The organism is Bacteroidota bacterium (assembly GCA_013696965.1).
Classification (GTDB): domain Bacteria; phylum Bacteroidota; class Bacteroidia; order JACCXN01; family JACCXN01; genus JACCXN01.
Genome location: JACCXN010000005.1, coordinates 1 through 57671, shown reverse-complemented (window position 1 = coordinate 57671; position 57671 = coordinate 1). Strand labels below are relative to the sequence as shown.

Below are 57671 nucleotides of genomic sequence, written 5' to 3'. Positions count from 1 at the left end.
ACGTTTATCGAATAATTTTTTTCCTTTTGCAAGGGCAATTTCCAGTTTGGCAAAACCTTTATTGTTTATAAACAACCTCAAAGGGACAATGGTTAAGCCCTTGTCTTTTGTTTTATTGGCTAGTTTTTTTAGTTCACCCTTGTTAAGAAGCAGCTTTCGGTCGCGCTTGGGTTCATGGTTGTTGTATGAACCTTCCTTATATTCTGCAATATGAATATTTCTTGCCCAAAGTTCATCTTTTAAAAAAATGCAAAAACCATCTGTAATATTTGCTTTGCTATCTCTTATCGATTTAATTTCAGTTCCTGTTAACTGAATACCCGCTACATAAACATCCAAAAACTCATATTCAAAAGAAGCTCTCCTGTTTTTTATATTTATTATCGTTTTATGCTTATCCTTTTCCATTTTGATATTGCAATTTGAATATTACAAGTTACAAGTTTTATTTTAGTGCTGAACTGTATCAGAGAAAAATGAAGTGTGTGTTTCCCTTTTGCAAAACTAATACATTAATAGCGGGAATCAAGGATTGATATGAAATCATTTATTTGGAATCCTTTAAAAAGCCCCAATTTTAATAAAAAGAACTATAAAAAAGTATCAAAATAAACACAAAAGGCAAAAAGAATTACTAAATGCTTAATCTTAAAAAACTTCTTTAAAATCTCCAATTGCTATTATCCTTCTTTGGTTTTTTAAGACAATCCAACATCAAGAATCATCATAATAATAAAACCACCAATAAAACCCAGCGTAGAGGTATCAGTATATTTATCCCTTTGTGATTCAGGTATTACTTCCTCCACAACCACATAAACCATTGCCCCTGCTGCAAAAGCAAGAGCATAAGGTAAAATGGGCTGGGCATAAATTACAGCAATTGCACCCAATACTCCTGCAACGGGTTCAACAATGGCAGAAAGCTGACCGAACCAAAAACTTTTAAAACGAGAAAGGCCTTGTCTTCTAAGGGGCATGGAAACTGCCATGCCTTCCGGGAAGTTTTGCAAGCCAATTCCAAGTGCTAGGGCCACAGCAGCACCCATTTCAGCATGCGGAATTCCTGCTGCAACAGCGCCAAAAGCAATTCCAATAGCAAGTCCTTCTGGAATATTGTGCAGGGTAATTGCAAGAACAAGAAGCGTTGAACGGTGCCAGTCCGTTTTTATACCCTCACTTTCCGATGGTTTAAAATTTATGTGTAAATGAGGAAGTACTTTATCCAATGAATAAATAAACAAAGCACCTGCTAAAAAACCAGCTGCCGCAGGAAACCAGGTAGGCACATAAAGATCCTCAGACATTGCTATTGCAGGAGAGAGCAAGGACCAAAAGCTTGCTGCGACCATTACCCCCCCAGTAAAACCAAGCATTCCATCCATGAACTTGCGATTCATGCTTTTGAAAAAGAAAACAAAAGAGGCTCCAAAAGCGGTTAACAACCAGGTGAAAATGGTTGCCAAAAGTGCTTGGAAAACAGGGGAAAGATCAATAAACCAAATTTTGGCTGCTTCAAACATGCTTATTTAGGTATTGATTTTTTTATGTATAGATTTCTGCTGACTTTGTTTGAAACAATTATTTCCCTGTTATCTCCGGTGGAAACCAGGATAGAATCATCGTATTCGAATTTTTTAATAATCTTTACTTTTGTTCCTAAAAGCAAATGAATTCCTTCCAGGTATTTTAAAAACTGTGTTGAGTGATCTTTTACCCCTACAATTATTCCTGATCGCTTATCCTCTAAATCAGCAAGGGAAACTTCTTTGTGCTCATATATATTTCCATCCTTATCTGGAATGGGATCTCCATGTGGATCGAATTTAGGATGGTCTAAAAATTTATCGAGGTTATTAATTAATTTATCTGAATTAATATGCTCAAGTTCTTCCGCTATATCATGTACTTCATCCCATTTGAAGTTCAAACAATTCACTAGGAAATATTCCCACAACCGGTGTTTTCGGATAATCTTTACAGCAACTTTTTCACCCTCAGGTGTTAGTGTTACTCCTTGATATTTAACATAGTTGAGAAGATTTTTTTCATTTAATTTCTTAATCATGTCAGTTACCGAACTTGCCTTAGTCTTCAACAAATCGGCAATGGCATTGGTGTTAACCCCATCATCATGGGATTTGGAAAGCTTATAAATAGCCTTTAAATAATTTTCTTCCGTGTAAGTATTCATTTTCCTGTTACAAATATAGACTAAATATTTACAATGTTGAAATAATAAATTTAGATTAGTCTAAAAATATATTTATATTTGCTTAAATGTTTTAATAAATAATTAGATGAAAATACTTTTCGCGTTCAGCCTTTTTACACTAATTGGGGTAAATGTTTATTCCCAGGGAACACTAAAGGGGAATATTGTTTCTTTGGGAAAACCAGTTCCTTTTGCCAATGTTGGATTCAAAGGACTTAATATTGGCGCAGCATCTGATATTCAAGGCAATTTCATCATTGAAAATGTGCCTGAAGGAGAACTTGAGTTAATTGTTTCGGTTGTAGGATATGAAAAGAAAAAACATAGCGTAAGAATTGAAAATGGAAAAACTACTCAAGTGATTTTAACCATAAAACCCTCCTTGCAGGAATTGAACCAGATTGTGGTTACAGGAACAATGAAGGAGACTTTCATAAGTGATTCACCAGTAAAAGTAGAGGTGATAACTGCAAGTTTTTTACAAAAATCACCTACCAATAATATAATGCAAGCTATTGAAACTATAAATGGTGTTCAAGAACAAATTGGTTGTGGTGTTTGCGGGACTTCTGATATACATATAAATGGAATGGAAGGACCATACACCCTGGTTTTAATTGATGGAATGCCAATTATGAGCGCCCTTTCTACAGTTTATGGTTTAAATGGAATAGCTACCTCTTTAATTGAAAGAATAGAAATTATTAAAGGGCCTTCATCCACATTGTATGGAACTGAAGCAGTTGCAGGGGTAATTAATGTAATTACAAAAAAGCCTCAGGATGTTCCCTTGATTGGATTTAATGCATTCGGAACATCTGATTTGGAAAAAAACATCGATTTTTATTTTGCCCCTAAAATGAAAAAATCCAAGATGTTGTTTAGTGGAAATTACTATAACATGAATAATTTCATTGATGAAAACGAAGATAATTTTAATGACATTCCTCTTATTAATAGGGTTTCCTTATTTTCTAAATTCTCTTTTGATAGAAAGAACAGCAGAATATTCAACATTTCGGCCAAATATTATGATGAAAACCGTTTCGGAGGGGTTAGCCAGTGGACTCCTCAATTTCGTGGCAGTGATTCCATTTATGGCGAATCCATTTACACAAAAAGGTATGAATTAATTAGCTCTTATCAACTTCCTTTTAACGAAAAGCTAAGATGGGATTTATCCTTTAATAATCACAATCAGGACTCCTGGTATGGCGATACTGAATATGCTGCTGTTCAAACTACTGTTTTTTCCAATTTAATTTGGGATAAAACAATAGGAGCAAGGCATGATTTAATATTTGGATCAAGTTTACGTTATAATTTTTACGATGACAATACTTTTGCCACAAACCAGGCTGACAGGGTTTTTATACCAGGAATTTTTGCACAGGATGAGTATGCACTAAGTGATAATCTTAGCATACTTGCTGGTTTACGCTTTGATTACCATGAAAAACATGGAAGCATTTTTTCACCCAGGATCAACTTTAAGTACAAACCTGCAACCTATACAACCCTAAGACTTAATGCAGGAACAGGATTTAGGGTTGTAAATTTATTTACCGAGGAGCATGCTGCACTTACTGGAGCAAGAACGGTAGTGGTTAAAGGTGAACTGAGCCCTGAAAAATCATATAATATGAATTTAAATGTAAACCATGTTTTTACTATCAAAGAAAGTTCAGGAACCATTGATGCTGACATCTTTTATACCTATTTTGAAAATAAAATAATCCCTGATTATGAAACTGACAAAAATCTGATTGTTTATGATAATCTACTTGGACATTCCATATCCAGAGGATTTTCTTTATCATACAACCATAGATTTAATTCCCCCTTTAAATTATCTGCAGGTGGAACTTTCCTTGATGTATTTGCTGTTACAGAAGATAATGATGGAAATAGTGTAAGGGAAAATCAGGCCTTTGTTCCCAAATTATCGGGTGTATTTACATTATCTTACACTATAAAAAAATTAAAAACAAGTATTGATTATACTGGTAAGGTTATGGGCCCAATGGAATTGCCAACTTATGACCATCCCTTTGAACGCGATGAGATATCTCCATGGTTCACTTTACAAAACCTGCAAGTGACAAAAGAAATAAAGAAGTTTTTCGAAGTTTACATTGGTGTAAGGAATATTTTAAACTATACTCAAAATAGCCCTTTAATCGATCCACAAAACCCATTTGGTCCAAATTTCGATACCGCCTATGCCTATGGCCCTTTACAAGGACGAAGATTTTTTATTGGTTTAAGGTTTGGTTTTGGAAAATAGAATTCCATATTTATTACTTTTAAAAACACTTTTATTAAATTCTTAATTCAGTAATAAATGCAAGGATTAACTGAAGGGAGATTTTTTAATTAGTGGAATTTACAATTCATCGCATTTTATCTGGTTAGTAACTTATTAACCTAAGGTCAATTTTCAAATGATACTCCTGTAACCTTTCATTGATTCCTTATTCTGAACAGGGTGAGGAATCTCTGACAAATTGTATGAATTATAATTTTAAATGAAACTCAGGTTATAATTTTCATATAAAGTCTTTGAAATTCTCTTAAATTTGTCAAAAATATAAAAAAATGAAGCAAAAGATATTGTTACTAATGGTGGGGTTGTTTTCAACATTTACATTGTTTTCCCAAGAACAAAAAAAAGACAAAGGTGTTTATAAACCATATGTTCCAGGTTTCTATGAAGAAATACAAAAGAGTAATTTAGAATCAAATAGCCCAAAAAAGGAAGAGAAAAAATCCTTTAAAATGGATTTTTCTGGCTTAGATGTTCCCGTTTCTGTTGATGAATTTAAATCCTCCTGGTGCAATAAGCCTATTTCTCAAGGTGAAACAGGTACTTGTTGGTGTTTTTCCACCTCCTCTTTTTATGAATCTGAAATATTCAGGCAAACAGGCCAGCAGATAAAGCTTTCCGAACTTTATATTGTGTATTATGAGTATATTGAAAAAGCACGTGAGTTTGTAAAAACAAGAGGCAAATCAGAATTCGGTGAAGGATCTGAAACTAATGCTGTGAAAAGGATGATGAAAACCCATGGTCTTGTTCCTCTTGAGGCTTATAACGGGCTGAAAAACGGGAGAAGATTTCACGATCACAATTTAATGTTCAAGGAAATGAACGATTACCTGCAATTTATTAAAACATCCTCTAACTGGAATGAAGAACAAGCTGTTGCCACAGTTAAATCTATCCTGAACTATTATATTGGTGTTCCTCCTACAACAGTGACAGTTAACGGAAAAAACATAAGTCCACAGGAATACCTTAAAAATGTAGCTAAAATTAATCCGGATGATTATGTTGATTTTATGTCCTTGATGGAGAACCCATACTGGAAACAAAGCCTTTACGATGTACCCGATAATTGGTGGAGAAGTAAGGATTATTACAATGTTCCTCTTGATGATTTTATGAACATCATTAAAAGTGCCTCTAAATCAGGCTTTACAATTGCTATTGGAGGAGATGTTTCTGAAACAGGTTATGACTCTCATTCTGAACTTGCCATGGTTCCTACCTATGACATACCTTCGGCATATATAGATGAAAATGCAAGACAACTTAGGTTTTCAAACAATACTACTACCGATGATCATGCTATTCATCTTATTGGATACCTTGAAAAACCAAATGGGAATTGGTTCCTGATAAAGGACTCTGGAAGTGGCGGTTTTAATGGTAAAAACAAAGGATATTATTTTTATCATGAAGATTACATCAAACTAAAGATAATGTCCTTTACTATTCATAAAGATGCTGTAAAGCAGGAGTTGAAGAAATTCAATTAACAAGAAAAAAACTTATCCTGAAATTTTCTTAAATTTAGCTAAATAACTTTTAGCTATGAAAATCCTTTTACTCTTATTCTGGCTTGCTTTCAGCTTAATGCTGAATGCCCAGACTAATAATTCACCTTTTGATTATTATTCTCCAAATGTTGCGCTTCAAGTAGGAATTGATGGCTCTTATGACTTAAATTCAACTTCCCTTACCAATGATTTTACAAGTAAATTTTTATTAAAAAAAGAAATTAATAATCAATCAAGAGAAAGGTCATTCAATAAATTGGATAGCCTAAACCAATTTGGTGGTGATATTAATTTAGGAGCACATTTCATAGTTTCACCCGATTCTTTTTTTGGTAAATCCAACATGGCTTGGTATATGGGCCTTAGAAGCCGCAAGCATACCAATGGAGAATTTAGCCGAGACTTTTTTAATTTAGGTTTTTTTGGCAACTCTCGTTTTGAGGATAAAACGGCAGATTTAAGCGGTTTTGAATTTAATTTACTTAGTTACCAACAAATTGAGGGAGGGATTATTTTTAACCAGGGAAAATCCGGAATAGGCCTATCGGTTTTAAGAGGAAATCAGCATCAAAGCTTAACTATGCCCATAGCAAATGTTTACACCGCACCAGGATTAGAATTTGTTGATGTTGATTTATTGCTTAATCTCAGGCGAACAGATCCAGAAAGAATTGGATTTCAATATACTAATGGAGTAGGGGTTTCACTTGATCTTTTCACCACCATAAATTTCGGGACTTTAGATACCCTGCAACATCGCATACTACTTGAGGTTAGGGATTTGGGATTAATAAGATGGAACAAAAATGCAACTCAATATACTGTTGATACAAATTATCGTTTCCATCATTTTTCTTTTGATGACATTTTCATTCTGAGGGATTCTGTTTTTGATTCTGGTTTTTCTGATAGTAGTTTGGTTTCACAGGCTTCAGATGTTAAAAAGAGTTATACAACAGTACTGCCTGCCTTTTTTCATTTGGCAGAGATTTTCACAATCAACGAGGATTTATCAGTAATGGGGGGAATCAAATACAGGGTATTGGCTAACTACAATGTTAATTATTATATAAGTGGAATTTATCAAATAACTCCAGTATTTAAAATTTCAGCACGGCTTGATTTTGGCGGATATGGAGGATTAAATTCAGGATTGGCAATTAGAGCCTTGATTAAAGAATATTTTACCTTAACTTTGGGCACTGATAACCTGGAAGGTTTTCTGTTTCCTGCAATAACTTCAGGAAACAGTGCATTTATAGCTATTCATAGAAGATTCTGATGATTGATAAAATACCAAATATAAAATTCACCGCTAAAGGGAATTTTTTTCTTATTGCCGGCCCCTGTGTTATTGAAGGGGAAGATGTTGTTATGGAAATTGCAGAACGTATAATTGGAATAACCGATAAATTGGAAATTCCATTTATTTTCAAAGCATCTTTTAAAAAGGCCAACAGATCAAGACTTGATTCCTTTACAGGAATTGGTGATAAAGCAGGACTTGAAATGATCAAAAAAGTTGGTGGAAAATATTCTATTCCTACCCTTACCGATATTCACTCTCCAGAAGATGCACTGCTGGCTGCAAAATATGTTGATGTTCTTCAAATCCCTGCTTTTTTATGTAGACAAACTGATCTTTTAGTTGCAGCAGCCAATACAGGAAAATTTGTAAATGTTAAAAAAGGCCAGTTTTTATCCGCAAATGCAATGAAACATGCTGTAGATAAAATAAAGCAAAGCGGGAATAACAATGTAATGCTAACTGAAAGAGGAACAACTTTTGGCTACAATGATCTTGTTGTAGATTACAGAGGAATACCAGAAATGCAGAAAAACAATGTTCCCGTTGTGCTTGATGTAACCCATTCCCTTCAGCAACCAAACCAGGAATCCGGAATAACAGGTGGCCGTCCTGAAATGATTGAAACAATTGCAAAAGCAGGCATTGCAGTAGGAGTAGACGGTATTTTTATTGAAACCCATCCTAATCCCGCTAAAGCTCTTTCAGACGGGGCAAATATGCTTCAACTTGACAAGCTTGAAGAATTGTTAATCAAATTAATAAAAATCAGGAAATCTATTCTAAACTAATTTAAGCTGTTCTTACCAAAATCACTAGATTATATTTATGAAAATGGTTGATAAAATTTTATTATTAAGAAGTAATGGATTACAGAAATAAGGTAATATGGATAACGGGAGCTTCATCCGGAATTGGGGAAGCACTTTCGCTTGACCTGGCAAACCGTGGTGCTAAATTAATACTATCATCCAGAAGGGAGGAGGAGCTGAACAGGGTAAAAAACTTGTGTAAAAATCCTGCAGATGTTCATATACTACCTTTAGATTTAATGGATATACCTTCTCTTGAATCGAAAGCAGAGATTGCTGTAAAACTTTTTGGAAGAATTGATATGTTAATCAATAACGGGGGAATAAGCCAACGCTCGCTTGTTGTTAATACCCCACTTGATATTGACAGAAGAATAATGGAAGTTAATTTTTTTAGTTATGTTGCATTAACTAAAGCAATCTTACCATACATGATCAAACAAAACTATGGATATATAATTGTAACCAGCAGTATTCTAGGAAAAATTGGAATTTCCTTAAGATCAGCTTATGCATCATCCAAGCATGCTCTTCATGGTTTTTTTGATTCTTTACGCGAGGAGGTTTTACACAACAATATAAAGGTTGTAATGGCTTGTCCTGGATGGATAAAAACAAATGTTACAATAAATGCAATTACAGAAACCGGTGAGCCATATAACCTAATGGGTGATGGTCAATCAAAGGGAATGGAAGCCAAAAAATGTGCATATCTTATTATAAAAGCAATAAATAGAGGAAAAACAGAGGTTTACATAGGCGGATACGAAACTTTTACTGTTTATTTTAAAAGATATTTACCCGCACTTTATTTAAAAGTGGTTCGACTATTTAAAACTACCTGATTTACTTTCATTAATTTAAATAGATAATGGCTAAAAATATTAGCGGCATTCAACAAATAGGAGTAGGGATTCCAGATGTAAAAAAAGCCTGGAAATGGTATAGGAAAAATTTCGGTTTGGATATTCCGATTTTTCAAGAAAGTGCCGAAGCAGCTTTAATGACAAAATATACAGGTGAGAAAGTACATTCTCGCAGTGCAGTATTAGCATTGAATCTGCAAGGTGGCGGTGGCCTTGAAATTTGGCAGTATACTAGCAGGAAACCAGAAGAGGTTGGTTATGATATTCAGCTTGGGGATTTGGGGATTTTTGTTGCTCAAGTAAAAACCAGAAACATAAACGATGCACTCATTTTTTTTAAATCGGAGGGAACTCAGGTAATAAGTGAAATTAATAAAGATCCGGCAGGAAATGAACATTTCTTTTTAAAGGATCCTTATGGAATGATTTTCCAGATTTCAAAAGGAGATGAATGGTTTGGAACCGGAAAACATGCCACTGGTGGTATTTCTGGTTGCATGATTGGTGTTTCTGATATAGAAAAATCAATGGCTCTTTACAGTGGTATTCTCGACTACAATAAGGTGGTTTATGATGTTACAGGAAATTTTGAAGATTTACAAGCACTTCCGGGAGGACATGCCACATTCAGAAGAGTATTGCTAAAACGCACAAAAGCTAACACGGGCACTTTTAGTGAATTATTGGGTGCAGGATCAATTGAACTTATACAAATAACAGGAGTAAAGCCCAATAAGATTTTCAAAAACAGGTATTGGGGCGACCAGGGATTTATCCATTTATGTTTTGATGTTCAGGATATGAGCAGTTTGAAAAGCGAATGTGAAAACAAAGGTTTCCCTTTTACAGTAGACAGCTCCAATACTTTTGATATGGGTGAAGCAGCAGGACATTTTAGTTATATTGAGGATCCTGATGGAACTTTAATCGAATTTGTAGAAACACATAAAATTCCGATTGTGAAAAAGCTCGGATGGTATCTGAACGTTAAGAACAGAAACACTGGGAAAGCATTGCCAAAATGGATTCTTAATGCTTTATCTTTTAGTAGGGTAAAGGATTGATATAAAAAAACATAAAGTCTTTATTTGAATGCTATTATGTTCAATATACTTTTTCTTTCTCCATGGAATGAATTAAATTTTCAATTTTTTCAACAATATCATTTTTATTTTTGATTAGTTTTCCAGCTAATTCATGCTCGTTTTTCATTTTATACAAGGCCACTATTTGAACTAATTTGTTTCTATAATAAAGAGCAAATTTTCCTGTAAATGGTCCAGCAATTAATAATAAAGGAACAAAGCTGCTATTGAAAAGAACAACAGTTAGTACAGAGATTAAGAGATAGTAAAAAATAAAAATGAGTGTGCCAATGGTTAAATTAATGGAAGAGAAAAATTCAACATTGCTTTTTACAATTTTTTTTGTTAGCAGAAAAGGAAAACGGTAGGGTATATAATTTAGAATACTACCAACCATAAAAATTGGCAGGGTTGCAATAGCGAAAAAAAGTTTCGGAACAATCAAGCTTATTATACTTTTATCAAGAATAGCTCTGTTCAATAATTCCAGCTTGAATCCCTGCAAATTAAGAATTGCAAAAAATTCTCTTACTTTTAATTTTAGTTCTTGAAAACCAGTAGGGCTATTCTTTTTAAAATCGCTTAACCCATGTGTGATTTTACGGCTTATAATAAAATCTTTTTCTACCGGATTTAATTTATTATCTCCAAATAATTTTGGATCATTTTCTAATAATGATTCCAATTGGCCTACCAATTCATCATCCTTGAAATCTTCTATTACAACAATAAGTTTAGACATTGCCTTTTCAACATCTGCTGTTAATTTGTTAATGGTCCTTATTTTATCCGTATTGTACTGATCAAGGTAGGATTCAACTTCTATGGGGGCATCTATATTTAAAAAAAGATCACCTCCATGCCTGGCTGGTTTGGTATAATTGATACCAACAGGAACAATGCAAAGATCCATTTTGAAATCAGCGACCTCCATTGAGCCGAAGGCGATTCTGGCTAACCCTTTTCTTAGTTTTCTTAACCTTCTTTCCTGTATGCAAATACCTTCCGGAAAAATAAGAATTCCTGATTTTTGATTTAATAAAGTATGGCATTTTTCAAAGATTTCTGTATTCTTATACAATTGGTCAGCCCCGTCCTGGATACGGTATACAGGCATAATCCGAAAATAACGCATCACTTTTCTTTTAACAGCAGTATCAAAAACATCTGAACGTGCCAATGAAAAAACCCTACGTGGGAAAAACAAAGTGAGTACAATTGCATCCATAAAGGCATTGGGATGATTGGAAGCAAGCAGAACCGGCCTGTCCATAGGTATGTTTTCCATTCCCTTTACATAGGTCCTACGGTAATAGAAACCTACAGCAATTCGAACAATTATTTTTAATATTTGAAAAAACATCTTTTCATTTAATATAAAGCGCTAAATTTATTGATTTTATTAGTAATACAGAAGATTTTAATTTTATTGACCTGCTTTTTAATGAAAAACAGTCTTGATTCATCTATACATATTAAATAAAATATTTTCTTTTTTCCAGGGGAATTCATTAAAATACAAACACAATACAGAATTTTTTATTTATTTTTCCTTCGTCAGAAGTAATTGTTTTTTTATTCATATTTAACTCTATATTTTTTCGATTTTATACTTTTTCACATGTTAAAGAAAATCCTTGTTTTAGTATTATTCACTATTTTTTCTCTAAATATATATTCAGAGACTTTAGATTCACTTTTAATCGAATTAAAAAATACGTCCCAAGATACAGTAAGAGTAAACTTATTGTATAAAGTTTCAAAAAACATCTATACTCAAAATCCTGATTCAGCAAAAGCATATATACTTGAAGCACTTGCAATTTCCGAAAAAGAAAACTTTACACTGGGAATTGCAAATTCTTACCTTATGCTTGGACGAATATGCTTTGTGAAAAGTGATTATGAACTTGGCATTGAGAATAATCTGAAAGCATTAAAATACTATAAAAAAATTAGCGATAACCAAGGAATTGTAGATTCTTACCTCAATATAGGCAATATATATAGTCAGCAGGAAAAGTATATTCAAGGAGTTCAAATCAACCTTTTAAGTTTAAAGTATCTGGAAAAATTAAAGGATAAAGAAGGATTGTGTTACGCACACCTTAGCATTGGAAGCATTTTATTGAAAAATAAAAATTTCAGGAGTGCTAAAAAATTCTTTGTGCAGGCTATAGATATGGCTTGTGAAATCCACGATACCTTAAAATTGGTGCAGGGATACAATAATTTAGGCAGTATTTACCTGGAGGAGGAAAATTTTGAAAAATCTCTTTTTTTTTATAATAAAGCTTTAAATATTAACCAAAAAGTAAACAATAAACGAAGCCAGGCCTTTAATTTGGGGAATATAGCCAATGTGTATAATTATCAGAAAAAATTTTCCGAGGCATTGGTGTATTATTTAAAATCAAAACAAATTTTTGAAGAAATAGGAGAAAAAACATTTATTACGTTCTCCCATTATAATATTGGAAATCTGCTTTTTAATCAGAGTCGCTTTGATGAGGCAGCTACCTACTTTTATGAAAGCATCGAAAAGGCTAATGAAATAGGTAACAGAAACATTATTTTGATGGCCAATAAGAAATTGGCTGAGCTTTATGCTTCCCAAAAGGATTACTTATCCGCGTATAATTGTCGTTTGAATTTTGATTCCATCAAAGAAAAAATAATTGAAGAGGATAATTTGCAAAAATTAACAGACTTAGAAAAAAAATATGAATCAGAAAAAAACGAGAAAGAAATTTTCAAACTGAATTTAATAAACATCGAGCATAATTTAGCGGAAGAAAAAAGCAGGTTAACTAGCCTGTCATTATCTGTAAGTGTAATTATTTTATTTGCAGGGGGAATTGTGTTATATAAAAGAAATAAAGAAAAGAAGGGTATTAATTTAAAACTTGAAACGGCTGTAAAAGATAGAACGATTCGGTTGGAAAACCAAAATTTAGAAAAGGAATTGATGCTTAAGGAAATTCACCATAGGGTTAAAAATAATTTGCAACTTATTTCAAGTTTACTCAACCTCCAATTGCATTACAATCCTACCATGTCTGCTCCTCAGGTAGTTGCACAGTTCAACAATAAAATTAAATGCATGGCCATGATACATGATAAATTATATGCAGCAACCGATTTTAAAAGCTTAAATGTTAAAGAATATTTTTCTGATTTATGTTATTTTATTAAATCAATGTCTGATTCTCCATTGACTGAAATGGAATTTAATATTGAAAGTCATGATCTTCCATTGGATAAAATGATTCCCTGTGGCTTAATTTTAAATGAACTTGTTTCTAATTCATTAAAGCATGGAATTACAGTAGAGCCTAAGGGTAGGGTCAGAGTTGAATTTCAAAAAACAGGTTCAATTTATTGCTTAAGAGTAGTTGATAATGGAATTGGATTTCCAGGAGAAATAGATTTTAAAAATTTAGATTCACTGGGATTAACCCTTGTTCATAGCCTTGTGGAGCAATTAAACGGAGAAATTAAATTTATAAAAGATAAAGAAACTACTGTTTTAGTATGTTTCTCTCTTGATAAACAAGCATAAGCATTCCTTTATTTTTTTAAAAATAGTAGAATTTTAGAGGAAAATGTATTTATTACAACTTATTGTTCTTGCTTTTTAATCTCAGTGCAGTAATTACGTTTTTTGTTGAAAGAGGAAAGTCTCCATTCATCATCCAATCATAATAAGAAGGCTCTAACTTGAATACTTCCTCTACAACTTTATCTTTATGCTTACCGAAATTAAAGACTTCTATTCCATTTGCGTTAAAAGTGATTCTTCCAGCTAAATCTGCATTTTTTCCTCTGGCAGAAAAATCATGGAGGAAATTAACATCGTTTTGTAACTGATCATATTTTTCCAATTGGGCCATTAATACATCATAGGTAGCAAGAATATCAGCCTCGGCCTGATGGGCATTGGTAAGTTCCTGGTTGCAGTAAAAACGAAGGGCACCGGCAAGAGTTCTAGGTTCAAGTATATGGAATATGGTTTGAACATCGATAAGCTTTTTACCCTTTATTTCAAAATCTATGCCTGCCCTTAAAAACTCTTCAACGAGCAAAGGAACATCGAATTTGTTGGAGTTATAACCAGCTAGGTCGCAATTCTCTAAAAAGTCAGCCAATTTACTTCCTAATTCTTTAAAGGTTGGTTTTCCAATAAGATCTTTGTCAAATATCCCATGCACTGCTGAGGCACCAGCGGGAATAGGGATAGTGGGGTTAATTCTATGCGTAAGGGTTTCTTTTTCACCGTTTGGATGTACTTTTAAAATCGCAATCTCTACAATTCGGTCGCTTCCTACATTTATTCCTGTAGTTTCCAAATCAAAAAATGCAAGCGGGCGTGTTAAATTTAGTTTCATTCACTATATGTTTTTATATTCTTTTAAAGTAATATTAAAGATTCAAAAAGAATATCATTTTATTTTGTAATTTGTTGGCTTCATTATTAAATATTTTTCAATTTGCGCTTGCCAACCGTCCTTATCAAAAATCACTAGTTTTTCCTTGTAATCATCAAATCCATCTGCTTCTATTACAAGCTCATATTTCCCGGGCACAACAATAATTGTACAACTGTTATTATTTGGATTTATTGAATAAACATTGGGCTCTGCATCAGAATTATTTAAGTCAAACAATGTTATTAACGGTGCAGTAACTGGTTGAAGTGTATCAAGAGAGGATAATATCCCTCTAATTACAGTTTGTTGAGCTTCTACCTCATTAAAAGTTACTTTGTAAATATCCAGATCTCCATACCCACCTTTTCTTAATAAAGAGGTATAGCCATGTTTTCCATCTTCGGTAAATGTTATCATATGATTGTCCTCTGGAGTATTTAAAGGGTAGCCGGCATTTTTTGGTGTAGACCAGGTATTGGATTCTTCATTCCATTGAGTATGAAATATATCATAACCTCCTATACCCATATGCCCTTCAGATGCAAAATAAAGGGTTTTTCCATCTGAAAGAATATTAGGAAAATCTTCATTATAAGCAGAATTAACATTTGGACCCAAATTTTGAGACTGGGCCCAATTACCATTTGGTAACTTTCTTGTCATGTAAATGTCCCTGCCGCCAAAACCTCCGGGTTTATCGCTTGCATAAAAAAGAATGTTATCATCGTATGAAATGGTGCCAGATGTTTCTAAAGACTTTGAATTTACAGCTTCGCCTATTATTACTGGTTTCTTATACGTACCTCCTGGCTTTCTTTCAGAGAGATAAATATCTCCAAATTCCTTAATATTATCAATATATACAAAAAGCTGATTTCCGTCTCCAGACATACCTACTGCTTGCTCATCAAAACTGGAATTTATTGAATTACCAATAGACTTGGATTTTGTGAATTCTCCATTCAATGCATTTGATATATAAATATCGGAAGAGTAGAACCCATCAAATTCCATTACCGCAGGAGCTCCTTTTCTACGCGTAGTGAAAATCAAGAAGGTTTCATCCGGAGCAATAAAGGGATAGTAATCAGGATACTCAGTATTTATTTCTGGACCCATATTTTCAAATGTTACATTCAATGGATATTTGATTAATTCCTTTGCATTGTAGCAAGTTTCTATTTGTCTTGCAGCTTTTTTTAATTCAATGTCTTTCCCTGCTATAAAAGTTTTATATTTTTCAAAACTTTTAATAGCATCATCAAAACGATAAGCATACTGATAGGCTAACCCTAAATCAAAAAATGCTTCAGGGTCTACTTTTACAATTTTCACTGCTTTTTCAAGATAGGGGATGGCCTTGGTTTTATCAATATTTGTTTTAAGATAACAAATGCCCGCTTTATGAAGGTAATCCGAATTACCTGGCTCTTCTTTAATAAGTTTATCAAAAACCAACACTGCAGCTACATAATTTCTTTTATTATAATGTTCTTTTGCTTCCCGTGGATCAGTTTGGGCTGAAGCCGCCAAGTAAGAAAAAGATAAAATGGAAATTAAAAATAGTATTGAAAAGGAATAGCGCATGGTTCAAATCAAAAATATCAACTACCAATAATACAAAATTTGCTATTATTTCTACTGCATTTTCGGCAAATAATATCAACAAATGTTAATATTATTTAAAATCACATCTCGAAAAGTAAAATGCGTTTAATAAAGGTGTGAAAAGCATAGGTTCACAAAGTTAAATTGCTTTGCTATTTATTTTGCAAATTCTTTTGCAGCCTGTAGCGTTATTTTTTTATCATTTAAAAAAGCAATTACAAAAGCTTCCTGAACCCCTTTTGCAACAAGTTCGTTTTTTAATTTTTCAGCACTTTCTATGTTAGAGAAAGATCCAACCGTTAGGAGCATTAACTCTCCGTTTTGTTTTTCAATAATACCGTCAATTTCTACCATACTCTTTGCTGCCTGGGCAGTTATTGTAGTGGAGTATGCACCAACCTGAACCATGTATTCAACTTTTTCCAGAGATTTCGGCTTTTTTTCATGAACAACTTCATTTGTAAACTTTTTTTCCTTATTCACGTCTACAATAAAAGCATCCTTGTATCCCGCTTCAACAACAGCTTTTTTAAGGGTTTCAGCCTGGCTCCTTATGTTAAAACTACCAATGACATATCGAATCATTCCATCATTATCAATAAAACTATGAACGTTTTTTACATTTGGGAAATCGTTGTTCGGTAAAGATGTTTGAAAAGCTCCGATTTGAACACCATATAACGGGGATTTAGTAGTGTAATTAACTGGTTTGGTTACCAGGTCACTTCTGTTGTCAATTATTATGGTTTCAACTTCTGCCGTATTAGTTTGATTTTCTCTAACTTTTTCCAGTTCAGCTTTTGTATAATCAAGAATTTTAAACTCTACACGCCTGTTTAATTGCATACCATCTAAATCCGGTTTTCCATTGGCTAAATTATTCGGAGCAATAGGAGCATCTTTTCCATAACCTTTTGCTACAAGGCGTGATCTGTTTATTCCATTTTTTGTCAGGTAATCAACAACTGCCTGAGCTCTTGCTTTGGATAAAACCATATTTACCTCAGCGTTTCCTTTACTGTCTGTGTGGCCGCCAACTTCAATTTTTAATTCAGGTCTTTTGTTTAGTAAAGTATACAATTTTTCCAATTCAACATTAGATTCCTTTCGCAATATGGATTTATTATGATCAAAGAAAATATTATTTAAAACAATTTTGGTTCCTGTTTCTATTTTTTCAAGAATAATATTCTTTTTAATTTCTGAATATTCTGGTTTATTTGGAATGTTTAGATTTTCTGAATGAAACAGGTAATCTTCAGCTTCATAGGATATATTGTAATTTTTCCCCAATTGCAAAACAAAATAATAGGGTGCCTCAGTACCTTTTGTTAGGGCTGTAAAAATTTCTTCACCAGTAATGTTATCAATTACAGAAATTGTGGCGGAAATAAATTCTCCTTGCCTGTTTTTAATTGTTCCGGAAAGTGCAACTGTACCTTTGGTTTTGCTTTCGAAATTAATTGGGTGAAGGAACAATTCTTTTTCAATTTCCTGGTAACCCATTCCTGCTTCAATTTCAATGGTTGCGGTAATAGGTTCAAATCCTTCGGCAGAATAACTAATAGAGTATGTTTTGCCATGCTCGCCTGGAGATAAAGCAAGTGTATAAACACTTGTTCTAGGGTTAGGCCTTGATTCGTTAACCACAATTCCTGTTTCTACATCAGTTACATAAATAAGGGCACCGGAGGGAAGTTTTTCATCTCCATCGATGGTGATTTTTCCTTTCAGTACAGTAATTGATTCCACTTGAATATCATCAATTGTAACCATGAAAATATCTTTTTCTCCAATGCAGTTCTCACGAAGGGAAGAAAAATAACCTCTTTTTCCATCACCTGATGTGACAAAATAAATATCATCATCCGTTGTGTTTATTGGATAACCCATGTTTATTGGGCTGCTCCATTTTCCATCTTCCTGTATTTCAGAATAAAATATATCAAATCCTCCCATGGTTTTATGACCGTCAGAGCTAAAGTAAATTGTTTTACCATTGGGGTGTATAAAAGGAGCATCCTCATCATGTTTTGTGTTTATCTGCGCTCCTAAATTTTGTGCTTTTGCCCATTTTCCATTTGGCAATTTCTTACACATCCAAATATCCCTGCCACCTTGGCCACCTGGCCTGTTGCTTGCAAAATAGATTGTTTTCTGCTCAGCAGTTATTACTGCATGCGTTTCCCAATGTTCGGAATTAACATCAAAATCCAGCTTTTGTGGTACAGACCAGCTCTCACTTAGCTGTTCGCTCATCCAAATACTACCACCATCATCACTTTTATAGATAAACAATTTTTGTCCATCAGCAGAAAGTCCAATACTTGCCTCATGATCCATGGTGTTAATGCTTGTGCCTATTGATTTTGCTGCCGACCAAATACCATTATTGTCTTTATAAGAAATATAAATATCTTCATTATGCATGGATTCAGCGATGCTTCCTGATTCTTCAGCCCTTCTACTTGTAAAAATAAGGGTTGATTCATCCAGGGAAACAACAGGGCTGTATTCAGGATAAGGAGTGTTAATGGAGTCACTTAAACAATCAATTATATATTCTTTTTTGTTACCTATGAATTCCTTAGCGTTTAAACACATGACTATTGACCTTTCTGCGTCAGCAACCATATAATTTTTTTTGCTGATTACGCTTTTGAATTTTTCAAAAGTTGCAATTGCCTCATCTAATTTATAGGCAATATGATAGGCAAATCCAAGGTAATAAAGAGCATTAACCGGGGCTCTTTTTTCAAAGGGATTCAGATCATCGTAATTTGGTGAAACATTTAATACAGCTTTTTCAAGAAAACCAACAGCTTCTGCCTTTCTTATGTTTGATTTAATCATGCAAAGTCCAACTTTGAAATTCACATTTGAATTTTCAGGATCCATTTTATTTAGTTCAATAAAAATAGGAAGAGCCAGTTTATAGTTTTCAAATTCAATATGATATTGTGCTTCAATGAATTTTTCTTTGAATAGTCCTTTGTCAAAATTCTGTGAAAAAAGCACAGTGGAACAAAGAATAAGAAAGTTGAAAATTAAAAGCTTTTTCATTTTAAAGTGGGTTTTGCATGAAATAATTTCATCAACTGAATTTTCAAAAAATAACCGTTATGGCTGGTTTAAAAGCAAATATATGATTTATTGAATAAATATTTTTTTGTCCTTTATTTATTAATCCCTATAATTTTCATTTCAACCCTTCTGTTTAACTGCATTCCTTCAGGATTGTCAGACCCATCATTATTCTTTCCATTTGTTAGAGGTTGCGCACTTCCAAAACCTTTAGCAAGCAATCTTGAACCACCCATTCCTTTTTCTGTAATGTATGTTACCACAGCCTGGGCCCTTTCCTGTGAAAGCTTAACGTTCATCTCTTTTGAACCAATATGATCTGTATGACCAGAAATTTCAACAGTAAGTGATGGATTCTTTTCTAGTAGGGTATAAAGTTTTTGAAGTTCTACTTTTGATGTACTGCGTAAAGTAGATTTACCAAAGTCAAAGAAAATATTGTTAAGGACTATTTTTTGTCCTATCTCTATTAGTTGTAGATTGATTGATTGATTAATCACATAATAGTTTGCATCTATAGGAACATCAATGTTTTCGGATTTAAAAAGATATCCTTCGGCCTCATAGGAGATATTATAATTTGCTCCCGGGGGTAAAATAAAAAGATAATTTCCTGTTTTAGTATTTGGGTAATAAATACCTACAATTTCCTCTGTTTCATTATCTGTTACAATAATATCAACCAGGGGTACATTCCCATAAACATCCAGAATTGTACCTTTTATAAGTGCAAGAGGAGTTTCTTTATGTTCAATAAAATTAAGCAAATAAAGATCCTTTTCGCCAAAACCACCCTCTTTTGAAGAAGAATAATATGCTCTTTTACCATCTGCAGAAAGGGAATAATAAATGTCATCATCTGTTGTGTTAACCGGATATCCAAGATTTGATGGCTTCTGAAATTTTCCGTTTTCATCCATAATGCTAAAGAATACATCAAATCCGCCCATAGTAGAATGTCCTTTTGAACTAAAAAACAATGTTTTTCCATCAGGGTGTATAAAAGGGCCGTCCTCATCAAATTCAGTGTTAATTTCAGGACCCATATTCACTGGTAAACTCCAATCACCATTGGGAAGTTTTTTTGATTTGTAAATATCTCTTCCTCCAAAACCGCCTTTTCTATCGCTTGTAAAGTACAGGCTGTTTCCGTCTGCTGAAATACTTGCACTTGGTTCCCAGGATTTTCCTGTAATGTTTTCTGATAGCTTAACTGGAACTTCCCATTTATCTCCTATAAGTTTACTAATATAAATATTGCCCTCAGGTCCTTCACTCTTATATAAAAGTAGAGACTGTCCATCAACTGAGAGTCCTACACTTGCTTCATGAGCCGCGGTATTGATATTAGGGCTTATGCTAACAGGTGTGCTCCATTCCCCGTTCTCTTTAGTTGAAATATAAATGTCCTCAAAGTATTGACCATCTTCAGTCTTTTTACCACCAGCACTCTCAGGTCTTCTGGAAGTAAAAATAAGTACTGATTCATCAGCAGATATCACAGGAGCATATTCAGGATATACAGAATTAATTTTCTCTCCTATGTTTGTAATCTCAATTTGGATTGGAGCGTTTACAAACATTTTGCCATTATTACACATTTTTATGTAATTGTCAACCTCCTTATTTAATTGAATATCAGTTGTTCCAATAAAGGTTTTAAATTGGTTAAATGTGGTTAATGCATTGTCAAAACTATAATTCAAATGATAAACCTGTGCTAAATAATAAAGGGTAATATATGGAGCATTTTTTTCTGTAGCTTTTTTCTCGTTGTATTTTTCAGATAAATTTTTAACAGCTTTTTCAAAAAAAGGAATCGATTTTAATTTATTTGTTGGTAAATTATAATAACAAAGGCCAATCTTAAAATTAATGTTGGAATTATCCGGATAAAGAGAATCTATTTTTAAAAACAAATCTAAGGCCTTAGTATACATTTGATTATAAAGTTGAAAATTTGCCTTTTCAAAACTTTTTTTATAACCATCTTCAATATTGGATGCAGTTAGGGGTGAAAAATAAATAAGAAAAACTAAAACTGCAGAAAGTGTGATTTTAACTTTAGTTGTCATTCAAGATTAATTTTGATGTTGTTATTAATTAAAAATACTTTAAATTGTTCTTTACCAATATAAACCTTTGGCACTCTAAATCCATCATTATCCGTTAAACCATTAATAGAAAAATATCCATTGGGGTTCTTAATATATACCTCATCTTTGCTAATAAAAGAGATAGATTTATTTTCTTTATTAAGTTTTAAAGCACAAGATAAACTTTTAGTTTTTAATTCATTGTCAATTTTATCAAAAAATGAGTAAGTAATATAATTAATTCCTTCGCGAACGATTAATGATCTATTGTAACTTATCTGAATTTCCAGTTTTTGCTCTGTTAATAAAGGCAGAAAATTTTTCGGAACCAATTCATTATTGTTAATCGAAATTTTCCAGATATGTCCGTGAACAGAATCTGATGGTACTTGTAAAGCAGTATCAATAAAGACAAAAGGCGAAAACTGGTGATTGCTGAAATGATCAAAAGTTTTTTGAATTTGTGGAATATTTTTATTTCCAAAATAATTATCATTCAGGGAATACTTTTCTGCACGTCCTTGAATTCCAAAATTCACTTCCTGAATTACAGTATCATTAGAGGAGTGCAATAGAAAATTGTTGAAAATAGAATTTCCGGAAAAATCTGCTAGAAAAGCTTGATCATTTTTATTGTAAGTTGTAGAAACAGGAGCGTTTAAACTGCTTCCTACTTCAAATCCAAAAAAATAGTTTTGGGTTATAAGGTTGTACCTGAATTGTAAATTTAACAAATTCGATTCAATGTTTTCAATGAAAATACTGCTGTTGTTTTGAATGAAATTATTTTTTGAAAAATTAAATTCAATTGTATCCCTGGAGGTAATTTCATCAGGACATCTGATAATGATTGATTTTTCTCCTGTTATAATGTTTTCAAACACATTATCCTCGATATTTATTTTTTTTCTTACCCAGTTTTTTTCAAAATTCAATGGAACTAACAAATAACTGAATTTGGTGTAATTGATAATGATTACTTTATCCTTGGTTGATCCTGATATTACTATTCCAAAACCTTCATTTTCCTTGTCCTCACTAGTTAATTCAATTAGGTTGTTTGGTTTTCCCTCAAGAATAAGGCCCCCGTCAATTTTTAATGAAGCTCCTTTTCTAAAATAAAGTTTACATCCTGATTTTACTGTAAGAGTTGCATTTTTGCTAACTTTTACATTGTTTTCAATGATATAAATTCCTTTTTCCAAAGTATGATCTTTCTCAATGAAATTTGTTACGATTATTTCTGAATTGGTTGCTATTAATGAGCTTGTAACTGAGGTTGAAATCACAGTCAGTAATATAAAAAACAAATTAATTTTAGCCATAAATATTTAAATAACTGTAAATACAATTGAGGAAACCTTTTTTATGCTTCCTCCTGGGATTTCTACCTCGATGTTGTCAAAAATAAATATATCTCCTCTTTGAGCTCCATCAATTAAATCACGTGTGCTTGAGTTGAAAAAAGATCCATGGTTGTTTTTGGATTTTTGCATTTCCGAACTTGCACTAATCCTTATTAAGGAAAAGTTTTTGACCATGTAACCATCCTTGTTATCTGAAATTTCATTTTGTACCTCAATATGCTTTTGCAGTTTGAATATTTTTGAAGAAATATTGCCCCCTTTTCTCTCAGCAATAAAGGCAGAGGGTTCAGGTAGATTCTTTACAAGGAATTCCTGCTTCGCCAATAATTTTTTATTTTCTTTACTAAATGCAGTAACAACAACAATTCCTTCATTATTTACCCTCAGGTAAAAAAGACTGTCCTTTTTAAATATTTCACCCTTTGATACCTCCGCAATAATATCAGAATTTCCAAATCCGGGATGATAAATTTTTAATGGATTGTCAACATCAACATATAAAATATTAAATCCGGGATTTTTAATGTAAGCTTCAGGATCAAGGATTTTTGGGTTGTTTTTTAATGTCTTGTTTTCTTCTGTTTTTTTGTTTTTTGGAATCAAAGTCAATTCATAATTCTCTTTAAGGTTAAAAAGATATTCTTCCATTGCCATGAATTCAATTTGTTTTACATCATTTTGAAATTTTGCAATCAAGGCAATTGAAACTGTTAATGGCATTTTATAAAAATAAAATTTCTCCCAGGTTTGACTCTTCCCAGTGGAGGTGTTTACAAATTCATCTGTTGGTAAAATCGAATCAAGCAAAACAGGATTGATAGAAGTTCCTGCATTATTTATATGTGTTTTAAAATTATGTAACATGGTATGAATTTTTTTTGCAACTCCCTGCTCAAGCATTATTTCATCAGTAAATTGGTTGTCCTTGGCATTTTTTAGAAAACCATACTTATTGATTCCCCCAGAAACATCCAAAACCCTTTGCTTAATAAATTCAAGCTGATTGCATATGCTGTCGGATAATACTGAAATTCTTTTAAAGTCAATTGCAATTATCTTATTGTTTATTGTAGAATCAGCTTTTAATCCAGCTTTAATTAACAGGAAATTGTAATTTTTCATGCTATTCATTTCTTTTGAAGATTTTTCAAAAGAAGTATTTACATCCCGAATTGTGTCAATAAAATCAGAAGGAATATAAAGGAACGCAAGAACTATAAAAATCAAGTACATAAAGCCTACCATTTTGTTCCTGAGTGCCTTACGATCACTGTTGTTGTTATCTTCCATTAAAGCTATTTCTGTATGTTTAAACAGTAGGGCGAGTAATTCTTCCTACTGCTCCTAGCATATCAGTATAAAAAGAATTTACTTTTGACATGTTTGCCCCTAGGCTAGCAAATTCTTTTTCAAAATCCTCAGAATTTCTTCCGTTTTTGGATAAATGTTCAGTATAAAAGGAATTTATTTTCAAAAGGTTTTCATTTAGCATAGTGAATTCTTTTTCATATCCGCTGGATGAATCTTCCAATTGGTTCATTTGCCTTAAGTAAATAGAATTTGTTTTTTGAAGGTTTTCATTTAACTCCTTAAACTGTTTATCATAAACCAAGGAAGCATGATCAAAACTGGTATTGTGATTAATATATTTTTCATTTATAGAGCAAAGGGATTTGGAAAGATTGATAAATTCTTTTTCATAACAAGGAAGAGTTAAGGCTAGACTTCTTAAATGGGAATTATGCAAAGAATTTAATTGCTGTACATTTTCTTTAAGCAAACCCATTTCCATGGAATAATCTTCAGTTGTTTTTTCCAATTGTTTAATAGCATTGGACATGGTGTTAATACCAAGAACCAACTGGTTGCTAACTTCGTTTAATTTTTCAATTGCTAGATTAAAATTTCCAAGAGATTTTGTTATAGCAACAGTATTCAGAGTTTGTTCCTCTGCAACTTTGGAAAGTACATCCGGATTATGTAGTTCAGATGTTAAAAGTTGTGGAAAAATATTTTCCCAATGATAAACTTTTACCGCTGATGCAGGCGTTTTCTTTTTTTTAAATTCAAAAGCAGATATGCTAAAAACAACAGCCTCAGTAGTTAATCCAACTAGGAAAAATTCATTGGCATAATCCCAACCAAGGAATTTAAACATAGCACCAATGATTACAATGGCAGCGCCTATTCCATAGGCGAAATTAATAAAATCAAAGTAAGTATCCTTGTTTTTCATAAGTGGATTAATTGGATCAGAACTGATGGTTTAAATCAAAACTTTCAAGTAAATCACCAACTCTCCTTATAAAAGTTCCACCTAACATTCCATCTACAACCCTATGATCATAAGACATAGATAAGAACATCATATGACGGATTCCTATGGTATCACCTTGTGGAGTTTCAATTACCACTGGTTTTTTACGTATTGCACCAACAGCAAGTATTGCAACTTGTGGCTGATTAATAATTGGTGTTCCCATCACGTTTCCAAAAGTTCCTACATTGGAAATTGTGAATGTACCACCTTGAATATCATCTGGTTTTAGCTTATTCACTCTTGCCCTTGCAACAAGATCATTTACAGTTTTTGTTAATCCGACCAAATTCATTTGATCAGCATTTTTTATTACAGGAACAATTAAATTTCCTGTGGGCAGGGCAGTTGCTATACCTATGTTTATGTTTTTTCTTTTTATAATATTGCTTCCGCTAACAGCAATGTTGATCATTGGAAATTCTTTAATTGCCCTTGTTACAGCCTCGATAAAAATAGGGGTATAAGTTATTTTTTCTCCTTCGCGCTTTTCAAATTCCTTTTTGTTTTTCTCCCTCCACATCACAAGGTTGGTAACGTCTACTTCTACGAATGATGTAACATGGGGTGCAACATGCTTGGACATAACCATATGGTCTGCAATAAGCTTTCGCATCCTATCCATTTCAATTATCTCATCGTTTTCTCCAGCGCTAACAACGGGGTGCTTTATTGATGTGGTGGCTTGTTGTATTTGCGGTGTTTGAACATTACTTACTTGTTGACTTGAACTTGTTTTTCCATTTTGCTCCAAAACTGGTTCAGAAATATTTGTTCCATTGGAGCGTTTGGATAGGTAGTCTAAAATATCATTTTTTGTTACCCTTCCATCAGACCCCGTTCCATGCAACTTTTCAAGTTCGGTAGTTGAAATACCTTCTGTTTTTGCTATATTTCGTACTAGAGGAGAGTAGAACTTTCCACCTTCTGAGGTTCTTGGAATTTCAATTTCCTTAACACTTATTTCTGCATGTCTTGGAGCTGGAATCGAATTTTGAACTGCCGAAGCAGTCATTTTTTCCGGCTGTGTTACCGGTTCGTTTTTTACCTCCTCTTTAGAGCCAATCAATGCTATTACTGAACCAACTTGTACAACATCACCCTCATTGAACATTCTTTTAATCAAAATACCCTGAGTTGGGGAAGGCACTTCAGAATCAACTTTATCTGTAGCAATTTCTAAAACAGATTCGTCTGCATCAATATGCTCCCCTTCATTTTTTAACCACTTTATAATGGTTGCCTCAGCAACACTCTCACCCATTTTAGGTAAAATCAATTCAATTTGAGCCATTCTTTGTATATTTCTAGTAATGCATAATTCCTTTAATTTGCAAAAATAATGAAATTTTATTAAAAATTTTCAAGAAAAGCGGGAGGGGGAACAAATCTTTTTTTGGATAAATTCTGTTCCGGAATATTTTGTAATGGAACAAAGATAGACTTTTGATCAAAAAGCAGAGCTTATAAAAATTGAATTAATTGAAATAGAGCTTTTTAATTAATTTTATTTAAATCTAAAGGATTAATGTAATTGCTTGGCCAAACTTTTAATACCGTTTAAATGCGAATTTCAATTCTAGTATTTACTAATTAAGATTAGGTATCTCTATAAAAAATTTAGTTCCAACTCCTAAGGATAATTCCATCCTTTTTTCCCCTTTCAATTTATCAATCCTTTTTTTACAAAATACAATTAAAGGCATTAAGCTGTTATTGTTCAGAAGCACTGAAAACATTTTTCATTTCTAGTATTTACTAATTAAGATTAGGTATCTCGATAAAAAATTTAGTGCCAACTCCTAAGGATTATTCCATTCTTATTTTCACTTTCAATTTATCAACCCTTTTTTTACAAAATACAATTAAAGGCATGAAATTGTTGTTGTTCAGAAGCCCTGAAAAACATTTTTCAATTCAAGTATTTACTCTTTAAGATTAGGTATCTCGATAAAAAATTTAGTGCCAACTCCTAAGGATGATTCCATTTTGATTTTCCCTTTCAATTTATCAACCATTTCTTTTACAATATACAATCCAAGACCTGAACCTGTTGATTGTTCAGAAGCCCTGAAAAACATTTCAAAAACTTTCTTTTGATAGGCCCTTGGAATTCCAGTTCCGTTATCTTCTATTTCAATAGATATCTTGTCCCTTAAAGTTTTAACCTGAATATAAATATACCTGTAATCTTTTTTACTGTCTTGATACTTAATTGCATTAGAAACTAAATTGCTTAGTATTACAATTAATCTGTTTTTATCTGAATAGAATTTTTGGCTATCTTGTATATCAATTTTGAAATTAATAGATTTAGTACCTTCCATGAATTCTAATTTCTCAATAATTTCATGGAGTATTTTATTGAAGTCCACTTCATTTCTTAGGACTTCAAGTCTTGAATTGCGTGAATAGTTAACAATATCTTGTATAAAGGAATCCAGTTTTAATACACTGTTTCTCATTCTTTCAAGAAATTCCCTTAGAAGTTCGGGGTCAGTTTCCGCTAGTGCAATATTTATTAATCCTAGAACTGATGTTAAAGGAGCTCTTAAATCATGGGAAGTACTGTAAACAAATCGATCTAATTCCTGATTTGCTTTTATTAAATTCATGTTGTATTCTTCTAACCTCTGTTGCCAATTTTTAATATCTGTAATGTCGGTTATCGTAGCCACAAAATGGGTAGCTGCTTTGTTCTCCCCAAAAACAGGAGTTAATATAAGTAAATTCCAAAAAGTTGATCCGTCTTTCCTATAACTTAAAACTTCTCCACGAAATGTTCTTTCATATTGAATGGCATCTTTCATTTGGCCAATCATCCTTTTTTTTGTTTTTGGTCCGCTCAAAAGGAAAATATTTTTACCCTCTACTTCCTCTTGGGAATACCCTGTTATTCTACAAAATTCAGGATTTACATACATTATGGCTTTATCAGGAATGGTGTTATTTACAATAATTACCCCTTCAGCCACACTCTCAAGCCCTCTTTTTAAAATAACGAGCATTTGCTGATTTTTGCTTCGATCGGTTATATCCAGTCCCATTCCAATAATATATTTTTGATTGGAAATTTTAGATAAAATGCCTGTAAAATAATATAAAGTTTCCTTCCCGCTTTTTGAAACTATAACGGCTTCAGCCTCTGCTTTTCCACTCGTTAAAACCATATCAAGTTGTTCCCTGATCTTAATTAAGTCATTGCCTTTAAAAAGAGCATCTACTTTTAAATCTATTATTTCTTGATCTGTATAACCTGAAATTTTTCTTAGGTTTTCATTCCATAAGGTAAGTCTTAATCCTTTTTCAAATACACTTATTACATATAATATTCCCGGAAGGCTATTTATCATTGAATCTGTAAAGTTCTTTTCTTTTTTCAGTATTCTTTCCGCCTCTTTTTGTTTGCTTATGTCAACATAAATTCCATAAAAGCCCAATAATAAATCATTGCTTTTTATTGGATAGTAAACAATCAGCATGTCTAGAATTTGTCCATCTTTTCTTTTTCTGTATGTTTCAAGTTGAACAGCCTCAAGTTTTTTTGCTGCCTCAAATATTTCATCGGATTCATGTTGTTTTTCGGTAGGGACTATAAAATCCTTTGTCAATCTGTTTTTAAGTTCCTCAAAATTGAATTGAAATATTTTTTCAAATGAATTATTTACTTCTATTATCCTTTCCATATCATCAAACAATACAATTCCAAAAGGAGAGGCATTGAATAATTCTTTAAAAAGCAAATTTTGCCTTTCGATAATATCCTCTGATTTTAATTTTGCTGTTACATCCGTAACTATTTTCAAGTATGCGTCTGTACCCTGAAACTGGAATTCTGTAATAAGAAATTCAACATCAATTAATTTCCCGTTTTTTTTAATGTTTTTCAAATTTAGCATAATATCTTTTCCGGGCTGCAGGTTTTTTAATTCATCCTGTAATTTCTTTAAATCATCTTTTGGTAGTATGTTTTTCAATGAAAGATGGAGCAAATCCTTTTCCGTGTATCCAAAAGTATTTATTGCTTTTGAATTTACATCAAGAAGCTTAAGACTTTCTTTTTCAATTACCATAAGCGCAAGAGGGTTTTTTTCAAAGAGCAAATGATATCTTGTTTCTGAAGCTGTAATTTTTTCAATAGCCTCCCGTATTTCAGTAATATCAATTAAAGACCCATTCCAGACTATGTGAGTTTGTTTTTTTTCTGGAACTGCATTTCCCTTTAACCAAATGTATTCATTACTGTTTCGGCTTATTACCCTAAAAGAATAATCCCAGGCTTGAAGACTCTGAGCAGATTTTTCAATACTATTCATTAGTCCATCAAAATCATCAGGATGAACCTTTTTTAAAAGTTTTTCAGGATTATTATATATTTCTTCTGATGAAAAATCATAAAATGATTTTATATTTTCTGTTAAATACGTGAATTTATATTTTCCATTTGTTTCTCTTATAAATTGAAGGATAACAACAGGAAGTGCATTGCTAATTTCATTTAGGATTTCACTGTTTATTATATTAGATTGTATGAAATTTTCTCTTTCAATAATAATAACTGCAAATTCTACTACAATCTGTAATATTTTCTGTTCTTTCGAAGTAAGATAACCGTCTTTTTTATAAAAAACATTTAACATGCCAAGAAATGAATTATCCTTACCTCTTAAAATATAACAGTTATAGTTTTGCAGATTATATTTATTCGCAATATTGTTCAAATTGATGCATTTTTCTTCTGTATTTATTTGATCAATTTTTTTTCTGTCTTTAACTATTTCCATTACCATTTCGTTAATTTCATCAAAAAATTGCAGAGGTAAATTAGCTGAAGCCTTTTGATGCAATTTTCCATTTTCTGGTATTATAATGGAACAGAGCAGTTCGGGATTGTTTTCTTCGATAATTTTAATTATATAATCCAATGTTGTGTCAAAGGAATAATCTTTTTTTGCCACAGAAAATAGTTTTTTTTGCAGCGAATAAACTTTTTCCAGGGACTCTGAAACATCTCTTTTTGATACAGGATTCAAATAAATGAGCACATTTTCAACAATCTCTTTATTGAAAAGTGGAATGAAGTTAATGTTTAAAGAAGAATGATTTTCAAGGTTGTTTTGATAAAAAAAAAATTGTTTTTGTTTAAGAAGCACTGTCTTTTTATGTTTAAGAACGTGATAAAAAGCAGATTCAATTTCATTTATTGTTTCCTTGTTTTTTTCAATATTTATTTTGGATAGAGATTCAATTAAATTAGACCCTGGTATTAAATCAGGGATATTAATTTCGTCTGTATTATTGACCGAAATAATTTTTAAATCGGAAGAAATTAATAAGAAAAACCCCTGCAGTCTTTCAACAGCACCTGCAGTTTGATCATCCTTCTGATTTTCCGGTTTAAAATAGGTCATTACTCTTTAACTTGTAATATCAATATGAATAGCTCAGCAACCTAGATTTTTTATTCATTGTAACCTTTTTAATTCAATGAATAAAAATCAGTGTTAGATATCTGCCAGAGCCTCAACAGTGAGAGGTTTGTTTAAATACCTGTATACAAATTGATTCCCAATTGCTTTATGATAATCATTTTTGTCAAAGCTAGAAGATAGCATAATTATTTTACACTTGCTTTTAACTACATCGGGTAATTTGTTGTATTCATCCAGAAAGTCGAACCCATCCATAATTGGCATTCTGATATCCAAAAAAATCACATCAGGAAGTTCAGACTTATTCCTGCTTTTTGTTTTTAAGTATTCCAGGGCACTCTCCGAAGATTGTTTAACAATTACTTCTTCAGCAAACTCTTTGCGCACTATCCAGCTGTTGACAAAATTACTGTCGGCATCATCATCAACCAGCAAGGCTGTTTTGTATTTCATTTCAGTAAATTATAATTAAAACTTACCATTAAAACTCAATAATCATTCCGTTAATGAACATATATAAATGAAATTTGCTAAACTTTGGTTAATTGCTGATAACAGAGATTGTTTATACTCTCATTCGTGATAATTTAAAGAAAGTAAAACAGCTTATTTAAAAATATGCTTCCTTTTGTTTATAATTTTTGTGGATTTATTTCTACAATTGTTACAAAAAATCAACAATGAACACTTAATATAAGCCAGAGTTTTATTCATGGCTGATAATTTGCTAAAACCATTCATTTTTACTTTAGGTAATTTAGTGTTATTAATCATGTAATTATATTTCATGCAATTTGTCAAAGATTCCTCACTCTGTTAGGAAGCAGGGGAATTTTTATGCTATGTAGGGTTTAGTCTAATTACTTTCATTCCCAAATGAAAATTAGCGTATTAAGGTATTCAAAGCTCAAAGGCTGCAAGCTGGGAAAGGGAAAAAGTTTAGATTTAATTACACCTGTTTTAGATAAATTTTAGCGGGAGTTTTCAACAGAAAAGTTAAGCTTCTTTTCTATAATACTTAAATAATTAAATATTAACCATTTATTATCTCCCCGCCATTGGGGTGAAGTATTTGTCCTGTGTAATAGGAAGAATCATCACTTGCAAGGAAAACAAAACTTGGGGCAATTTCAAAGGGTTGTGCGGCCCTTTTTAAAGGTACATCTGAGCCGAATTGGGCAACTTGTTTTTTATCAAAAGAGGAAGGAATTAAGGGAGTCCATACTGGTCCTGGGGCAACTCCATTTACCCTTATGCCTTTTTCGGCCAGATTTTGAGCAAGTGAACGGGTAAATGAAACTATGGCACCTTTTGTTGAAGCATAATCGATTAAATGCTTACTACCCCTGTAAGCTGTTACAGAGGTAGTATTTATTATTGCCGTTCCATTTCCCATAAATGGTAATGCTGCCTGAGTTAAATAAAAAAAGGAAAATATATTTGTTCTGAATGTTTGTTCAATTTGTTTTGCTGTAATATTCAAAAAATCATCCTGGGGAAATTGTACTGCAGCATTATTTACCAAAACATCAATTTTTTCAAAATTATGTATAATTTTTTTTATTGCATTTTTACAAAAATCCTCATCTTCAATATTTCCCGGAATTAAAAAACATTTGCGGTTTACTTGCTCAACTCTTAATTGTGTTTGCCTTGCATCATCATGTTCTTCCAGATAGATAATTGCTACATCAGCCCCTTCCTTGGCAAAAGCAATTGCAACAGCACTTCCAATTCCGCTATCTCCCCCAGTTATAACGGCAATTTTATTTTTGAGTTTATTACTACCAACATAACGACTATCCTCAACCACTGGTTTAGGCATCATTTTATTTTCTAATCCAGGTTGTTTTTTCTGTTCCTGAGCTGGCCTAACTTTTTTTTTCTCTCCCTTTTTACTCATAAAATAGCATAAATAATCAGTGTTGATTAATTGGTTAGCTTATTAATGCAAATCATAAAAAGATATATTTAAGAATAATTAAAAAGGCATACGAAAAATTGTTTTTAAACATGGGCAAGTGTTGATTCAGAAATCCCATTGAATATCCTTTCAATGTGTTCCTCCTCCTCCATTGTTACCTGAAGAAGTTCTCTAACGTCTTTATTTGGAATGTTTTCTAAAAATTGGAAAAGGCCCTTATAAAAGGAAATTTCCAGATGTTCCATCTTTTGGGCAATGTTCAATAAAATGGAATCCTTCATAAAATCCTCCTTATCTTCCTCTATGGCTTGTTCAGCTTCTTTACAAAGCATTTCCATTGGTTCATTGGTTTGCGTCTGAACTTTTCTGTCGAGTAATCTGAATATTTCTTCTATTCTGTTCACATGTACTTCTGTAATATCAAAATGATCATCAAACATTTCACGAAGTTCACTGTTAGATGCAGCTTGAGTTAATTTTGAAAGTATCTTTACATGCATGGTTTCCATGCTTAAAGCTTTTTCTAATTCATTAATGAATAATTCCTTAACAGTATTATTGTTGTAATTTAAAGAATCATTTCCGTTGTTGTTTGTATTTGTCATGATTGAACAATTTGTCTTATTAATATTATTTTCTTTTGTTTGATTTTTTGAATTAAGGTTTATTTCTTTTTTACTGAATGACCTTTTAGGTCATTAGCTGATTTAAAACCACCTTTTGAAGAAATAGTTCCTTTGCCTGTATTTTTCAAATCCTCCTTTATTAAAGGCCTTTCCTTACCTTGATTTTTTGTTGCCGTTCTGGGGCTTTTTTTATTGTTGTTTTTCATGATATTTTAATTAAAATTAATTTTCATGTTACGAATATCCATACCCTGTTTTATTAAATTTATACTAACTTCTTGCCTTTATATTCCAACTTTCGCCTTTCATTGCCACTTTTTATTGAAAGATAACACAACAGTTTTTTTGATTTCCATTTAAAAATTTTATCTGCCTTAATTCATTGAGAGCACCATTTCCCCATGAAAAAACTCATCTTCAACATCATTTATCCAAATTTCAATAACCAGACAATCACGAAACTGAATAAAATTAAAAAGAGTTTTTGCTAGTATTATTGAATTCATGTCATTTGATTTTTCAGTTTAAAAAGAAAAATATAAACTGTCCAATCTAAAATATTATGCCTTTATTTTATTTTTTTTAATTTTTTTTCAATTTTAAACTAAACATCCTGATAATATGCCTATAAAAAGTAAAAACAGCATCCCTTCGTATACCTATTTATCAATATTTGGGGAAATAGTGAGGAAAAAGGTACACATCAAGGGAATATTATACTCAAAGTACTGTTATGGCCTCAAAAATTTAAAAAAAAGCTTAGCCAAAGTAATAAAAAGTATAAAAAATAGTGGCAGGAAAATTTCAATAATATTTAATAGAAAGAAATTACTGTAAAAAAAGAAATGCTATGATAAATATTGGAAGTCTAAAGGCTGAAACATTTTTAATTTCAAAATGTCATTTTAATAAATCGCCTGATATTAATTCACATTCAACAAAACCGATTCATCTCAAACCATACAGGAAAACAATTCGTATAATTATTCCAAAAAGAATACAGCATCAACCTTATTTGCCCAATAGAACAGGACCTTATGAAAAAGCGTTCATAAGGATATTGAATGTAAACAGAAACGAATTTTTCTCAGAAATGATATTAAATCAAAAGCCAAAGCATCCACCTGAAAGAAGGGAACCAGAACCAAAACCAGAGCCTAAAGTACCTGATCAGCCCGGCAAACCAATACCTCCTGAATTGCCTGGCAAACCCAACGAACCCAAACCTGGTCCACCAGAAAGACCGGATAAGCCCTTCTTGCCAAATAGACCCGATACACCCACACCACCAGAACATCCTACTAAACCAGATCAACCCAGCCAACCCATTGCATGAAAAAAACAATTCAGAATAAAACATTTTCCTTTAATTGGATATTTTTGATTCTGCCTGGAATAAATTTCCCACTTCTGTCTAAATAATGCAACAAAGGACATTAAAATGGCTAATCCCTGGAATAAATTAGAAGTTCTTGTTTTAATTTACATACAAATGCAAATGAATTTGGACTAAAAAAGTTTGCGTAATTAAAATTATTGGTATAGGCACTTAGGTCGCAAAAATTGAAATTTATTTTCATAATGGGCTGAAATCACTGTAAATACTGAGATTAATGTCATTTTAAATTTTATTAAAAATAAATAAAGCATCATAAAAAAGTGATTAAAAAAGGAGTACATTACATTTTGTCCCTTGTAAACCTTAGAATTACAGCAGTATTTACTAATAAAATCAACAAACTAATGTGCGATCTAAGTGCCTATACCAATAAAATTATTTAATGGGTTTTCTTAACTCTCTTTAAGGTTAATAAATTCATTGGATTTACTTCTAACCCAGAAATGGTTTTTGGATAAAATCTTACTGCCCTGTCATAGAACAATAATAATACGGGAGCTTCTTCAATAACCAGGTTCTCCATCTCCCTGTAAAGCTTAAATCTCTTTTGATCATCCGTTTCTGATTTTGCTAATTCATATAATCTGTCAAAATCGGAATTTTTAAAATGTGTATAATTTGGACCTAGGGGAGAAAAATTCTTGCTGTAAAATAATGTTAAAAAATTCTCACCATCAGGATAATCAGCAACCCATGATTTTCTAAAGAAATTTAAACTCGATCGAGCCACCTGTTCAGTATGAATTGCTGTGGGTAAAATATCAATTTTGATTTTAATTCCTAAAGTTGCTAACTGATTTTGTACAAATTCAGCCATATCCTGGTAAATAGAAGTAGTACTTAAAACAATTTCAGGTAAATTTTTACCTTCAGGATATCCTGCTTTTGCTAATAAATCCCTGGCTTTTTCCTGATCAAAAGAATATCCCTTTACTTCTTCAGGATTATAAGATGGCATACCTGCCGGAATAATACCTGCATTTGCTGGTGTTCCAATGCCATTACGCAAATATTTTACCATTTCACTTCTGTTTATGCCATAATTAATAGCTTGACGAACCTCTTTTTTATTTAATGGGTGATCTTTCACTAAAGGAGAATTGCTATCAATATAAAAACCCATGTAATCAGTTTTTAAAAATGGTTCGTTTTTCATTATGAATTTCTCACTGTATTTTGATTCCAGTTCACCTGAAGGTGTAATGAGTTCATTTTTATGTAAACCGTCAATTCCAGATAATAAATCAAAATCCCCATTGATAAATCCCATAAACTCAGTTTGTCTTTCTTTAATAAACGAAACTGAAATTGCATCAAGATAAGGAAGTCTGTTTGGGCCATCCATTTCAAAATAAGTAGGGTTTTTTACCAAAACGAGCTTAACTGCTTCTTTCCATGCTTTGAACATAAAAGGTCCTGTTCCAACAGGGTTGTTTCTAAAATCATCTCCATAATGGCCAACAATTTCATAAGGCACAACTGAGCAATATTGCATGGTAAGAATTCCCAGGAAAGGGGGGAAAGGTCTTTTTAGGTATATAGAAAGCGTACTGTCATTTTCAGCTATAAAGCCCTTGTAATCACTTGTTTCAGAAAAATCGACTTCGTTAAAAATCCAGGCACCTGGTGAGGCCACTTTAGAATCAATTATCCGAAAAAAACTATGAACAAAATCAAAAGCAGTAACTTTTCTACCAATTCCACCTTCAAATACGTGATGATCATGGAAAAAAACATTGTTTCTTAAATGAAAAGTATAAATCAAACCATCTTTTGAGATATCCCAATTTTTTGCTATTGCAGGTTGTATTTCCAACTTATCATTCATCTGCAACAGGCCATTGAAAAGTTGATTAACGACTGCAATATTTTCAAAACTTCTTGCAAAAGCAGGATCAAGAGAGGTTATTCCTGCAGATTCATTGTATTTGAAAACAACTCTTCCATCTGTTTCACCTTCTTGAACTGAAGCTTGTTTACAGCTAATTACAGTTAAAAGAACCAAGGTTAAAATCAATAATTTGTTCATAGGAATCTTTAAAATTTAATTAAAGTGTAATTCTAAGCATAATTGAGGCGTAACAATGATGCTGAACGCTTTTATTTTCAACATCTTTTTCAACACAACAAAATAATATTTCAGAGGTTTGCGAAAATATCTACTTTTGCAGACAAAATGGAAACACCTAAGAAAATAGCATTTCATACATTGGGATGCAAATTGAATTTTTCAGAAACCTCAAGTATTGCCAGAATTTTTGAAAATAAGGGCTTTGAAAAGGTTGATTTTTCTTCTCCCGCTGATATTTATGTAATTAATACCTGCTCTGTAACAGTAAATGCTGACAAGGAGTGTAAAACAATTGTAAGGTCAGCCCTTAAACTTTCTCCTGATGCTTTTATAGTTGTAATTGGTTGTTATGCCCAACTTAAACCAAATGAAATTGCTTCCATTGAGGGAGTGGATTTAGTTTTGGGTGCTTCAGAAAAATTTCGTCTTGCAGAATATATTAGCGATTTATCCAAAAAAACCAAAACAGAGGTTTATTCCTGTGAAATTGAGCAAGCTGATTTTTTTGTGGATGCTTATTCCTTTGGGGATAGAACAAGAGTGTTTTTAAAAGTTCAGGATGGATGCGATTATACTTGTTCTTTTTGTACAATTCCTCTTGCCCGGGGGAAAAGCAGAAGTGATAGCATTCAAAATGCAGTAAAAAATGCCAATGAAATTGCCGGTAAAGGCGTAAAGGAAATTGTGCTTACAGGGGTTAACCTTGGAGATTTCGGCAAGCAAGGAGATAAAAAGAATGAGGAAGATTTTCTTTCTTTGATTAAAGAACTTGATAATGTTCAGGGCATTGATAGATTCAGGGTTTCTTCCATAGAACCAAACCTGCTTAAGGATGAAGTAATTGAATTTGTTTCCACATCACAAAAATTTGTACCCCATTTTCATATTCCTTTACAATCAGGATCAGACAAGATTCTTAAAGCAATGCGCAGGAGGTACTTAACAAAACTTTATACCGAAAGGGTGAAAAAAATCAGAACTTTAATGCCTGATTGCTGCATTGGAGTGGATGTTATTACCGGTTTCCCAGGGGAGACAGAACAGGATTTTCTTGAAACCTACAATTATTTGAACAATTTAGACATTTCATACCTTCATGTTTTCACCTATTCTGAAAGAGACAACACTGATGCTTTAAATATTGAACAGGTTATTCCGTTAAATATAAGAAAGCAAAGGAATAAAATGCTTAGAATACTTTCTGTAAAGAAAAGCAGGAGTTTTTACGAAAAATTCAAGGGAAGTAAACAGCAGGTTTTGTTTGAAGGGGAGAACAAAGATGGATTTATGCATGGATTTTCAGAAAATTACATTAAAGTCAAACATGCCTTTGATGCCTCTCTTATCAATGAAATAGTAAATGTAAACTTGTTGGAAATTGACTCTGATGGATCATACACCTCAGAATTATTTTCAGGAAATAGTATCAGAAATTAATTAATAAAAAATAGAATAAATGTACCCAACAATTTCAGATCTTATAAGGGATCTATTTGGTATTCATATACCACTTCCTATTCAGAGCTTCGGCTTTTTTGTTGCCATAGCTTTTTTGCTTGCAAGCTGGCTTCTTGCGAAAGAATTAAAAAGAAAAGAAGAGGAAGGTTTTTTACAACCAATTACAAAAAAAGTATTAAAGGGAGCAAAGGCTACAACAACTGAAATGGCTATTTCAGGAATAATCGGATTTGTAATAGGTTTTAAATTGCTGGATATTATTTTAAATTATTCTGATTTTGTTCTTGATCCCCAGTTTTTTATACTTTCTTTTAAGGGAAACATCTTCGGAGCTTTAATTGGAGCTGCAGCGGGTATTTACCTCAAATATACCGAAAAAAACAAGGAAAAAGCAGATAAACCTTTTTGGCAGACAGAAGTAATTCATCCTCACCAACATGTTGGAAACATCACCCTGATTTCTGCTTTTGTAGGGATATTAGGAGCAAAGATTTTTCACAATTTGGAAAACCCAGGAGAATTTATTGCCGATCCAATTGGGGCCTTGCTTTCCTTTAGTGGACTGACAATGTATGGAGGATTAATTTGTGGAGCGTTTGCAATTATTTGGTATGCAAGAAAAAACAATCTTACAGTTACAAGGCTATTTGATGCTGGAGCTCCGGGATTAATGCTAGCCTATGGTGTTGGGCGTATTGGATGCCATATTTCAGGAGATGGTGATTGGGGCGTGGTTAACAATGCGCCAAAACCAAATTGGATGAGTTTTTTACCTGATTGGATTTGGGCTTATGATTATCCAAACAATGTTATTAAGGAAGGAATACCTATTCCAGATTGTATTGGTTCACATTGCTTTGTTTTACCTGAACCGGTTTGGCCTACAGCCTTTTATGAAGCTGCATTAAGCATTATGTTGTTTGGTTTTCTTTGGAGCATCCGTAAAAAAATCACAATTCCGGGCATGCTATTTTCAATTTATCTTGTTCTAAATGGTTTCGAAAGATTTTTTATTGAAAAAATAAGGGTAAACGAAGTTTATAACATCCTTGGATTTCATCCCACACAGGCAGAAATTATTTCTGTTGGCTTAATTCTGTTGGGAATTGCAGGAATGTTTTATTTCAATAAAAAATACAAGGATAATTTAGCGAAATAAATCTTTTTATTGAAAAACAACTTTCATTTTATGAAAGGACGTTTTACCTGAATATATAATTATAGTTGAAATTTTCTTTTGAATGTGAAATTTGCATTTGTTGCAATATTTCCATTTTCCTTAATGAATGTTTTGTATTCTTCCTCATAAAATTTCATTTGTTCGATTTCTCTCTTTTGTTTAAATTTCCATGAGTCCTGTTGGGGTTTTTGCAAGCATTTGTTTCCTTTTTAGAGTAATCCATCTCGTAATTTTTTAATTCAAGCCTAACCAGCTTACTTATTATGGTTTAATTTTTTTGAAATTTTGAAACTGTAGAAAAGAATTGTATTCCTTTGAGGAAATAATAATTTTCTTTATGTTTATCAAAACAAACAACAATAGAAATGAATTTAGAAGAATTGTGTTATAAAGTTTGTGAAATAACCGAATCTGTTGGGCTATTTATTAAGGAACAAGGAGGTAAAATAAATGAGGAGTCAGTAGAAGAAAAAAGCCTTAATAGTTTAGTAACTTATGTGGATAAAACTGCAGAAATGCAACTTGTAAAAGCACTTGGAAAATTAATTCCAGAAAGTGGCTTTATAACAGAAGAGAAAACCATTTCAAAAAAAGGGGATGTATACAATTGGATAATCGATCCTTTGGATGGTACAACTAACTTTATCCATGGTATTCCTTGTTATTGCATCAGTATAGCTCTTATGAGAAATGACACTTTAATTTTAGGTGTGATTAATGAGTTAAATCAAAGGGAAAAATTTTATGCATGGGAGGGGAGCAAGGCCTATTTAAATGGCAAGGAAATTAAAATTTCCTCAACTACTGAATTAAAAAACTCCTTACTGGCCACAGGCTTCCCCTATTACGATTACAATAAGATGGATCAATACATTGAGTTATTAAAGGTTTTTATGCGAGAAACCCGGGGGGTAAGGCGTTTAGGGTCTGCGGCAACGGATTTAGCATATGTTGCATGTGGTAGATTTGATGGATTTTACGAATATGGGTTAAATTCATGGGATGTTGCAGCCGGTGCTTTTATAATTCAACAAGCCGGAGGTATTATTAAGGATTTTAAAGGTGGAAAAAATTATGTTTTTGGAGAGGATATCATGGCATGTAGTCCAGGGATTTATGAGGAATTTATAAAAAAGATCAAACATCATTTTAATTAAAATATATGAGCAGGTTAAAATTAAGCTTATTGCTTTCCATTCTGTTTTCCTTCTACGGAAAATTAATTGCTCAGGATTCTATAATTAAAATTCCGGGTGAGAAATTAATCTACCGTTTTGAAATTAAAGATCAAATTGCTCCTCCGGTTCAAAGGTTAACATCCAATGCAATAACATTTGCACATGAAATTAAGGCGGATATTATTTTCATTGAAATGAATACATATGGAGGACTTGTTGATGCAGCAGATTCCATTCGTACCAGAATTTTGAATTCAAAGATTCCTGTATATGTTTTAATTCAGAATAACGCGGCCTCTGCCGGAGCTTTAATTGCCATTGCTTGTGATAGTATATATATGCAACCGGGAAGTACTATTGGAGCAGCTACGGTTGTAGATCAAACAGGACAGCAGGTTCCTGATAAGTACCAGTCTTATATGCGGAAAAAAATGAGGAGTACAGCAGAAATAAGAGGACGAAATCCTGACATTGCCGAAGCAATGGTTGATCCAGATATCTATATTCCTGGAGTGATTGATTCTGGCAAAGTGATAACCTTTACAACCACTGAGGCTATCAAATATGGGTTTTGTGAAGCACAAATATCTTCAATGGAGGATGTTCTATCAAGGATTGGTATTTCAGAATATCGTGTAATTGAACATGAACTTACCCTAACTGAGCAAATTATAAGTATTTTAATAAATCCATTTATTAGTGGAATATTAATAATGCTAATAATAGGGGGGATATATTTTGAATTACAAACCCCGGGAATAGGATTTCCACTCATAACTGCAATTACAGCTGCTATTCTATATTTCGCTCCGCTTTACCTGGAAGGCCTTGCATCCAATTTTGAAATCGTCCTTTTCGTGCTTGGACTAATCCTTTTAGGAGTTGAAATCTTTGTAATCCCAGGTTTTGGAGTGGCAGGTATTTTAGGTGTAGCATTAGTGGTTGCAGGTTTAACCTTAAGTCTTGTACATAATGATGGATTTGACTTTACTTTTGTTGATCCCCAAAAACTTGTACGCGCTTTTTTAATGGTTTCTATTTCCGCGGTTATGGCTGTTATACTTTCTATTTATTTGGGGGCAAGGCTTCTTTATTCATCCGCCTTTAATAAAATAATCCTTCATTCATCACAGGAAACTTCAACAGGTTACAGCAGCGCTTCAGCTTATAGCCATACTTTAATTGGAAGAGAAGGAACAGCCCTTACAATGCTTCGCCCATCGGGAAAAGTTGAAGTTGAAGGTGAAACTCATGATGCAACTGCATTAACAGGATTTATTGAAAAAGGTGCTGCCGTTAAAGTATTAAAATATGAATCTGCTCAACTGGTAGTAAAAAAAATCTAAAAAAGCATTTTATTAAGGACAACCGCTAATTACATAAATGCAAAAAGTGGAATCTAAAATAAATAATTGAATTCTTAGTAAAATTAAACTTTTGTTACAGCTAAGGTTTCTTTTGTTTCTGGTTTAATTTTAATTGCAAATAAGCCTATAAAGGTAAATAATCCATTTAATATAAGCAGTTCAAATCCAAATTGATAACCATTGAACAAACGCTCGGAATACATACTCAGCAGAAAGCATAAAATAGGAGAAATAATAGCTATATAGGGTACATAATTATCCATTACCTTATATTTACTAAATAAGCCAAAAGCATACATTCCCAATAAAGGTCCATAAGTATATCCTGCAACAATAAAAACGGTACTAATCACATTGGGGTGGTCAATAGCTTTAAATGTTAAAATTACAAGAACCATAATAACTGAAATGAGGATATGAACTCTTCTTCTGATAGCTGTTTTCTTTTGGGCAGAAATGCTATCGTTTTTATTTAAATCAAGAAAATCAATACATACTGAGGTTGTTAAAGCGGTCATTGCAGAATCGGCACTGGAATATGCCGCGGCAATTAAGCCAACAATAAAAAATATTCCTGCAATAGCGCTTAAATAGCCTTGAGTAGCAAGCATGGGATAAAGGTCATCAGTCTTGGCGGGGAGAGCAATTCCCTTTGAAGTTGCAAATAAATACAACAATGCACCTAAGGCCATGAAAAACAAATTAACGAATAGCAAAACAAGACTAAAAGAAAACATATTTTTCTGAGCATCTTTTATGCTTTTACAGGAAAGGTTTTTCTGCATCATATCCTGATCAAGACCCGTCATTACAATGGCAATAAAAGTCCCACTTAAAAACTGCTTCCAGAAATAATTTTTACTGTTTATATCATCGAAAAAAAATATTCTAGAATATTCGCTATCTGAAACCAAGCTTACCATTTGCATTGGCCCTAAACCAAGTTCAGAAGAAATAATCCAGATACTAACCCCAACGGCAGTCAACATAAAAAGAGTTTGTAAAGTATCAGTCCAGATTATGGTTTTTATTCCTCCTTTAAAGGTATATAACCAAATAAAGGCGATGGTGATGAGCACAGTTATTGCAAAAGGAATATTATAATGATTGAAAACCGTAAGTTGAAGCACATTTGCTACAAGGAAAAGCCTCAAGGCTGAACCTAAGGTTCTGGATAAAAGAAAAAATGACGCACCTGTTTTGTATGTCCAATATCCAAAACGCTGTTCAAGGTAAGTATAAATTGAAGTAAGATTAAGCCTGTAATAAAGCGGCATTAGTATCGTGGCAATAACAAAATAACCCACCATATAGCCCAATACAACCTGCATATAGGAAAAGGAACTATCCTTAACCCAGCCAGGTATAGAAACAAAGGTAACACCAGAGAGAGAAGACCCAATCATTCCAAATGCAACAATAAACCAGGGGGATTTTTTTCCTGCTAAAAAGAAGTCATCATTATTACCTGATTTTTTTCCTGTATACCAAGAAATTCCCATCAACAATAGGAAATAACCAAGTATGAATGAAATGATAAGAACTGGTGGTAACATTTTTGGCTTATTTAATTATTCGGCAATAAGATAGTTGCTTTTAATTTCTGATTCATTAAAAGATTCATTGTAGCAAAGATTAAATTTATTATTTACTTGAAAAAATTTAATTCTGCACAATAACGCAGCAATAAAAACTTTTAATTGTGTAATTTGTTATTTTTGAGCAATGAATTTTTCATCTAAATTAATAGAAGAAGCAGTAGAACAATTTTCCAGCCTGCCGGGAATAGGAAAAAAAACAGCTTTAAGGTTGGTACTCCATCTTTTAAAAAAGGATATGGATACTGTAAATATCTTTGGAAATAGCCTAATTAGAATGCGGAGGGAAATTAAATTCTGTACAAACTGTCATAATATTTCAGATAAGGAATTATGTGAATTGTGTGCAAATCCAAATCGTGATAAGGAAATAATTTGTGTTGTTCAAGACATAAGGGATGTTATGGCAATTGAGAATACAGGACAACATAGAGGAGTATATCATGTTTTAGGAGGTATTATATCCCCCATGGATGGAATAGGCCCAAATGATTTGAATATTGAAACATTGGTAGGGAAGGCCTCAGTAGGTGAGGTTAAAGAAATTGTACTTGCATTAAGTACAACAATGGAGGGCGATACCACTAATTTTTATATTTATAAACGATTGAAAGAATATGGAATAAAAGTTTCGGTAATTGCAAGAGGTATTGCTTTTGGCGATGAAATAGAGTATGCTGATGAAGTGACTCTTGGTCGCTCAATTGTAAATAGAATACCTTATGAAAATATTTTACATTAATACAATCCGCATTTCTTATAAATGAAGCTTACTATTATCATTGTAAATTATAATGTAGAATATTTTCTGGAGCAGTGTCTGCATTCAGTATATAAGGCAATCCACAGGGTTTCTTCAGAGGTGTTTGTAGTGGATAACAATTCTGTTGATGGTTCTGTGGAAATGGTGAAAACAAAATTTCCTGAGGTAAAACTCATAGAAAATAAAAAAAACACAGGGTTTTCTTTTGCAAATAACCAGGCAATTAAGCTTGCCTGTGGAGAATATGTATTGTTATTAAATCCGGATACTGTTGTTGAGGAGGATACTTTTGAAAAAGTTGTTTCTTTCATGGATGACAATTCCATTGCGGGAGGATTAGGGGTTTATATGATTGACGGAAAAGGAAAATTTCTTCCAGAATCAAAAAGAGGTTTGCCCACCCCGGAAGTTGCATTTTATAAGGTGTTTGGGCTTTCCAGGTTATTCCCAAAATCAAGGCGCTTTGGAAGGTATCATTTGGGTTTTTTAGATAAAAATAAAGTTCATGAGGTTGAGATATTATCAGGGGCCTTCATGCTTTTGCGTAAAGAAACACTTGATAAAACTGGCCTTTTGGACGAAACTTTTTTCATGTATGGTGAAGATATTGATCTTTCCTACCGAATTATTAAAGCAGGATATAAAAATTACTATTTTCCCAAGACACGCATTATTCACTATAAGGGGGAAAGCACAAAAAAAAGCAGCGTGAATTATGTTTTCGTTTTTTATAATGCGATGATTATTTTTGCTCAAAAACATTTTTCCCAACAACATGCCAAAACCTTTTCATTCCTTATTAATTTTGCAGTATACCTTCGTGCCAGTGCTGCAATAATTAGTCGGTTCCTGAAAAAAACAGCGCTTCCTTTATTTGATGCATCAATTATTTTGATAGGATTGTTTTTGTTGAAAAATTATTGGGAAAAGGTAGTAAAAGTTGAACAGGCCCTGCATTTTGAGACAGAATTGCTAACAGTAGCTTTTCCTTTTTACACCTTTATCTGGTTGCTTTCAGTATTATATAGTGGGGGATATGACAAACCCGTAAAGCCGCTTAAAATTATTAAGGGTATTGGAATAGGTACAGGCGTTATTCTCATTGTTTACAGCTTATTGAGTGAACAATATCGATTTTCCCGCGCGCTTATTGTATTTGGAGCAATGTGGGCTGTTTTTTCTCTTGTGTTTTTTCGTTATATTCTTCATTTGATTAAAATAAAAGGCTTTGATCTTAATTCAGAAAAGAAAAAACGGATCCTTATTGTAGGGCATTTTGATGAATTTTCAAGGGTATCTTCTCTTTTGAAATTAACCGATGCTAATCCTTCATTTATTGGGAATGTTGTTCCTGATGAACAACAAAATGAAATTAAAAAACATCCTGAATTTTTAGGAACTTTTGATAAGCTTGAGGATATTTTAGAAATATATAAAATTGATGAAGTTATTTTCTGTGCAAGAGACATTTCCTCACATATTATTATTAATCAAATGGCACAGTTGCGCAATATTGATTATAAAATTGCTCCCCCTGAGAGTTTGTACATTATTGGCAGTAATTCTGTGGATACTTCAGGTGATTTATATAGCATTAATATAAATTCAATTTCAAGAAGTGCGAATAAAAGAAACAAACGATTATTTGATATTGCAACATCCTTGTCACTCTTGACATTTCTTCCAATCAATATTTTTTTGGTCGACAAACCATACAATTTCTTTAAAAACATTTTCATTGTTCTTTCTGGTAATAAATCCTGGGTAAGTTATGCTCAAACAAACAATGCTGAAAATTTTAAATTGCCTAAAATAAAGAGTGGAATATTGCATACTGCTGATCCTCTAAGGCATAAAAAACTTGATGAAGGAAGCATAAATAAAATGAATTTGCTTTATGCCAAGGATTACAGGATAAGCAATGATTTGAGCATTATTTTAAAATGTTTTAAAGAATTGGGAAGAAAGTAATTTAGAAACCAGATTTTCTTTTTCATAGAAAACTAGTCCTTAATTTTCTTTGCCCGATTTATAAGCTTTCAAACAATTATTTCAATAATTATTTCCATTTTTCTGAAATTTAACTTTCTGAATTTTTCCTCTATCCTGATTTAATAATAATTAGATTCAATAAACAAATGCAACTTTTAGATTGCGAGGTAAAACGAATATAAAAACAGGAGGAAAATTATAAAATTTCCCTCTCTTTTCCTTGGAAAGTAGTTATTTTACCCCGCAAGAAGTTGCATTATAACTTGAATTCAGCAGATAAAATCAGACAAAAGTTAAACTTTAGATACGAATTCTTTTTTTAGGAAGACTATAGACTTTATTGCTAATTTTTTTTATTCAAAGACCCCTTTGCCATCTATTTTTGCATCCTCTTTAAGATTAGTAACATCTAATTGAATTTCATCAAGTAATGTATTTATTTCTTTCTTTAAAAGATCAGCTTGATTTTCTTGGTTTTCTTGAACTGCCGTATTATAACTATCTATTGTTTGATTTAATACCAGTCTTTTAGCTTCAATATCAAGCCATGAACTCATTATTTCTTCTTGATTAAATTTTTCCTCCTGAATTAAATGTCTTTCAACAGAAGTAATTTCTTCATTAAGTTCTCCAATTCTTTGATCCAATTGTTCTACTGCTTGCCCAGTAGTTTTATCTTGTGTTGATTGTTGTTTGCTTTCAAGATGATCTGGATTATAACCAGTTTGACAAGCCAAAAATATTGTGATTGATAATGCACATAATATGTAATTAATTACCTGGTTTACCTTTAAAATTATCATGTCTTGTAAATTAAATTGTTAAATGGTTGGTTTGTTTAATAGGCAGTGATTTATTTACTCTATGAATACTTAATTGTATACTTAATTTATTTTAGGCAATTCTACTATAAAACTACTTCCCATATCCTTTCCTTCACTTTCCGCCCTTACTATTCCACCGTGCATTTCTACAATAGTTTTAACGATTGATAGTCCAATTCCAATGGATAACTCCTTCTCAGAGTGCCTTTCCCCTGATCTTACAATATTTGTAAACAATATAGCTTTATCCTCTTCAGTGAGTCCCTGGCCTTGATCTTTTACTTCAAAATATGCTTTTCCTTCGCCAGCTATTACATTTACATCAATAATGGTATCACGTTCGGAATATTTAATTGCATTATCAATCAAATTTCCCATTACCTCTTTAAGTCTTATTCTATCCCCTTCAACAACAGGATTACTTTCAATAAATAGTTTAAGGACTTGTCCTTTTTTTGATGCAATTTTTCTATAAGTTTTAATAACCTCCAATGCAATTTCAGTTAGATTAACTGGTTCTGTTTGTAGTATAATCTTTCCACTATTGATAATTGCTGAATGAAAAAGTTCTTCAATTATCTGATCCGTTTGTTTACTTGAATCCTTAATCATTGAAGATATCTTTCCTGCAGGTATTTTAATTTCATTATCTATACTTGAATTGTTTTTTAAACGCTCAACCCCAGCCATTTTTTCATTTTGAAAAGTGGTAGCTATGTTAATTAATTCATGTTGAAATTTAACAGCCATTTTCGATGTCAGCCTGAGTTCAAACTCATCCATTACAATTGCTGCCAGATCTGTAAGTATTTTTTCAGATGATTTATTTATTGTTCTGGATTCTTTGTCCATAATGCTTAAAGTTCCAAGTATATGGCCCTCAGGGGTAATTAATGGCGCGGCTGCATAAAAACAATAGGACTTATCAGAAGGAGAAAAAAAATCAGCAATAAATTTTTTTTTATTTTGCCCTCTGTTCTCAAAAAAACTATTTAAAGGTAATATAGAATGATTGTCAATATTCGTTCTTTCAATGTAATCCAGGATTAGTCCCTGAGGCGATTTGAACCATATCTTAGTTTTGTCAACAAGTGTTATTACAGCGACAGGAACATTGAAAAATCGTGCAGTAATTAATGTAATTCGATCAAAGCAATTGTCAGAGGGAGAATCAATTATTTCATATCTATTTAGGGCATTTAACCTCTGAAGTTCTTTGTTTTCCTCACTTTTTAAATTTTCATCAGTTTGTTGCCCAGATGATTTTAAAAGCAGACCAATAGTAGTACGTAATTCCTTGGAATTTACAGGTTTGGTTATAAATGTGCTGTTGTTTATTATTCTTGTTTTTTTTAGCAAAGCTTTATCTATTTTATTGCTTAAAAAAACTACAGGAATATTGTCTTTAATATATATATCCAAATATGGTTCAATGTTTTTACGGTTTTCTTTTTCGTTCAAATTCAAGTTCATTAAAATCAAATCCGGTCTAAACTGATTAATTTTCAATGCTGTTTCCTCACTTGTTTCAGCTACTCCACAAACCTCATAACCCATTTTATTTAATTGTTTATTTAAGTTAGAAGCAACAGTAAAATCATTGTCAACAATTAACATTTTTAATTTTTCCATAATTCAAATTGACTTGATAATAATCGAATTGTTTCAATCATTTATCCTATTTAATTTGGTAATCAAATTTTTGTTAGAATCTTTTGCTTCATGAAATTTAATAAGTGTATTTTGGCTAAAATCAATAAATTGAATTTTCGTTTAAATTAATACATTAATTAAGAATTTCACTCCAATGCGTATTAATATCTTAGCGTTCACTTATTAGCTTAGTCTCTATTGTTTGAGTTGTGTGTGGAACAATTCTTAATCTTTCTTTGGGTATTAGTTTTCCGGAAATATGACAAACACCATAGCATTTGGTTTCTATCCGTATTAAAGCATGTTCGAGCTGTTCAATAAATTTTTGTTGCCTGCTTGCCAATTGTCCCAACTCTTCCTTTGACTGAGTGTCAGAGCATTCTTCAAGATTTTTAAATGCCCTTGCTGTATCATCCGTACCATTATCATGGGTTTTTTTTAACAAATCGTGTAAAGCTTTAGCTTCTATTTTGGCATCAGCAAGTTTGTGCGTAATTAATTCCTTGAATTCTTGTAATTCAAGATCAGAATACCTTGTTTTCCCACTTTTAATATTTGTATCAACGGTTTGGATTTTTGGCGCTTCTACTTTAATCTTAGTCTTCCTGAATTCATTTGTTGTAGCAATCTTTTTCTTTGAGTTTGCTTCAGGTTTATCAGAATTAATTTTACTCTTTTCCAATGACTTGTTTACTGTTTTCTTTATGGCTTTCTCCGTTTTTGATTGAACCCTTGGCTTGTCTATACTTTCCATATTGTATTTTATGAATTTATTCTTGGTTTTAATTAATCTAAAAATTTTCTTTTTTTTATTAAACTTGTATCCTCTTGATTTTTTATAAATAAAAAACAACAATCAACATTAGTTTATGGTGATTCATAGTGGTTTTTCTATTTAAATTCCCCAGGAAAGCATTTGCTTGTTTATTATCTTTATGCAAACTTTTGGCCTTATGACAATGAATAAGTGCTCATCCATGAGGGAATTATAAGGTTTGTAAATTTTATTTTCAAAAAGAAAAGTCCTTTTATCAGGCTCCTCTTATCAACCTTAGTAATACGGCTATGACAGCGATAATAAGTAAAATATGAATTATGTTTCCTGCTTCATAGGCGAAAAACCCAACTGCCCAAGAAATTACCAGGATTACGGCAATTATATATAATAAGTTTGTCATGATTTCTATTTTTTAAAGTTAAAAAGCAATGTTTTTATTAGCAATTTCACCCCCTTATTAATCGTAATAAAACAGCAATTACTGCAACAACCAATAAGATATGGATAATGTTTCCGGCTTCATAGGCGAAAAATCCAATTGCCCATCCAATTACCAGAATTACTGCAATTATGTATAAAAGGTTATTCATAAATTTTAGTTTTAAGTTTCACTCATTTTAGATGACATAAAAAATCCTGCCAATTATTCAAATGTTTCCAAGGCCATAAATTCATTAAAGTATTTGCCAGTAATCCAGTCTGAAAGAAATCCGCCTTGTTGTTTTGCCTTATTTTTCTGTCAGCTATTAATAAAAGGAAATGATTTAAATGAGGAGTGTTTTCTACATATTGAGTAAATTCATCACAAGGAATTTTTGCCAATTTTATTAAATGAGAAAAAGAGTGTATTTAAAATATTAGTGGCATATAATTTGATTTTTTTTGTTAACTTATAGCCTAACTAATGGATAAGAATGAAAATATAGTCCTTGTACGTGTATTTAAAAATCCTGTTTTAGAAGCCTTAACCAAAACATTTGCAACTGTTACACTTTTAGTTTATATTCCTTTAATCCTGTTTTTTTTGTGATTGCACTCCCAAACTCAATCATCCTTTCTAAGTTCGCTTATGCTGCTTATTGCTGGAATATTCTCCCGGACCCTATTGGAATATATTCTGCACTGGTTTGTTTTTCATTTTATTACAGAATCCAAAATAGCCCTAAAAATCCATCATTTAAAAATTAAGAATATGGCATTATTAATTTGATTCTATTACTTGTCTTAGGGTTATTTATGTTTTATTTTTTTCTGTTCTGAGCAGTATAAAAAGTAATTTTTAATATTCGCTGGTTTTTGTATCGGTTATTATTTACATAACCTTGCTCTGTTGTATAAAAACATCTAATTTAGCCCTCCTTCAAATTAATTTTAAATGGAACATATTATCTTTTACATCATAATTGCCATAATTATTTTCAATTACCTTTTTGAACGCATATTAAATTACCTGAATATTAAGAATATGCATGATACACCACCAAAGGAAGCAGAAGATGTTTATGATGAAATTAAATACCGAAAATCTCAGGAATATAACAAGGAAAGCGCTATGTTTTCAATGATTACAAGCACTCTTAGTCTTGTTTTGATTTTATTCATGCTTTTATTCAAAGGGTTTGCCTTTGTTGATAATTTAGCAAGATCCTTCTCTGATAATCCAATTCTAATTGCAATTTTATTCTTCGGAATCCTTGGTATTGCATCCGATATTATTTTTACTCCTTTTGATTTGTATGATACTTTTGTAATTGAGGAGAAATATGGCTTTAATAAAACTACAGCAAAAACATACATTATGGATAAAATTAAAGGATATTTACTTTCTGTAGTTATTGGCGGAGGCTTAATAGCTCTAATTACATGGATATACCATGAAACAGGAATGTTCTTCTGGTTATACATTTGGATTACCTTAATTGTTTTTATGGTTCTTTCAACCATGTTTTATGCCTCTGTAATTATTCCCTTGTTCAATAAATTATCCCCATTACCAGAAGGCGAACTTAGATCTGCAATTGAATCCTATTGCAATAAAGTTAATTTTAAACTTGATAATCTTTATGTAATGGATGGATCTAAACGTAGTTCAAAGGCTAATGCTTTTTTTAGCGGGTTGGGTCCACGAAAAAAAATTGTTTTATATGATACACTCATTGAAAAGCATACTGTTGAGGAGCTAGTTGCGATTTTAGCCCATGAGGTAGGGCATTTCAAAAAGAAACATACTTTGCAAGGCATAATTATGGGTGTTCTACAAACAGGACTTATGCTTTTTATTCTTTCCTTGGTTATTGATAATCCTGCCTTAGCTGGTGCCCTAGGGGTTGAAAATGACAGTTTTCATATTGGAATTCTGGCTTTTTCACTGCTTTATTCACCACTTTCTTTATTATTAGGAATTATTATGAATGCAAATTCCAGGAAAAATGAATATGAAGCGGATAAATATTCAAAAGAAACGTATAATAAAAATGCATTAATTTCTGCACTAAAAAAACTTTCTGCTGATAATTTGAGTAATCTTACCCCTCATTCTGCCTATGAATTCGTATATTATTCACATCCATCCCTTATTAAAAGATTAAAGGCAATGAATAATTAGTTTAGGTAAGCAGATTTAATGGTGTTGGTAAGGGTTTTTAATGTTAGAACCGGTAAAATGGATAATGAGAACCGGTAATATTTAAAAGTCGGAAAAAAACAGACAACAATTAAATACTTTCATAGGTTTTTCTTTATAATAATGCTATTATTATTGACATTAATTGGCATTATTGTTAACTTTGGGATTAAATTAATGGCTATTATGAAAACACTAGCATGTAAAATATTGGTTCTTCTTTTTTTTATGTTTTGTTTTTTGAGTTTTTCAGGATGTTCCTCTTCCAAAAAAACAAAAGGTAGGAAAGTAAATTCAATGGATAGAATGATTATCCCCAAGAAAGGAAAATAAGTTTTTCTTTAATTTGATTTACTTAATTTCCCCCATTTTTTTCCTTCAAGGAAAATGAGTTCAACAATATAGATTCCATCAGGAAAAGCTGATAAATCAATTTGTGGTTGTTGTTCATGCTTTTTAACAAATAGCTTTAAAATTACCTCACCTAATAAATTGTAAACTGTAATTTCTTCAACCTGTTCTGTTGATTTAACAATAAAGATTGATGAAGATGGATTTGGAAATATGCTAAAATGAGGGTTTGGGTTTTCATTTGAAATGCTGTTAAGCGCATCATAAACGGCTATATTGTCAAGATATAAATTATTCCCATTTCCATTGATGTTTTCAAACCGTAAAAATACACTTTGGTTGTCTTTAAATTGATTCAGATTAATAATTTCCTTTCTCCATTCATCTTTTTTTGGAACAAAAGAAATTGTAACATTTTCCCCATTATTTGTTGAAAGAAGTGCATTGCCTTTTGCATAGATCCTTTCCCAATTAAGCATACAATCAACAGAAACCGAAACGATAAGTGAATCATGTTTTAGGGATGAAAACCGGGAATAAGCAACATCAAATTCTAAGGTTGGGGGAGAACTGCCGGTGAAATTTAAAGCCGGAGAAAGTAAATAATCACTCTGATAATTTGTATTGTAGTGAAAGTTTGTAATTCTAATGGAGGCACCATTCTCCGAAAAGCTACTGGCTACTTTTGTTCTTGTCCAACTTATGCTATTATCGGGGTTAATTCGATCCCAGCCTTCGGGAGGAAAATCCAATCCTTCAAAATTTTCTCTAAAAGCAGGGGAAATGGAAATAATGGTATCCATATTTTTTATTTTAAAATTCACACGAATTGAATCATTTGCCATATTTTGATCTATAGATTCATTTGGATTTGAAACAAAAGCAGTAAAAAAATTATCCCCAACTGTTACACCTATTGTATTAAGAATAAGGGTATCAAAATCACCTTGAATTAAATTTAGGGTAAAAAGCTGTTTGTGAGCCGGTAAATTATTGATTTTAAATTCAATAACTACTGAATTTATTGTTTCCAACCCAAAATTTTTAATTAACAAAACAGGTGTAATTGAATCAACACAAGTAATAGATTCATTTTTCGGAATTAGAGTGGCAATAATACCTGCATCTAGTGAAAAAGCTGGAATTCCAAAATCATAACCATTAAGAAAAGTAACTCCAGAGTTTATCGGGTCCAACCAATCTCTTAATCGCAAAGTATTGGAAATACCATCCCAGGAAGTGGAAAGTTTGCCATAATAATCTTCCTTGGGATTATCACATGTTGCCAGCCCTCCATATAATTGGCCTATAATTCTATGATTTTGATCAAAAAGTGGAGAACCTGATGAGCCTGGTTCAGTAGTTCCTTTATTCCAGGAGATTACTTTCCAAATTTCTGTCCCATCTATATTTTCACTAACTGTTGGTTTAATGTATTCAGATATTTTTTTTATATCCCCCTTAGGATGATGAATTGTAACTCCTTTTTCTGATTGATTGTTTTTATTTTCCCATCCAGAAAAATAGGCATTATAACTTTGGGGAACTTTATCAAACATCTCGAGAAGTAAAAAATCGGAAACAGGATTGTTTGCCCTTTTTTTAGCACCAGTTAAAGATTGAAAGGGTGGGGCTGTGGTAGGATTTTCACAATCCGGAGCTTCCCAGTTAAATCGAAAAATCCAAGATTCAAAACCGGAATTCCCACAATGATTAGCAGTTAAAATATAGGGTTTGCCATCAAGAGCAGAATTGTTTATTAATACACCTGAACAAAATCCATTTCCTCCGCTCACAAGCATTACTACGGATCTTATTTGCTCTTCCCAGGATTCACCTAATTTACAATTTACATTTATGTTGCATTGGCCTGAAGAGCCAAAATCACTTTTGCTGAATTTTAAAATGTCCCTATAAGCATGCGTAACGGTTGCTATTAATAATGAGCCCTTTATTTTTGCCTTTTCAGGTTCATAGTATTCCAATATTATTTTATCTCCCATTATCAAATCTGTTGCAAATTTTCTGGAAGAATGGTTGTTTAAATGAGTAAATGCACCAAGAATATGCGTTTTGTTTTCATTATAAATAAAAAGGAATGCTCCCGGGGGTAAATAATAATCCTCAAAAATTAAATTAATAGAATAAGCACCTGGTGAACTAATGCCTAATCGCCATATCAGTCCACTTTGCTTAAGATTTGTCCAGGTTCCGGAATTTTCTAAATTAAAAGCAGTATTAAAATTTTTACCAAATCTAAAGGGGCCTATTTTATTTGCATTTAGTGAATCGTCCTCCGCTAACATTTCCACAGCATTAAATGCAGGCATTGTATGAAAGTAGGGAAGGGGTAAGTTTATTTTTTTCTCCATGCTAAGGGGTATTCCTCCCTTGTTTTTCTGAGCAAAAGAGTTTGAAATAACAATAAAAACAAAAAGCAAGTAAGTAGTTAATGTGGCGAATAACTTCATACGCTAAATCTAAATTTAATAAGGAATATCCTAATTCAATTTACGACTTTTTGCTTGAAAATAAAAAACCTATATTTCTAAAGCATATTCAAAAACATCATTGAATATTAGTATGGTTTTTTTAGTGTTAGATGGAAGGGCATTTGAAATATCAAATTGTATTTTAGCAGTAATTAGTTCCCTGCAAGCATCTTCTTGCTGATGATTAACAAGAAATAAATGAATTTTAGGGGGAAGAGTCTTTATCAGAGCTCCAGAGGTATAAAGGCTAAAACTATGTTCCTTACAACCCCCACTGTAACTGAATGAAATTTCGATGGTTTTATCAGAAATCAGTTTAACTTCCTGAATTTGCATACGCGTGTTTTTTCCTTGTTTAGAAAAATCCGGTTCAACTATCACCTTTTCATGAAGAGGCTTATTTGATTTATCGGCAATTTTACCACTTTTACATGAAAAAAAAGTACAAGCCATTATTAAAGCAATAGTTGAAGTTTTAATCATTTTTTTGCTTTTAAAAGTTCCTGGTAACTGTATAGTTCATCTCTAAGTTTTGCAGCACCAATGAAATCAAGTTCCTTGGCAGCCGTTTCCATCTCTTTTCTTGTTTTAATTACAATTTTTTCAAGCTGTTCTTTTGGCATATATTGAATTTCCATATCTGCAGCAATACCAGGCTCAACAGATTCTCCGTAAACTTTAATATTCTTTGATTTGGAATCCGCCACAGATGTTTGTTTCATAATAGATTCCTTGGACTTGTTCATTTGAGCAGGAATTATGTTGTGTTCGTAATTATAAGCTATTTGTTTTAATCTTCTTCTCTGGGTTTCTTCAATGGTAATTCGCATCGAATTGGTCACTTTGTCTGCATACATAATAACCATTCCATTTACATTTCTAGCAGCTCTTCCAGATGTTTGGGTAAGTGAACGGGCAGAGCGAAGGAAACCCTCTTTATCTGCATCTAAAATAGCAACGAGTGAAACTTCTGGTAAATCTAAACCTTCCCTAAGCAAATTAACCCCAATAAGAACATCGAAAAGGCCTAAGCGAAGATCACGCAATATCTCAACCCGCTCCAGGGTATCTACATCAGAATGAATATACCTGCATCTGATTCGAAGCTTGGACATGTATTTGAAAAGCTCTTCTGCCATTTTTTTTGTCAATGTTGTTACCAAAGTCCTTTCATCCTTCTTTGTAACTAAAGCAATGGATTCAAGTAAATCATCTATTTGATTTACTGTTGGTCTAACCTCTATTACGGGATCAAGAAGGCCAGTTGGACGAATTACCTGTTCCACAACAATTCCTTCCGATTTCTCCAGTTCATAATCTGCAGGTGTTGCACTTACATAAATGGTTTGGCCAATCAATGTTTCAAATTCTTCAAATTTTAGAGGACGATTGTCCATGGCAGAAGGCAAACGAAAACCGTATTCAACTAAATTGGTTTTTCTTGACCTATCGCCTCCATACATTGCTCTTACTTGAGGAATAGTTACATGACTCTCATCAATGACCATTAAAAAGTCATCAGGAAAATAATCTAAAAGACAAAAAGGTCTTGACCCGGGAGGACGACCATCAAAGTACCTTGAATAATTTTCTATTCCCGAACAATAACCCAATTCCCTGATCATTTCCAGATCATAAGTTACCCGGTCTTCAATTCTTTTAGCTTCCAGGTTCCTTTGCTCTTCTTTGAAAAATTCCGATTGTTTTACCAAATCATCCTGAATTTCATAAATAGCACCTTGTAGTTTTTCTTTTGAGGTTACAAAGATATTAGCAGGATAAATATTTACACTATCAAAAGATTCAATGGCTATTCCAGTGGATGGTTCAAATGATTCAATTTTCTCGATTTCATCACCCCAGAAATAAACACGATAGGCATAATCAGCATAAGCAAGGAAAATATCTACAGTATCGCCTTTCACCCTGAAATTCCCCCTGTTAAATTCACCTTCTGTTCTGGAGTATAGACTGTTAACTAGGGAATGAAGGAACTTATTCCTGCTTATTACCTCCTTTTTTTGAATGTTTATTACATTGTGCTTAAAATCAGCAGGATTACCAATTCCATAAATGCAGGAAACTGATGAAACAATAATAACATCACGTCTTCCTGAAAGAAGGGATGATGTTGCGCTTAATCTTAGTTTTTCAATTTCATCATTTATTGCGAGATCTTTTTCAATAAAGGTATTGGTGCTAGGTATATAAGCCTCAGGTTGATAATAATCGTAATAAGAAACAAAGTATTCAACTGCATTATTAGGGAAAAACTGTTTAAATTCTCCGTACAATTGTGCAGCCAATGTTTTATTGTGACTTAATATTAGAGTTGGTCTATTCACATTCTCTATAACATTAGCTATAGTGAATGTTTTCCCTGAACCTGTTACACCCAGTAGTGTTTGTGCTTTAGTCCCCTCCTTTAGTCCTTCAACCAATTGCTTAATTGCTACTGGCTGATCTCCGGTTGGGCTATAATCTGATATTATTTTAAAATCCATTGTAAATTCTTCTATACAAAAATACGTTTTTCATAACAGTTTTATTGCATTTTGATTCTCTTGCCTTATTATGTAAAGATCTTAAAGTCAAAAAGTATAAAATTATAAGCAAGACTATGAAAAAAGAAATCGCCCTAACCCAAAATCTGGCTTTTTCCAATGCTTGAATTAATTTGGGGGTTAGAAATACTTAAATAAAAAAACCGCCTCGTTTTACGAGGCCACTGAAAAAGCTAATCCCGAAGGGATGATACAATTATAGATTAATATTTTTAATTCCAGTTCAGCCCCGGAGGGCAATGTCATTAAGTTAAGGATTAAAACGCTGGTTTATAATTAGTAAACGTTTTGTGTTTACTTTTAGATTGCTTGTTTTTCACTACCCTAGGGTAGGACCTGTCTTTCCTTACTGGTAATACTTCCCTGATA

The 57671-nt window shown here is 32.4% G+C and carries 42 protein-coding genes (1 of these 42 running past the window's edge); 15 read left to right on the top strand and 27 right to left on the bottom strand.

Annotation, left to right across the window (positions count from 1 at the left end; all coding sequences use genetic code 11):
• The 3 genes from smpB to H0V01_00850 form a co-directional block, all read right to left on the bottom strand.
• On the bottom strand, nucleotides 1-408 hold the 5' portion of the coding sequence (gene smpB / locus H0V01_00860; protein MBA2581915.1) for an SsrA-binding protein SmpB. The gene continues 57 nt to the left of window position 1, outside the view; the window shows 408 of its 465 coding nt (coding positions 1-408); its start codon is at nucleotides 406-408; its stop codon lies off the left edge, out of view.
• 290 nt (nucleotides 409-698) lie between these two features.
• A complete protein-coding gene (locus H0V01_00855) occupies nucleotides 699-1523 on the bottom strand; it encodes a ZIP family metal transporter (protein ID MBA2581914.1) in 825 nt (274 codons plus the stop codon).
• Between the two features lie 2 nt (nucleotides 1524-1525).
• Entirely contained in the window at nucleotides 1526-2194 is a 669-nt protein-coding gene (locus H0V01_00850; GenBank protein MBA2581913.1) for a metal-dependent transcriptional regulator, read from the bottom strand.
• A gap of 106 nt (nucleotides 2195-2300) precedes the next feature.
• Here H0V01_00850 and H0V01_00845 point away from each other — a divergent pair, with 106 nt between their 5' ends.
• From H0V01_00845 to H0V01_00820, 6 genes are all read left to right on the top strand, one after another.
• Nucleotides 2301-4502: a TonB-dependent receptor gene (locus H0V01_00845; GenBank protein MBA2581912.1), complete on the top strand. Its 2202-nt coding sequence runs from the start codon at nucleotides 2301-2303 to the stop codon at nucleotides 4500-4502.
• 311 nt (nucleotides 4503-4813) lie between these two features.
• On the top strand, nucleotides 4814-6037 hold the full coding sequence (locus H0V01_00840; protein ID MBA2581911.1) for a peptidase C1: 1224 nt from the start codon (nucleotides 4814-4816) through the stop codon (nucleotides 6035-6037).
• Between the two features lie 55 nt (nucleotides 6038-6092).
• Nucleotides 6093-7340: a hypothetical protein gene (locus H0V01_00835; GenBank protein ID MBA2581910.1), complete on the top strand. Its 1248-nt coding sequence runs from the start codon at nucleotides 6093-6095 to the stop codon at nucleotides 7338-7340.
• A complete protein-coding gene (kdsA, locus tag H0V01_00830) occupies nucleotides 7340-8155 on the top strand; it encodes a 3-deoxy-8-phosphooctulonate synthase (protein ID MBA2581909.1) in 816 nt (271 codons plus the stop codon). Before H0V01_00835 ends, kdsA begins: the two co-directional genes overlap by 1 nt.
• Before the next feature lie 74 nt (nucleotides 8156-8229).
• Nucleotides 8230-9021, top strand: a complete 792-nt coding sequence (locus tag H0V01_00825; GenBank protein MBA2581908.1) for an SDR family oxidoreductase — start codon at nucleotides 8230-8232, stop codon at nucleotides 9019-9021.
• A gap of 26 nt (nucleotides 9022-9047) precedes the next feature.
• Nucleotides 9048-10106: a VOC family protein gene (locus tag H0V01_00820; GenBank protein ID MBA2581907.1), complete on the top strand. Its 1059-nt coding sequence runs from the start codon at nucleotides 9048-9050 to the stop codon at nucleotides 10104-10106.
• Nucleotides 10107-10146: 40 nt separating this feature from the next.
• Here the strand turns inward: H0V01_00820 and H0V01_00815 are convergent, their stop codons facing one another.
• On the bottom strand, nucleotides 10147-11490 hold the full coding sequence (locus tag H0V01_00815; GenBank protein ID MBA2581906.1) for a 1-acyl-sn-glycerol-3-phosphate acyltransferase: 1344 nt from the start codon (nucleotides 11488-11490) through the stop codon (nucleotides 10147-10149).
• Nucleotides 11491-11748: 258 nt separating this feature from the next.
• Between H0V01_00815 and H0V01_00810 the strand changes: the two genes are divergently transcribed.
• Nucleotides 11749-13689, top strand: a complete 1941-nt coding sequence (locus H0V01_00810; GenBank protein ID MBA2581905.1) for a tetratricopeptide repeat protein — start codon at nucleotides 11749-11751, stop codon at nucleotides 13687-13689.
• 52 nt (nucleotides 13690-13741) lie between these two features.
• On the opposite strand, the gene H0V01_00805 is transcribed toward H0V01_00810, so the two are convergent.
• The 13 genes from H0V01_00805 to H0V01_00745 all read right to left on the bottom strand — a co-directional run bounded on the left by H0V01_00805 (nucleotide 13742) and on the right by H0V01_00745 (nucleotide 33217).
• Nucleotides 13742-14515, bottom strand: a complete 774-nt coding sequence (locus H0V01_00805) for a 3'-5' exonuclease (protein ID MBA2581904.1) — start codon at nucleotides 14513-14515, stop codon at nucleotides 13742-13744.
• A 54-nt stretch (nucleotides 14516-14569) separates the two neighbouring features.
• Nucleotides 14570-16144 (bottom strand): PD40 domain-containing protein, encoded by a 1575-nt coding sequence (locus H0V01_00800; protein ID MBA2581903.1) that lies wholly within the window; start codon nucleotides 16142-16144, stop codon nucleotides 14570-14572.
• Between the two features lie 177 nt (nucleotides 16145-16321).
• Nucleotides 16322-19228, bottom strand: coding sequence for an OmpA family protein (locus H0V01_00795; protein ID MBA2581902.1), 2907 nt, complete (start codon nucleotides 19226-19228; stop codon nucleotides 16322-16324).
• 113 nt (nucleotides 19229-19341) lie between these two features.
• Entirely contained in the window at nucleotides 19342-21324 is a 1983-nt protein-coding gene (locus H0V01_00790) for a PD40 domain-containing protein (protein MBA2581901.1), read from the bottom strand.
• Complete coding sequence (locus H0V01_00785; protein ID MBA2581900.1) at nucleotides 21321-22670, bottom strand: hypothetical protein; 1350 nt, start codon at nucleotides 22668-22670, stop codon at nucleotides 21321-21323. Before H0V01_00785 ends, H0V01_00790 begins: the two co-directional genes overlap by 4 nt.
• A gap of 6 nt (nucleotides 22671-22676) precedes the next feature.
• Nucleotides 22677-24002 carry a hypothetical protein gene (locus tag H0V01_00780; protein ID MBA2581899.1) on the bottom strand — a complete coding sequence of 442 codons (1326 nt, stop codon included), beginning with the start codon at nucleotides 24000-24002 and terminating at the stop codon, nucleotides 22677-22679.
• 19 nt (nucleotides 24003-24021) lie between these two features.
• Complete coding sequence (gene gldL / locus H0V01_00775) at nucleotides 24022-24948, bottom strand: gliding motility protein GldL (protein ID MBA2581898.1); 927 nt, start codon at nucleotides 24946-24948, stop codon at nucleotides 24022-24024.
• A 16-nt stretch (nucleotides 24949-24964) separates the two neighbouring features.
• The gene (locus H0V01_00770) at nucleotides 24965-26323 is read right to left on the bottom strand and encodes a 2-oxo acid dehydrogenase subunit E2 (protein ID MBA2581897.1); all 1359 of its coding nucleotides are present in this window, start codon (nucleotides 26321-26323) and stop codon (nucleotides 24965-24967) included.
• A gap of 631 nt (nucleotides 26324-26954) precedes the next feature.
• The gene (locus H0V01_00765) at nucleotides 26955-30440 is read right to left on the bottom strand and encodes a PAS domain S-box protein (GenBank protein MBA2581896.1); all 3486 of its coding nucleotides are present in this window, start codon (nucleotides 30438-30440) and stop codon (nucleotides 26955-26957) included.
• Between the two features lie 93 nt (nucleotides 30441-30533).
• A complete protein-coding gene (locus tag H0V01_00760) occupies nucleotides 30534-30896 on the bottom strand; it encodes a response regulator (GenBank protein MBA2581895.1) in 363 nt (120 codons plus the stop codon).
• Between the two features lie 598 nt (nucleotides 30897-31494).
• Nucleotides 31495-32364: an SDR family oxidoreductase gene (locus H0V01_00755; protein MBA2581894.1), complete on the bottom strand. Its 870-nt coding sequence runs from the start codon at nucleotides 32362-32364 to the stop codon at nucleotides 31495-31497.
• A 104-nt stretch (nucleotides 32365-32468) separates the two neighbouring features.
• On the bottom strand, nucleotides 32469-32990 hold the full coding sequence (locus H0V01_00750) for a DUF892 family protein (protein ID MBA2581893.1): 522 nt from the start codon (nucleotides 32988-32990) through the stop codon (nucleotides 32469-32471).
• 59 nt (nucleotides 32991-33049) lie between these two features.
• Nucleotides 33050-33217, bottom strand: a complete 168-nt coding sequence (locus H0V01_00745) for a hypothetical protein (GenBank protein ID MBA2581892.1) — start codon at nucleotides 33215-33217, stop codon at nucleotides 33050-33052.
• Nucleotides 33218-33861: 644 nt separating this feature from the next.
• On the opposite strand from H0V01_00745, the gene H0V01_00740 reads away from it, so the two are divergent.
• Nucleotides 33862-34347 carry a hypothetical protein gene (locus tag H0V01_00740; protein MBA2581891.1) on the top strand — a complete coding sequence of 162 codons (486 nt, stop codon included), beginning with the start codon at nucleotides 33862-33864 and terminating at the stop codon, nucleotides 34345-34347.
• A 442-nt stretch (nucleotides 34348-34789) separates the two neighbouring features.
• Here the strand turns inward: H0V01_00740 and H0V01_00735 are convergent, their stop codons facing one another.
• Complete coding sequence (locus tag H0V01_00735) at nucleotides 34790-36439, bottom strand: ABC transporter substrate-binding protein (GenBank protein MBA2581890.1); 1650 nt, start codon at nucleotides 36437-36439, stop codon at nucleotides 34790-34792.
• A gap of 147 nt (nucleotides 36440-36586) precedes the next feature.
• On the opposite strand from H0V01_00735, the gene mtaB reads away from it, so the two are divergent.
• From mtaB to H0V01_00715, 4 genes are all read left to right on the top strand, one after another.
• On the top strand, nucleotides 36587-37918 hold the full coding sequence (mtaB, locus tag H0V01_00730) for a tRNA (N(6)-L-threonylcarbamoyladenosine(37)-C(2))-methylthiotransferase MtaB (protein MBA2581889.1): 1332 nt from the start codon (nucleotides 36587-36589) through the stop codon (nucleotides 37916-37918).
• 19 nt (nucleotides 37919-37937) lie between these two features.
• A complete protein-coding gene (locus H0V01_00725) occupies nucleotides 37938-39098 on the top strand; it encodes a prolipoprotein diacylglyceryl transferase (protein MBA2581888.1) in 1161 nt (386 codons plus the stop codon).
• A gap of 386 nt (nucleotides 39099-39484) precedes the next feature.
• Nucleotides 39485-40276 (top strand): inositol monophosphatase, encoded by a 792-nt coding sequence (locus H0V01_00720; GenBank protein ID MBA2581887.1) that lies wholly within the window; start codon nucleotides 39485-39487, stop codon nucleotides 40274-40276.
• A 5-nt stretch (nucleotides 40277-40281) separates the two neighbouring features.
• Nucleotides 40282-41643 carry a nodulation protein NfeD gene (locus tag H0V01_00715; GenBank protein MBA2581886.1) on the top strand — a complete coding sequence of 454 codons (1362 nt, stop codon included), beginning with the start codon at nucleotides 40282-40284 and terminating at the stop codon, nucleotides 41641-41643.
• Between the two features lie 83 nt (nucleotides 41644-41726).
• On the opposite strand, the gene H0V01_00710 is transcribed toward H0V01_00715, so the two are convergent.
• The gene (locus tag H0V01_00710) at nucleotides 41727-43220 is read right to left on the bottom strand and encodes a sodium:solute symporter (GenBank protein ID MBA2581885.1); all 1494 of its coding nucleotides are present in this window, start codon (nucleotides 43218-43220) and stop codon (nucleotides 41727-41729) included.
• 169 nt (nucleotides 43221-43389) lie between these two features.
• On the opposite strand from H0V01_00710, the gene recR reads away from it, so the two are divergent.
• Nucleotides 43390-44004: a recombination protein RecR gene (gene recR / locus H0V01_00705; protein ID MBA2581884.1), complete on the top strand. Its 615-nt coding sequence runs from the start codon at nucleotides 43390-43392 to the stop codon at nucleotides 44002-44004.
• A 21-nt stretch (nucleotides 44005-44025) separates the two neighbouring features.
• On the top strand, nucleotides 44026-45996 hold the full coding sequence (locus H0V01_00700; GenBank protein ID MBA2581883.1) for a glycosyltransferase: 1971 nt from the start codon (nucleotides 44026-44028) through the stop codon (nucleotides 45994-45996).
• A gap of 374 nt (nucleotides 45997-46370) precedes the next feature.
• Here the strand turns inward: H0V01_00700 and H0V01_00695 are convergent, their stop codons facing one another.
• The 5 genes from H0V01_00695 to H0V01_00675 form a co-directional block, all read right to left on the bottom strand.
• Nucleotides 46371-46820: a hypothetical protein gene (locus H0V01_00695; GenBank protein MBA2581882.1), complete on the bottom strand. Its 450-nt coding sequence runs from the start codon at nucleotides 46818-46820 to the stop codon at nucleotides 46371-46373.
• A gap of 81 nt (nucleotides 46821-46901) precedes the next feature.
• The gene (locus tag H0V01_00690) at nucleotides 46902-48473 is read right to left on the bottom strand and encodes a hybrid sensor histidine kinase/response regulator (GenBank protein MBA2581881.1); all 1572 of its coding nucleotides are present in this window, start codon (nucleotides 48471-48473) and stop codon (nucleotides 46902-46904) included.
• A 190-nt stretch (nucleotides 48474-48663) separates the two neighbouring features.
• Nucleotides 48664-49089, bottom strand: coding sequence for a TraR/DksA family transcriptional regulator (locus H0V01_00685; protein ID MBA2581880.1), 426 nt, complete (start codon nucleotides 49087-49089; stop codon nucleotides 48664-48666).
• A gap of 436 nt (nucleotides 49090-49525) precedes the next feature.
• Nucleotides 49526-49672 (bottom strand): lmo0937 family membrane protein, encoded by a 147-nt coding sequence (locus H0V01_00680; GenBank protein ID MBA2581879.1) that lies wholly within the window; start codon nucleotides 49670-49672, stop codon nucleotides 49526-49528.
• A 46-nt stretch (nucleotides 49673-49718) separates the two neighbouring features.
• A complete protein-coding gene (locus tag H0V01_00675; protein ID MBA2581878.1) occupies nucleotides 49719-49862 on the bottom strand; it encodes a lmo0937 family membrane protein in 144 nt (47 codons plus the stop codon).
• A gap of 785 nt (nucleotides 49863-50647) precedes the next feature.
• Between H0V01_00675 and H0V01_00670 the strand changes: the two genes are divergently transcribed.
• On the top strand, nucleotides 50648-51877 hold the full coding sequence (locus tag H0V01_00670; protein MBA2581877.1) for a M48 family metallopeptidase: 1230 nt from the start codon (nucleotides 50648-50650) through the stop codon (nucleotides 51875-51877).
• 359 nt (nucleotides 51878-52236) lie between these two features.
• Here the strand turns inward: H0V01_00670 and H0V01_00665 are convergent, their stop codons facing one another.
• The 3 genes from H0V01_00665 to uvrB form a co-directional block, all read right to left on the bottom strand.
• Nucleotides 52237-54717: a T9SS type A sorting domain-containing protein gene (locus H0V01_00665; protein MBA2581876.1), complete on the bottom strand. Its 2481-nt coding sequence runs from the start codon at nucleotides 54715-54717 to the stop codon at nucleotides 52237-52239.
• Nucleotides 54718-54786: 69 nt separating this feature from the next.
• Entirely contained in the window at nucleotides 54787-55221 is a 435-nt protein-coding gene (locus H0V01_00660; GenBank protein ID MBA2581875.1) for a hypothetical protein, read from the bottom strand.
• Nucleotides 55218-57242: an excinuclease ABC subunit UvrB gene (uvrB, locus tag H0V01_00655; protein MBA2581874.1), complete on the bottom strand. Its 2025-nt coding sequence runs from the start codon at nucleotides 57240-57242 to the stop codon at nucleotides 55218-55220. Before uvrB ends, H0V01_00660 begins: the two co-directional genes overlap by 4 nt.
• Nucleotides 57243-57671 lie beyond the last annotated feature (429 nt).

What these genes read in the sequence shown, in the direction of transcription:
- H0V01_00855 (MBA2581914.1), bottom strand. Translation starts at nt 1,523, where the DNA reads ATGTTTGAAGCAGCCAAAATTTGGTTTATTGATCTTTCCCCTGTTTTC.
- H0V01_00695 (MBA2581882.1), bottom strand. Translation starts at nt 46,820, where the DNA reads ATGATAATTTTAAAGGTAAACCAGGTAATTAATTACATATTATGTGCA.
- H0V01_00675 (MBA2581878.1), bottom strand. Translation starts at nt 49,862, where the DNA reads ATGAATAACCTTTTATACATAATTGCAGTAATTCTGGTAATTGGATGG.
- H0V01_00835 (MBA2581910.1), top strand. Translation starts at nt 6,093, where the DNA reads ATGAAAATCCTTTTACTCTTATTCTGGCTTGCTTTCAGCTTAATGCTG.
- gldL (MBA2581898.1), bottom strand. Translation starts at nt 24,948, where the DNA reads ATGAAAAACAAGGATACTTACTTTGATTTTATTAATTTCGCCTATGGA.
- H0V01_00735 (MBA2581890.1), bottom strand. Translation starts at nt 36,439, where the DNA reads ATGAACAAATTATTGATTTTAACCTTGGTTCTTTTAACTGTAATTAGC.
- H0V01_00710 (MBA2581885.1), bottom strand. Translation starts at nt 43,220, where the DNA reads ATGTTACCACCAGTTCTTATCATTTCATTCATACTTGGTTATTTCCTA.
- H0V01_00700 (MBA2581883.1), top strand. Translation starts at nt 44,026, where the DNA reads ATGAAGCTTACTATTATCATTGTAAATTATAATGTAGAATATTTTCTG.
- H0V01_00665 (MBA2581876.1), bottom strand. Translation starts at nt 54,717, where the DNA reads ATGAAGTTATTCGCCACATTAACTACTTACTTGCTTTTTGTTTTTATT.
- H0V01_00765 (MBA2581896.1), bottom strand. Translation starts at nt 30,440, where the DNA reads ATGACCTATTTTAAACCGGAAAATCAGAAGGATGATCAAACTGCAGGT.
- H0V01_00720 (MBA2581887.1), top strand. Translation starts at nt 39,485, where the DNA reads ATGAATTTAGAAGAATTGTGTTATAAAGTTTGTGAAATAACCGAATCT.
- H0V01_00805 (MBA2581904.1), bottom strand. Translation starts at nt 14,515, where the DNA reads ATGAAACTAAATTTAACACGCCCGCTTGCATTTTTTGATTTGGAAACT.
- H0V01_00840 (MBA2581911.1), top strand. Translation starts at nt 4,814, where the DNA reads ATGAAGCAAAAGATATTGTTACTAATGGTGGGGTTGTTTTCAACATTT.
- H0V01_00725 (MBA2581888.1), top strand. Translation starts at nt 37,938, where the DNA reads ATGTACCCAACAATTTCAGATCTTATAAGGGATCTATTTGGTATTCAT.
- H0V01_00810 (MBA2581905.1), top strand. Translation starts at nt 11,749, where the DNA reads ATGTTAAAGAAAATCCTTGTTTTAGTATTATTCACTATTTTTTCTCTA.
- H0V01_00790 (MBA2581901.1), bottom strand. Translation starts at nt 21,324, where the DNA reads ATGACAACTAAAGTTAAAATCACACTTTCTGCAGTTTTAGTTTTTCTT.
- H0V01_00670 (MBA2581877.1), top strand. Translation starts at nt 50,648, where the DNA reads ATGGAACATATTATCTTTTACATCATAATTGCCATAATTATTTTCAAT.
- H0V01_00745 (MBA2581892.1), bottom strand. Translation starts at nt 33,217, where the DNA reads ATGAAAAACAACAATAAAAAAAGCCCCAGAACGGCAACAAAAAATCAA.
- H0V01_00815 (MBA2581906.1), bottom strand. Translation starts at nt 11,490, where the DNA reads ATGTTTTTTCAAATATTAAAAATAATTGTTCGAATTGCTGTAGGTTTC.
- kdsA (MBA2581909.1), top strand. Translation starts at nt 7,340, where the DNA reads ATGATTGATAAAATACCAAATATAAAATTCACCGCTAAAGGGAATTTT.
- H0V01_00715 (MBA2581886.1), top strand. Translation starts at nt 40,282, where the DNA reads ATGAGCAGGTTAAAATTAAGCTTATTGCTTTCCATTCTGTTTTCCTTC.
- H0V01_00795 (MBA2581902.1), bottom strand. Translation starts at nt 19,228, where the DNA reads ATGAAAAAGCTTTTAATTTTCAACTTTCTTATTCTTTGTTCCACTGTG.
- H0V01_00850 (MBA2581913.1), bottom strand. Translation starts at nt 2,194, where the DNA reads ATGAATACTTACACGGAAGAAAATTATTTAAAGGCTATTTATAAGCTT.
- recR (MBA2581884.1), top strand. Translation starts at nt 43,390, where the DNA reads ATGAATTTTTCATCTAAATTAATAGAAGAAGCAGTAGAACAATTTTCC.
- H0V01_00845 (MBA2581912.1), top strand. Translation starts at nt 2,301, where the DNA reads ATGAAAATACTTTTCGCGTTCAGCCTTTTTACACTAATTGGGGTAAAT.
- H0V01_00780 (MBA2581899.1), bottom strand. Translation starts at nt 24,002, where the DNA reads ATGGAAGATAACAACAACAGTGATCGTAAGGCACTCAGGAACAAAATG.
- H0V01_00825 (MBA2581908.1), top strand. Translation starts at nt 8,230, where the DNA reads ATGGATTACAGAAATAAGGTAATATGGATAACGGGAGCTTCATCCGGA.
- H0V01_00800 (MBA2581903.1), bottom strand. Translation starts at nt 16,144, where the DNA reads ATGCGCTATTCCTTTTCAATACTATTTTTAATTTCCATTTTATCTTTT.
- H0V01_00755 (MBA2581894.1), bottom strand. Translation starts at nt 32,364, where the DNA reads ATGAGTAAAAAGGGAGAGAAAAAAAAAGTTAGGCCAGCTCAGGAACAG.
- H0V01_00750 (MBA2581893.1), bottom strand. Translation starts at nt 32,990, where the DNA reads ATGACAAATACAAACAACAACGGAAATGATTCTTTAAATTACAACAAT.
- H0V01_00660 (MBA2581875.1), bottom strand. Translation starts at nt 55,221, where the DNA reads ATGATTAAAACTTCAACTATTGCTTTAATAATGGCTTGTACTTTTTTT.
- mtaB (MBA2581889.1), top strand. Translation starts at nt 36,587, where the DNA reads ATGGAAACACCTAAGAAAATAGCATTTCATACATTGGGATGCAAATTG.
- H0V01_00820 (MBA2581907.1), top strand. Translation starts at nt 9,048, where the DNA reads ATGGCTAAAAATATTAGCGGCATTCAACAAATAGGAGTAGGGATTCCA.
- H0V01_00785 (MBA2581900.1), bottom strand. Translation starts at nt 22,670, where the DNA reads ATGGCTAAAATTAATTTGTTTTTTATATTACTGACTGTGATTTCAACC.
- H0V01_00680 (MBA2581879.1), bottom strand. Translation starts at nt 49,672, where the DNA reads ATGACAAACTTATTATATATAATTGCCGTAATCCTGGTAATTTCTTGG.
- H0V01_00690 (MBA2581881.1), bottom strand. Translation starts at nt 48,473, where the DNA reads ATGGAAAAATTAAAAATGTTAATTGTTGACAATGATTTTACTGTTGCT.
- H0V01_00770 (MBA2581897.1), bottom strand. Translation starts at nt 26,323, where the DNA reads ATGGCTCAAATTGAATTGATTTTACCTAAAATGGGTGAGAGTGTTGCT.
- H0V01_00740 (MBA2581891.1), top strand. Translation starts at nt 33,862, where the DNA reads ATGATAAATATTGGAAGTCTAAAGGCTGAAACATTTTTAATTTCAAAA.
- uvrB (MBA2581874.1), bottom strand. Translation starts at nt 57,242, where the DNA reads ATGGATTTTAAAATAATATCAGATTATAGCCCAACCGGAGATCAGCCA.